The 57,671-nt window shown below is 35.4% G+C and carries 55 protein-coding genes, 1 pseudogene and 1 riboswitch (1 of these 57 running past the window's edge); of the genes and pseudogenes, 26 read left to right on the top strand and 30 right to left on the bottom strand.

The features are described 5' to 3' along the window. The 4 genes in view from rplB to rplC are tightly spaced (at most 7 nt apart) and all read right to left on the bottom strand, a layout consistent with a single transcriptional unit that may run on beyond the window. On the bottom strand, positions 1–644 hold the 5' portion of the coding sequence (rplB, locus tag GOQ17_RS00275; RefSeq protein ID WP_132777942.1) for a 50S ribosomal protein L2. The gene continues 184 nt to the left of window position 1, outside the view; 644 of the gene's 828 nt are visible here — the first part of the coding sequence; its start codon is at positions 642–644; its stop codon lies off the left edge, out of view. 7 nt (positions 645–651) lie between these two features. Beyond that, positions 652–942, bottom strand: coding sequence for a 50S ribosomal protein L23 (gene rplW / locus GOQ17_RS00270; RefSeq protein WP_159633085.1), 291 nt, complete (start codon positions 940–942; stop codon positions 652–654). Between the two features lies 1 nt (position 943). Continuing rightward, entirely contained in the window at positions 944–1,573 is a 630-nt protein-coding gene (gene rplD / locus GOQ17_RS00265) for a 50S ribosomal protein L4 (protein ID WP_159633082.1), read from the bottom strand. 5 nt (positions 1,574–1,578) lie between these two features. Beyond that, positions 1,579–2,196: a 50S ribosomal protein L3 gene (gene rplC, locus GOQ17_RS00260; protein ID WP_159633079.1), complete on the bottom strand. Its 618-nt coding sequence runs from the start codon at positions 2,194–2,196 to the stop codon at positions 1,579–1,581. 319 nt (positions 2,197–2,515) lie between these two features. Between rplC and GOQ17_RS00255 the strand changes: the two genes are divergently transcribed. Further along, complete coding sequence (locus GOQ17_RS00255) at positions 2,516–3,397, top strand: DUF3078 domain-containing protein (RefSeq protein WP_159633076.1); 882 nt, start codon at positions 2,516–2,518, stop codon at positions 3,395–3,397. A gap of 71 nt (positions 3,398–3,468) precedes the next feature. On the opposite strand, the gene GOQ17_RS00250 is transcribed toward GOQ17_RS00255, so the two are convergent. From GOQ17_RS00250 to GOQ17_RS00210, 9 genes are all read right to left on the bottom strand, one after another. Beyond that, a complete protein-coding gene (locus tag GOQ17_RS00250) occupies positions 3,469–5,835 on the bottom strand; it encodes a PDZ domain-containing protein (protein WP_159633073.1) in 2,367 nt (788 codons plus the stop codon). Between the two features lie 170 nt (positions 5,836–6,005). Next, the gene (locus tag GOQ17_RS00245) at positions 6,006–6,365 is read right to left on the bottom strand and encodes a CoA-binding protein (RefSeq protein WP_159633070.1); all 360 of its coding nucleotides are present in this window, start codon (positions 6,363–6,365) and stop codon (positions 6,006–6,008) included. A 21-nt stretch (positions 6,366–6,386) separates the two neighbouring features. After that, on the bottom strand, positions 6,387–7,571 hold the full coding sequence (locus GOQ17_RS00240) for a serine hydrolase domain-containing protein (RefSeq protein WP_159633067.1): 1,185 nt from the start codon (positions 7,569–7,571) through the stop codon (positions 6,387–6,389). A 116-nt stretch (positions 7,572–7,687) separates the two neighbouring features. After that, positions 7,688–9,316 (bottom strand): dihydrolipoyl dehydrogenase family protein, encoded by a 1,629-nt coding sequence (locus GOQ17_RS00235; RefSeq protein WP_159633064.1) that lies wholly within the window; start codon positions 9,314–9,316, stop codon positions 7,688–7,690. Between the two features lie 48 nt (positions 9,317–9,364). Further along, positions 9,365–10,360 carry a pyruvate dehydrogenase (acetyl-transferring) E1 component subunit alpha gene (pdhA, locus tag GOQ17_RS00230; protein WP_159633061.1) on the bottom strand — a complete coding sequence of 332 codons (996 nt, stop codon included), beginning with the start codon at positions 10,358–10,360 and terminating at the stop codon, positions 9,365–9,367. A 172-nt stretch (positions 10,361–10,532) separates the two neighbouring features. Further along, the gene (hisS, locus tag GOQ17_RS00225) at positions 10,533–11,912 is read right to left on the bottom strand and encodes a histidine--tRNA ligase (RefSeq protein WP_159633058.1); all 1,380 of its coding nucleotides are present in this window, start codon (positions 11,910–11,912) and stop codon (positions 10,533–10,535) included. 65 nt (positions 11,913–11,977) lie between these two features. Further along, positions 11,978–12,706, bottom strand: coding sequence for a ribonuclease III (rnc, locus tag GOQ17_RS00220; RefSeq protein WP_159633055.1), 729 nt, complete (start codon positions 12,704–12,706; stop codon positions 11,978–11,980). A 77-nt stretch (positions 12,707–12,783) separates the two neighbouring features. Further along, positions 12,784–14,037, bottom strand: coding sequence for a beta-ketoacyl-ACP synthase II (fabF, locus tag GOQ17_RS00215; RefSeq protein WP_159633052.1), 1,254 nt, complete (start codon positions 14,035–14,037; stop codon positions 12,784–12,786). A gap of 27 nt (positions 14,038–14,064) precedes the next feature. After that, entirely contained in the window at positions 14,065–14,301 is a 237-nt protein-coding gene (locus tag GOQ17_RS00210) for an acyl carrier protein (protein ID WP_159633049.1), read from the bottom strand. A gap of 268 nt (positions 14,302–14,569) precedes the next feature. Between GOQ17_RS00210 and GOQ17_RS00205 the strand changes: the two genes are divergently transcribed. Next, complete coding sequence (locus tag GOQ17_RS00205) at positions 14,570–15,067, top strand: IPExxxVDY family protein (RefSeq protein WP_159633047.1); 498 nt, start codon at positions 14,570–14,572, stop codon at positions 15,065–15,067. A gap of 126 nt (positions 15,068–15,193) precedes the next feature. Next, entirely contained in the window at positions 15,194–16,624 is a 1,431-nt protein-coding gene (gene pyk / locus GOQ17_RS00200) for a pyruvate kinase (RefSeq protein ID WP_159633044.1), read from the top strand. A gap of 33 nt (positions 16,625–16,657) precedes the next feature. Here the strand turns inward: pyk and GOQ17_RS00195 are convergent, their stop codons facing one another. Continuing rightward, the gene (locus GOQ17_RS00195; RefSeq protein ID WP_159633041.1) at positions 16,658–16,969 is read right to left on the bottom strand and encodes a hypothetical protein; all 312 of its coding nucleotides are present in this window, start codon (positions 16,967–16,969) and stop codon (positions 16,658–16,660) included. 153 nt (positions 16,970–17,122) lie between these two features. Here GOQ17_RS00195 and GOQ17_RS00190 point away from each other — a divergent pair, with 153 nt between their 5' ends. Together GOQ17_RS00190 and GOQ17_RS00185 are read left to right on the top strand one after the other, a co-directional pair. Then, positions 17,123–18,961, top strand: coding sequence for a sensor histidine kinase (locus GOQ17_RS00190; protein WP_159633038.1), 1,839 nt, complete (start codon positions 17,123–17,125; stop codon positions 18,959–18,961). Between the two features lie 20 nt (positions 18,962–18,981). Beyond that, the gene (locus GOQ17_RS00185) at positions 18,982–19,668 is read left to right on the top strand and encodes a response regulator transcription factor (RefSeq protein WP_159633036.1); all 687 of its coding nucleotides are present in this window, start codon (positions 18,982–18,984) and stop codon (positions 19,666–19,668) included. 58 nt (positions 19,669–19,726) lie between these two features. On the opposite strand, the gene GOQ17_RS00180 is transcribed toward GOQ17_RS00185, so the two are convergent. The 4 genes from GOQ17_RS00180 to GOQ17_RS00165 form a co-directional block, all read right to left on the bottom strand. Beyond that, a complete protein-coding gene (locus GOQ17_RS00180; protein ID WP_236537004.1) occupies positions 19,727–21,454 on the bottom strand; it encodes a hypothetical protein in 1,728 nt (575 codons plus the stop codon). A 31-nt stretch (positions 21,455–21,485) separates the two neighbouring features. After that, positions 21,486–21,659: a hypothetical protein gene (locus GOQ17_RS00175; protein ID WP_159633031.1), complete on the bottom strand. Its 174-nt coding sequence runs from the start codon at positions 21,657–21,659 to the stop codon at positions 21,486–21,488. 343 nt (positions 21,660–22,002) lie between these two features. Next, complete coding sequence (locus GOQ17_RS00170; RefSeq protein ID WP_159633028.1) at positions 22,003–23,727, bottom strand: hypothetical protein; 1,725 nt, start codon at positions 23,725–23,727, stop codon at positions 22,003–22,005. A gap of 3 nt (positions 23,728–23,730) precedes the next feature. Then, positions 23,731–23,910: a hypothetical protein gene (locus GOQ17_RS00165; RefSeq protein ID WP_159633025.1), complete on the bottom strand. Its 180-nt coding sequence runs from the start codon at positions 23,908–23,910 to the stop codon at positions 23,731–23,733. Between the two features lie 424 nt (positions 23,911–24,334). Next, a riboswitch (SAM riboswitch) is annotated at positions 24,335–24,436 on the top strand. A gap of 67 nt (positions 24,437–24,503) precedes the next feature. Here GOQ17_RS00165 and metE point away from each other — a divergent pair. The 6 genes from metE (at position 24,504) to GOQ17_RS00140 (ending at position 30,057) form a co-directional block, all read left to right on the top strand. Further along, positions 24,504–26,819 (top strand): 5-methyltetrahydropteroyltriglutamate--homocysteine S-methyltransferase, encoded by a 2,316-nt coding sequence (gene metE / locus GOQ17_RS00160; RefSeq protein WP_159633022.1) that lies wholly within the window; start codon positions 24,504–24,506, stop codon positions 26,817–26,819. Between the two features lie 146 nt (positions 26,820–26,965). Beyond that, entirely contained in the window at positions 26,966–27,370 is a 405-nt protein-coding gene (locus tag GOQ17_RS00155) for a helix-turn-helix domain-containing protein (protein ID WP_159633019.1), read from the top strand. Positions 27,371–27,630: 260 nt separating this feature from the next. Next, a complete protein-coding gene (locus tag GOQ17_RS16170) occupies positions 27,631–27,807 on the top strand; it encodes a hypothetical protein (RefSeq protein ID WP_201288475.1) in 177 nt (58 codons plus the stop codon). Between the two features lie 60 nt (positions 27,808–27,867). Beyond that, the gene (locus GOQ17_RS00150; RefSeq protein ID WP_159633017.1) at positions 27,868–28,389 is read left to right on the top strand and encodes a DUF4833 domain-containing protein; all 522 of its coding nucleotides are present in this window, start codon (positions 27,868–27,870) and stop codon (positions 28,387–28,389) included. A 66-nt stretch (positions 28,390–28,455) separates the two neighbouring features. Beyond that, positions 28,456–29,622: an alpha-hydroxy acid oxidase gene (locus GOQ17_RS00145; RefSeq protein WP_159633015.1), complete on the top strand. Its 1,167-nt coding sequence runs from the start codon at positions 28,456–28,458 to the stop codon at positions 29,620–29,622. 15 nt (positions 29,623–29,637) lie between these two features. Beyond that, a complete protein-coding gene (locus GOQ17_RS00140) occupies positions 29,638–30,057 on the top strand; it encodes a 6-pyruvoyl trahydropterin synthase family protein (RefSeq protein ID WP_159633013.1) in 420 nt (139 codons plus the stop codon). A gap of 27 nt (positions 30,058–30,084) precedes the next feature. Here GOQ17_RS00140 and GOQ17_RS00135 read toward each other — a convergent pair whose 3' ends face one another. The 5 genes from GOQ17_RS00135 to GOQ17_RS00115 all read right to left on the bottom strand — a co-directional run bounded on the left by GOQ17_RS00135 (position 30,085) and on the right by GOQ17_RS00115 (position 34,114). Then, positions 30,085–30,849 (bottom strand): exodeoxyribonuclease III, encoded by a 765-nt coding sequence (locus GOQ17_RS00135; RefSeq protein ID WP_159633011.1) that lies wholly within the window; start codon positions 30,847–30,849, stop codon positions 30,085–30,087. Between the two features lie 3 nt (positions 30,850–30,852). Further along, positions 30,853–31,617: a peptidylprolyl isomerase gene (locus GOQ17_RS00130; RefSeq protein WP_159633009.1), complete on the bottom strand. Its 765-nt coding sequence runs from the start codon at positions 31,615–31,617 to the stop codon at positions 30,853–30,855. 10 nt (positions 31,618–31,627) lie between these two features. Beyond that, entirely contained in the window at positions 31,628–31,975 is a 348-nt protein-coding gene (locus GOQ17_RS00125; protein ID WP_159633007.1) for a hypothetical protein, read from the bottom strand. 67 nt (positions 31,976–32,042) lie between these two features. Continuing rightward, positions 32,043–32,480: a low molecular weight protein-tyrosine-phosphatase gene (locus GOQ17_RS00120; protein WP_159633005.1), complete on the bottom strand. Its 438-nt coding sequence runs from the start codon at positions 32,478–32,480 to the stop codon at positions 32,043–32,045. A gap of 80 nt (positions 32,481–32,560) precedes the next feature. Further along, positions 32,561–34,114, bottom strand: coding sequence for a Do family serine endopeptidase (locus GOQ17_RS00115; RefSeq protein ID WP_159633003.1), 1,554 nt, complete (start codon positions 34,112–34,114; stop codon positions 32,561–32,563). Between the two features lie 207 nt (positions 34,115–34,321). On the opposite strand from GOQ17_RS00115, the gene dapF reads away from it, so the two are divergent. Both dapF and GOQ17_RS00105 read left to right on the top strand, forming a co-directional pair. After that, positions 34,322–35,110, top strand: coding sequence for a diaminopimelate epimerase (gene dapF, locus GOQ17_RS00110; protein ID WP_159633001.1), 789 nt, complete (start codon positions 34,322–34,324; stop codon positions 35,108–35,110). 89 nt (positions 35,111–35,199) lie between these two features. Beyond that, on the top strand, positions 35,200–38,079 hold the full coding sequence (locus tag GOQ17_RS00105) for a DEAD/DEAH box helicase (RefSeq protein ID WP_159632998.1): 2,880 nt from the start codon (positions 35,200–35,202) through the stop codon (positions 38,077–38,079). Between the two features lie 16 nt (positions 38,080–38,095). On the opposite strand, the gene GOQ17_RS00100 is transcribed toward GOQ17_RS00105, so the two are convergent. Both GOQ17_RS00100 and GOQ17_RS00095 read right to left on the bottom strand, forming a co-directional pair. Next, complete coding sequence (locus tag GOQ17_RS00100) at positions 38,096–38,632, bottom strand: hypothetical protein (RefSeq protein WP_159632995.1); 537 nt, start codon at positions 38,630–38,632, stop codon at positions 38,096–38,098. Positions 38,633–38,724: 92 nt separating this feature from the next. Further along, positions 38,725–39,714 carry an aspartate-semialdehyde dehydrogenase gene (locus GOQ17_RS00095; protein WP_159632992.1) on the bottom strand — a complete coding sequence of 330 codons (990 nt, stop codon included), beginning with the start codon at positions 39,712–39,714 and terminating at the stop codon, positions 38,725–38,727. Between the two features lie 284 nt (positions 39,715–39,998). Between GOQ17_RS00095 and GOQ17_RS00090 the strand changes: the two genes are divergently transcribed. From GOQ17_RS00090 to trhO, 11 genes are all read left to right on the top strand, one after another. Next, positions 39,999–41,654 carry a lamin tail domain-containing protein gene (locus GOQ17_RS00090; RefSeq protein ID WP_159632989.1) on the top strand — a complete coding sequence of 552 codons (1,656 nt, stop codon included), beginning with the start codon at positions 39,999–40,001 and terminating at the stop codon, positions 41,652–41,654. Between the two features lie 25 nt (positions 41,655–41,679). After that, positions 41,680–42,624 carry an NAD-dependent epimerase/dehydratase family protein gene (locus GOQ17_RS00085; RefSeq protein ID WP_201288474.1) on the top strand — a complete coding sequence of 315 codons (945 nt, stop codon included), beginning with the start codon at positions 41,680–41,682 and terminating at the stop codon, positions 42,622–42,624. A gap of 5 nt (positions 42,625–42,629) precedes the next feature. Next, the gene (locus tag GOQ17_RS00080) at positions 42,630–43,355 is read left to right on the top strand and encodes a YebC/PmpR family DNA-binding transcriptional regulator (protein ID WP_159632986.1); all 726 of its coding nucleotides are present in this window, start codon (positions 42,630–42,632) and stop codon (positions 43,353–43,355) included. An 80-nt stretch (positions 43,356–43,435) separates the two neighbouring features. Continuing rightward, positions 43,436–44,263: a hypothetical protein gene (locus GOQ17_RS00075; RefSeq protein ID WP_159632983.1), complete on the top strand. Its 828-nt coding sequence runs from the start codon at positions 43,436–43,438 to the stop codon at positions 44,261–44,263. A gap of 32 nt (positions 44,264–44,295) precedes the next feature. Then, entirely contained in the window at positions 44,296–45,039 is a 744-nt protein-coding gene (locus GOQ17_RS00070; RefSeq protein WP_159632980.1) for a DeoR/GlpR family DNA-binding transcription regulator, read from the top strand. 8 nt (positions 45,040–45,047) lie between these two features. Next, complete coding sequence (locus GOQ17_RS00065) at positions 45,048–46,520, top strand: lipopolysaccharide biosynthesis protein (RefSeq protein WP_159632977.1); 1,473 nt, start codon at positions 45,048–45,050, stop codon at positions 46,518–46,520. Further along, positions 46,520–47,395, top strand: coding sequence for a glycosyltransferase family 2 protein (locus GOQ17_RS00060; protein ID WP_159632974.1), 876 nt, complete (start codon positions 46,520–46,522; stop codon positions 47,393–47,395). The genes GOQ17_RS00065 and GOQ17_RS00060 overlap by 1 nt, the downstream gene beginning before the upstream one ends. Positions 47,396–47,398: 3 nt before the next feature. Further along, positions 47,399–48,307: a glycosyltransferase family protein gene (locus GOQ17_RS00055; RefSeq protein ID WP_159632972.1), complete on the top strand. Its 909-nt coding sequence runs from the start codon at positions 47,399–47,401 to the stop codon at positions 48,305–48,307. 5 nt (positions 48,308–48,312) lie between these two features. Beyond that, a complete protein-coding gene (locus tag GOQ17_RS00050; RefSeq protein ID WP_159632970.1) occupies positions 48,313–49,065 on the top strand; it encodes a glycosyltransferase family 2 protein in 753 nt (250 codons plus the stop codon). Next, complete coding sequence (locus GOQ17_RS00045) at positions 49,046–49,285, top strand: DUF3820 family protein (RefSeq protein WP_159632968.1); 240 nt, start codon at positions 49,046–49,048, stop codon at positions 49,283–49,285. Before GOQ17_RS00050 ends, GOQ17_RS00045 begins: the two co-directional genes overlap by 20 nt. A 92-nt stretch (positions 49,286–49,377) precedes the next feature. Then, positions 49,378–50,373, top strand: coding sequence for an oxygen-dependent tRNA uridine(34) hydroxylase TrhO (trhO, locus tag GOQ17_RS00040; RefSeq protein ID WP_159632966.1), 996 nt, complete (start codon positions 49,378–49,380; stop codon positions 50,371–50,373). A 59-nt stretch (positions 50,374–50,432) separates the two neighbouring features. Here trhO and galE read toward each other — a convergent pair whose 3' ends face one another. Continuing rightward, positions 50,433–51,461 (bottom strand): UDP-glucose 4-epimerase GalE, encoded by a 1,029-nt coding sequence (gene galE, locus GOQ17_RS00035; RefSeq protein ID WP_159632964.1) that lies wholly within the window; start codon positions 51,459–51,461, stop codon positions 50,433–50,435. 281 nt (positions 51,462–51,742) lie between these two features. Here galE and GOQ17_RS00030 point away from each other — a divergent pair, with 281 nt between their 5' ends. Beyond that, on the top strand, positions 51,743–52,987 hold the full coding sequence (locus tag GOQ17_RS00030) for a 3-deoxy-D-manno-octulosonic acid transferase (RefSeq protein ID WP_159632962.1): 1,245 nt from the start codon (positions 51,743–51,745) through the stop codon (positions 52,985–52,987). A gap of 28 nt (positions 52,988–53,015) precedes the next feature. On the opposite strand, the gene GOQ17_RS00025 is transcribed toward GOQ17_RS00030, so the two are convergent. Then, complete coding sequence (locus GOQ17_RS00025; RefSeq protein ID WP_159632960.1) at positions 53,016–53,270, bottom strand: hypothetical protein; 255 nt, start codon at positions 53,268–53,270, stop codon at positions 53,016–53,018. A gap of 245 nt (positions 53,271–53,515) precedes the next feature. Here GOQ17_RS00025 and GOQ17_RS00020 point away from each other — a divergent pair, with 245 nt between their 5' ends. Beyond that, positions 53,516–54,934 (top strand): sulfatase, encoded by a 1,419-nt coding sequence (locus GOQ17_RS00020; RefSeq protein ID WP_201288473.1) that lies wholly within the window; start codon positions 53,516–53,518, stop codon positions 54,932–54,934. A 7-nt stretch (positions 54,935–54,941) separates the two neighbouring features. Here GOQ17_RS00020 and hemW read toward each other — a convergent pair whose 3' ends face one another. The 3 genes and pseudogenes from hemW to GOQ17_RS00005 all read right to left on the bottom strand — a co-directional run bounded on the left by hemW (position 54,942) and on the right by GOQ17_RS00005 (position 57,547). Next, a complete protein-coding gene (hemW, locus tag GOQ17_RS00015; protein ID WP_159632956.1) occupies positions 54,942–56,069 on the bottom strand; it encodes a radical SAM family heme chaperone HemW in 1,128 nt (375 codons plus the stop codon). 105 nt (positions 56,070–56,174) lie between these two features. Further along, positions 56,175–57,083, bottom strand: a pseudogene (locus GOQ17_RS00010) (IS982 family transposase). 188 nt (positions 57,084–57,271) lie between these two features. Continuing rightward, on the bottom strand, positions 57,272–57,547 hold the full coding sequence (locus tag GOQ17_RS00005) for a hypothetical protein (protein WP_159632954.1): 276 nt from the start codon (positions 57,545–57,547) through the stop codon (positions 57,272–57,274). Positions 57,548–57,671: the final 124 nt, after the last annotated feature.

The raw sequence follows: 57,671 nt of genomic DNA, 5'->3' as shown, positions 1-57,671 counted from the left end.
AAGTGACGTTTACGACCAGCTTTACCTAACACTTGGTTAGCTTTCTCAGCATTTGATACTGAACCGATAGTCGCAACACATGTCAATAAGATCATGCGAACTTCGCCTGATGGCAATTTGATAATAGCATATTTACCGTCACGAGCAGACAATTGAGCGTAAGTACCAGCCGAACGAGCGATTGAACCACCTTGACCAGGATTCAATTCGATGTTGTGGATGATAGAACCCAATGGAATGTTTGCTAATGGTAATGTATTACCAACTTCTGGAGCAACTTTTTCACCTGCAATCACAGTCATACCAACTTGTAATCCTGTAGGAGCGATGATGTAACGTTTTTCACCATCCGCGTAGTGCAATAATGCAATACGTGCTGTACGGTTTGGATCGTACTCGATAGTAGCTACTGTTGCTGGGATTTCTTTTTTATCGCGTTTGAAATCTATAATACGGTAAACTTTCTTGTGTCCGCCACCGATATAACGCATAGTCATTTTACCAGTCTTGTTACGACCACCTGATCTTTTGTTTGCTCCTACTACCAACGACTTTTCAGGAACGTTTGTAGTAACATCAGAATAGTCTGCGCCTACTCTGAAACGAGTACCAGGGGTAACCGGTCTGAATCTTTTAACTGCCATTTTTTATTTATATAACACTGTAAAAGTCAATAGTTTCACCATCTTGAATTGTGATGATGGCTTTTTTATACTTAGGAGCTCTTCCAGAAACGAATCCTGCTTTAGTGTAACGGCTTTTTGCTTTACCAGCTACTACTGAAGTATTTACTGCAACTACAGTTACACCAAACATTTCTTCGATAGCAGATTTAATCTGAATTTTGTTTGCTCTATGATCTACTTTGAAAGCATAACGGTTTAATTTTTCCGTTAATAATGAAGCTTTCTCAGTTAAGATAGGTTTTTTAATAATCTCCATATTACTTAGCTAATGCTTCCTCCAAAGTTTTAACAGAATCTGTAGTTAACAATAATTTAGTAGCGTTCAATACATCGTAAGTATTTAACTCAGCTGCTACTACAACTTTTGCTTTCTTTAAGTTTCTGCTTGATAAATAAACATTGTTATTGTAGTCTGGTAAAACTAATAATGTTTTTTCGTCAGCTACATTTAATGCGTTTACTAAAGCAACATAGTTTTTAGTTTTGATTGTGTCAAAATTAACAGCATCCAATACTAATACATTGTTTTCTTGCGCTTTGTAAGACAACGCTGATTTACGTGCTACTTGTTTCAATTTTTTGTTCAATTTGAACGAGTAATCACGAGGTTGAGGACCGAATACACGACCACCACCATTAAACAATGGAGATTTGATAGAACCCGCACGAGCACCACCAGTACCTTTTTGTTTGTGTAATTTACGAGTTGAACCCGCGATTTCATTACGTTGTTTAGATTTGTGAGTACCTTGGCGTTGATTCGCTAAGTATTGTTTCACATCCAAATAGATCGCATGGTCGTTAGGTGTTACACCGAAAACTGTTTCAGGAAGTTGCACCTTGGCACCTGTTTCTTTACCTGATAAATTTAATACTTTAACTTCCATCACTACTATTTGTCTAAGATTACGTAAGAACCTTTAGCTCCTGGGATAGAGCCACTAACTACGATTAGGTTTTGCTCAGCATAAACTTTCAATACTTGTAAGTTTTGAACTTTTACACGCTCACCACCTGTACGACCCGCCATGCGCATTCCTTTGAATACACGTGAAGGCCATGAAGCTGCACCGATAGAACCTGGAGCACGTAGTCTGTTGTGCTGACCGTGAGTCGCACCACCTACACCACCAAATCCGTGACGCTTCATCACACCTTGAAAACCTTTACCTTTTGAAGTACCAACTACGTCTACGTACTCGCCTTCAGCAAATAAAGTTACATCAACGATGTCACCTAGTGATTTCTCATCCTCGAAAGTTTTGAATTCAACTAGTTTACGCTTAGGAGCCACTCCCGCTTTTGCGAAGTGTCCTTTAAGAGGAGCAGTTGTGTTCTTTTCCTTAGCATCATCATAGCCAAGTTGAACAGCTGAATAACCGTCCTTCTCTACCGTACGTATCTGCGTTACCACGCACGGCCCAGCCTCGATTACTGTACAAGGGATGTTCTTCCCTTCAGCATTGAACAGGCTGGTCATTCCTACTTTTTTACCAATAATTCCTGACATGTTATAAATTAAATTAATTAAAGTCCATCGAAGCAGTAGGGCTTCGCTCAAGACATACTTTTCCCAATAAGGGACTGCAAAAGTACAAAGATTTTTATAACTATCAAATAATTAGCTGATTATTTTTCATTTAATTATAGAATTTAACATTTTAGAATTATCATAATTTCAAATAGTTCTAATTAACAGAAATAGATAGTCATTTCATACCCGGCATTCAATTAATGTGTAAGTTTATTTCTACAAAACAAAAACTATTATAAACACTGAGCTGATCATTAGGATAAAAAATCACACTTTTGCACAAAAATTTAAATCAATGAGAAAAATCATTTTCCTAATATTAGTGATATATTCTACAAACACAGCATTTGCTCAAATAGACACTGCAAAAAACTGGACTATCAAAGGCGAAAACACTTTCCTTATTAACCAAAGCTCATTTACAAACTGGGCTGCCGGGGGAGTGAACTCATTCGCTGGAAATGTAGTCTTAAATTACGATTTCAATTACAAGAAAGATAAATGGAGCTGGGACAATAAAGTATTGGCTGCATATGGTCAAACTTTCCAAAAAGAAACAGATTGGAGAAAGAACGATGATAGATTTGCCTTAAATTCATTGTTAGGCTACCAACTTACTGATAAGTGGTTATACACATTCTTCACAAACTTCAACACACAGTTTGCGAAAGGTTATAAATATGATGAAAGTGGTAATGGCGAATTGACATCTTCAGGATTCTCTCCAGCTTATTTGAGTTTTGGACCTGGTATGGCTTACAAAGAATCGGATAATTTTAAAATCAACTTATCACCAGCTTCTGCTCGTTTCGTATTCGTTACGAATCCAGATATCGACGAGACATTATATGGATTGGATGCTGGCGCAAAATCAAGATTCGAGTTCGGTGCTTCATTAGATGCTTACTACAAAAAAGACATCATGGAAAATGTAGCATTTGAAAATATCTTGAGATTATATTCTAATTACTTAGAAAACCCTCAAAATGTGGATATCGATTATACAGCAAACTTATTTATGAAAGTAAATAAATTTATTACCGTAAATGCTGGTGTACAATTAATCTATGACGACAACACCAAAATCCCAACATTCGAGAATGGTGTAAAAGCAGGTGAAGACCCGAAGCTACAAGTTAAACAAGTTGTAGGCGCTGGTATCACTTACAAATTCTAGGCTAGACTAACCAACTTATAAACGAGAAGGAGACTAATTTGGTCTCCTTCTCTATTTTATTGAATTATATACTACAACTCTAACAACAAATCCTGTTTCTTTTGATTTCTATAAATGGTAAAGCCAATCTTGTGATAATAATGCACTTTTTGAATTATTTGCTCTAAATCATTGGTATTTTTCACTTCTTGACCTTCACAAGCCACGATTACATCATTCATCAAAAACCCATTATACTTCAAATAGGAATTTTCATCAAAACCGACAATCATGACACCATCTATACTTGGCAAACCCGCTGCTGATTGCTCACCCAATGTCTCAATAGATTTTAAGGTCGCCCCTTTATAACTCCATGATTTGTGCGCTTCAACTTGATCTGATTTATTATAAGTCAATTCTGGTATTTCTGGAAAAGCTGCCATTTTCTTCAACCTTGGACACGTTACACCAAAATTATCCATATCAAAATTCTTAAACCCAGTAGGTAAATTCTCCGTCAATGTAAAATCTCCTTTTGTTGGATCCCTAAATGTCGGTGTAATCAATACTCCATTTTTTTCCAAACCTTTCTTCTGATCTTTTAGTAAATCAGAAGCTTTTATATAATAATTTTCATCTACTTTGCCTCCCCAATAATCGACCCTGATATCTTGATGAGATGACATGACAATATTGTTCGTAAACACATCGTGACTATTCTTGAACCAGACATGTGGATGAAAACCATTATTTAGCATAATATTATTATATACTTTACGATGAAATCCCTCACGTAGCTTGATTCCTCCTTGTAGACATAGATTGTTATAAATCTCATAATTAGTAGAACCATCATCCAAATCTATATCCCATCCGTGGTCACAACGAAATCTATTATTTCTAATCTTAGTAATCTTGATTGCATCCAACAGAATCAGCTCAGGACGACGTTCAACCAATTCATCCATCACTTTACGGTCTGGATGCCAATATCTATCACGTCCCCAAGAGTTGAATGCCCCATGGTCGCTTGTTTCCAAAACCGTATTAAACACATCATTAAAAGCAATATCATGACCACCCCAAGTTCCATCACCTACATTAATACCCGCTCTTGGAATATTATAAATCGTATTGTGTAATACACGAATAGATTCAGCCATGGCAATTTGAACACCAGCTACCTGCTTTTCAACTAGTCCAATATCACGTATTAAGTTATTGCTTACCTCACAGTCCTTTGGATAATTCTGTGTTTTAGAACCTTCAACTATATCTAAATCTACCTCTTTAACAAATTCCTCGTATCGGAACGATGGTGAACGCACTGCATTTGGGTCCCCCACAAAAGATACTGCACTTGCCCCTATATTCTCAATTAGATTTCCGGAAACCTTTAATTCCCTATTGTAATTGCTTACAAATACAGCATTACCACCGAGATTATAAAAGTTAGACGACGACACCTCACAGTTTTCCGTGTTTTCCAAAATAACTGCTCCTTGCCTATATATTGTCCAATCACTACGCAATAAGGGTTCACTTGTCTTCATAAAGGTTGGTGCCGTATTTACATAGTCGAATCCTTTTATTTGAATATATTGAACTGGCTTTTTATTTCCCTTAATAGTGAAAATACTCTCCAATCTAGCCGTTTCGAATTTTAGTGTATTTGGATTTTTTCCTTCTTCGGGCTTGTAATGAAGCGTGGAAGTCTTTGCATCAAAATACCATTCGTTAGCAGCATCCAACTCTTCAAAGATATTTTCTACAAAACGGAACGTATTATGCATTGGGCTAGGACGATTATTTTGTTGCCCACCTTCCAATATTAAATTTCCATCCTTATCCTTTCCTTTGATTATAAAGTGAAAGCCGCCCCATTTACCTTCATGCAAAGCGTGTACGAATCCACCTTCAGCATTTTTCCATTTACTTACACGCTGAGGCGATATTGCATCAGCTGCGTAGCCATTGAAAGGATTTATATTAGCATTATAGTTTGGATAACGAGCTTTTATTAATTTCTTGCCATCTGCATACAAATCTTCAATAGCTATATTGTTGGCTACGCGAACATGCCATATACCGTTAACTCCTTTTTGCCAATCTAACTTATCTAGCGACACTCCCGCATTTAATACCACTTGCTTCCCCTCTTCTGCCTTTATGATAAATGGATTTTTAGCTGTGCCCGAATAAGATTCATCCAACAAAATGCTTTTTGCTAAATGATACTTCCCTTCCAACACTACTAATTCTAGTGCAGCAGTTTTCTGTGACTTCTTTAGAATTGAAGCTTTCTTTAGGCCAGCCTCCAATGTTGCCAAAGGAGAGCCTTTTGTACCTTTATTAGAATCACTTCCGCTATTAGAAACATATATAGATTGAGCAAAACAAAATTTGGTGAAGGCTATAAAAAATACCATAAATATAAAACGTGATTGAATTTTCATAATTGATTTTACTATTTCTTCTTAGTTACAAAGTAGGAATAGCTAAAAATACTTGGAATATTTCCTTAAAGAATAAACTATATTACCCTTTAAGAAAACTAAACAACCATTTTATTACAAAAAAAGCGTATAGTTAATCACCATACGCTTTGACACAATTTTAATAAACGTTAATATTGTCCAGTATTCAACATGACCAAAGTACAAGCTTCAACTGACTCTATTCCTGCTTCTTTCAATTTTTCCGACAACTCTTGGTTTTCAGTTCCTGGATTAAAGATAACACGCTTTGGTTTTGTATTAAGAATATAATCATAGTAAGGCGGCTGATTTTTTGGCCCCACATATAATGTTATCGTATCAATATCAGTATGTATATCCTCCGCTGGTTGAATTTCAACTCCTGCTACTTCACCCACTTTACGCCCAACATTGACGATTGGATAGCCTTTTCTAACCAACTTATTGGCTACTAAATAAGAGTATCTTGCCGTATTAGTGCTTGCACCTAAAATCAATGTCTTTTTCATATACTTAAAATTATAATTTTATTACTCAACAAAACCGCCAGAGGCGTTATATGCATTTTGTCTTAATATAGGCATTTCCAGAATTTTATACAACTCATCCAGCTGATTTAAACTTCCGTTGACCATATTTGACAATAGCACTATTGTGACATCATTTGATAAATCTCTAATATACAGATTTTTGAATCCGTGCCACCAACCTGTATGATAGACAATTTTTTCTTTACCTGAGGTAAACATACGCCACCCGTAACCATAGCTAAACAAACCACGCTTTGCATCAGAACGTGGAACATACGCTGAATCTAACAACTCTTGATTTAACAACCTTCCTTCTTTTAGCGCTCTATCCAATAAATACATGTCCTTGACCGTACTGTATATTCCCTTATCACCTAATGGACCATCTAAATAATCTTGAACGACAGATCTACGCCATACACGATCATGACCAATTACATCCGTTGGAATTTTCTCATATTTCACTCGCGATAATGCTGCCGTATTTTTCATGCCCGCCGGCCTAAACACATTTTCTTGCATATACGTATCAAAATCTTGCCCCGAAACTTTCTCAACTATAGCTCCCAATAACATATAGTTGGAATTATTATAATGAAAGCGTCCATCAGGTTTCCCGTATCGCGCAGGCTTATGTTCAATCATCAAATTTATAGCATCCATATTAGACATTCCTTTCTTACGATCAGGCCAAATTTTGTCAACAAAATAAACATAATTCGGCAAGCCTGAACGATGAGTTAACAGCTGTCGAACAGTCACGCCCTCATATGGAAGACCAGGAAAAAAATCTGTGACCAGTTGATCTATACCAACTTTATCATTTTCTATTAATTGTAAAACAGCTAAAGCCGTCATTGGTTTAGATACTGATGCTAATTCAAATTTTGAATCTATATGTAAACTATCTTTGTGCAAATAATCCGCCCAACCAAAAGAATTTTGATAAAGAATTTTACCCTTCTTTGCAATTAACACATTACCATTAAAACCCGATCGCTTATGCAGTTTCTGCATAAATTCATCAATACGAGGGTCAGCATCTTGAGGGTTATAAATTAAAGAAATACTATCTAATTCCGATTGTTTTTGCCTAACTTCTTCTTGTTTCTTCGCTTCGGAATTACAAGAAATAATAATAATTGTACTTACGAAAACTGCTATTAAACTAACTAATCTATCCACGTTTCTTCTAGTATATTTGAATTCAAATAAATATAGAGCGTTTATAAAAGAAAACCCAAAAAAGAAGCCACTTTATTTAATAAAGTGGCCTTAATTTATGTTAAGCAACAATCTTTTTACGCTAATAAACGAATTGGAGCTTCTAATAATCCTTTTAATGTTTGTAAGAATTGAGCACCTGTTGCGCCATCCACTACTCGGTGATCACAACCTAATGTCAATTTCATTACGTTACCAGGTACAACAGCACCATTTTTCACTACTGGAATCTGTTGAATAGCACCTACAGATAAGATTGCACCATCAGGAGAATTGATGATTGATGTAAATTCATCAATACCAAACATACCTAAGTTTGAAACTGTAAACGTAGAACCTTCCCAATCTGCAGGAGTTAATTTTTTAGTTTTAGCTTTACCAGCGAAATCTTTTACCTCTGCTGATATGTGTGATAACGATTTACCATCTGCAAAACGTACAACAGGAACCAACAAACCATCCTCTACAGCCATAGCAACACCGATGTTGGTATGTTGATTAAATCTGATTTTGTCTCCCTGCCATGATGAGTTAACAGCAGGATGTTGTTTCAACGCTACAGCAACAGCCTTAATCACCATATCATTAAATGAAACTTTAACTGGAGCTACTTCATTAATTTGGGCACGAGCAATAATCGCATTATCCATATCGATACTCACAGTCAAATAGAAATGTGGAGCTGTAAACAAAGACTCACCTAAGCGACGAGCGATTGTTTTACGCATTTGCGATACACCTGTTTCTGTATATTTCTCTTCGCCAACGAAAGTTGGTAAGCTAATAGTTTTCGTTTCAGATTTAGCTGAATCTTGTGCCGGAGCAGTTTCAGTTTTAGTAGCAGGAACAAAGTTCTCTACATCTTTTTTCACGATACGACCACCATCAGCAGAACCTTTAACATCATTCAAGTTAATTCCCTTTTCTTTAGCAATTTTACGTGCCAATGGAGAAGCCTTAACTCTTGAGTCATCTGATGAAGAAGAGTTTGAAGCCGCTGGAGCAGAAGTAGTTGATGCTTCAGGTGCTTTTTCTTCTTTTTTCTCTTCTGCTTTAGGTGCTGAAGATGCTTTTGGTTGATTCAATAATGGCGTAATATCTGTTCCCGCAGGACCAACGATAGCTATAATATCATTTACCTTTGCTGCTTGACCAGCTTCCAGACCAACATATAACAATGTACCATCAGCATATGCTGTTACTTCCATTGTTGCTTTATCAGTCTCTACGTCTGCGATAGCGTCATCAGATTTGATTGTATCTCCTACTTTGAAATTCCATTGCGCAATAACACCTTCTTTCATGGTATCGCTCAACAAAGGCATTGTTACTACTGTAACACCTAAATCTTCAGCAGTAACAGTATTATCTGAAGATTCTTGCCCAGAAACCTCTTCTGCTTTTTTTTCAGCAACTTCTTCTTTTGCTGGCGCAGAATCACCACTTAACAAATCTTGAAAATCTTCACCTTCTTCACCCAAGATTGCGATAATAGAATCAATTGCTACTGCTTCGCCATCTTTTGGACCTATATATAACAATGTACCTTCGTCGTATGACTCTAGATCCATTGTAGCTTTATCTGTCTCAACCTCTGCTAAAAGGTCTCCAGAATTTACTTTATCACCAACTTTTTTGTGCCATTTTGCGATTACACCTTCTGTCATGGTATCGCTCATTTTTGGCATTCTAACTACTTCAGCCATTTATTATAGTAGATTAAATCTTTTATAAAAATCTTGAATTCTCTTCAATTAGTCCATTACAAATGGATAGTCCTCTTGCACATAGATATCTTTGTACAATTCGTCAACTGAAGGATATGGAGACTCTTCTGCAAATTTCACTGAATCATCAACCACTTTTTTCACTTCAGCTTCTACTTCTGCAAACCATGCATCATCAGCATACTTGTTTTCTAAAATAGCTGCTTTAGTTGTCAATAATGGATCTCTGCCTTTGTACTCTTCTAATTCTTCTTTAGTACGGTATTTTGCTGGGTCAGACATAGAGTGACCTTTGTAACGGTAAGTGCGAATTTCTAAGAATGTAGGACCTTCACCAGCACGAGCACGCTGAACTGCTTCGTCCATCGCATTGTGTACAGCTACTGGATCCATACCATCTACAGGAGCACATGGCATATCAAAGCCTAAACCGATTTTATAAATATCCATCATGTTTGTCGTACGTTGTACAGAAGTACCCATCGCGTAACCATTGTTTTCACAAACAAAGATTACAGGTAATTTCCACAACATAGCCATGTTGAACGTTTCATTTAACGCACCTTGACGTACAGCACCATCTCCCATGAAACATACGTTCACGTTATCAGTACCTAAATACTTCTCTGCAAAAGCAAGTCCAGCACCTAACGGAATTTGGCCCCCCACGATACCGTGACCACCCATCATACCTTTAGATTTGTCAAAAAAGTGCATCGACCCACCTTTACCTTTTGAACATCCTGTAGCTTTACCATAAAGTTCAGCCATACATGCGTTGGCAGATACACCTTTCGCTAATGCTTGAGCGTGATCTCTATATGATGTGATAAATGTATCTTCAGGTCTTGTTGCCGATACAGTCCCAGCTACAACAGCTTCTTGACCAATGTATAAATGACAAAATCCACGGATTTTTTGCTGACCGTAAAGCTGTCCTGCCTTCTCTTCAAATTTACGCATGAGTAGCATTGATTTATACCACTCTAGATATGTCTCTTTTGTTATAGGTGTTGAACTCATTTTAAAGTATTGTTTCTTACTTAACCGACTACAAATCTAACAATTTATATCGATAATTAGGACACTTTTAATTAGTGAATTAAGAAATTTTTGTCACAAATGGATAAAAACTATTGATAAAAATATTAATATTCAAAAAAAACACATATTGTTCGAATATGTGGTTTATATCTTAACTTAAACGTTGAATCAATTGCTGTTGATCAATTTTGATTTGCTCTCCAGAATCCATATCCTTTAAGCTTAATAAGCCAGATTCTTTCTCTTCATCTCCAATTAGAAGTACAAATGGAATTCTTTTAGCATCTGCATAACTCATTTGCTTTTTTAATTTAGCGGCAGTTGGATAAAGCTCCGCTGCAATCCCTGCATTTCGTAAAGTTCCTAATAATGGAAGTGTAAATGATTCGATAGCTTTATCAAAATTAATAATCAACACTTTCGTACTAGTCGAATTTGATTCTGGATATAAATTCAATTCTTCCAAAACGTCATATATACGATCTGCTCCAAATGAAACCCCAACACCAGTCAAACCTTTCAAACCAAACATACCAGTCAAGTCGTCGTATCGACCACCACCACCGATACTTCCCATCGCTACCTCATTGGTCTTCACTTCGAAAATACAACCTGTGTAATAATTCAAACCGCGCGCCAACGTAATATCTACTTCTACGTATTGTGTTAAGACTTGATTGCTCGAAAAAGCTTTTACATATGTAAACACCTCTTCAATCTCTTGAATGCCCTTTAATCCAGTTTCCGAACTAGCAAGTACAGTTTTTAATTGCGAAAGCTTTTCTTCATTCGAACCTTGCAATTCAATAATAGGCTTCAATGTTTCTAAATCCTCGTTGGTAAAACCTCTTTCCATCAATTCTTTATTAACACCATCCAAACCAATTTTATCCAACTTATCAATAGCGACGGTCATGTCAACGATAAGTTCAGGTTTACCAATAATTTCTGCTATACCTGTTAAGATTTTTCGGTTATTAATCTTAATTGTAAAATCTATTAAGCCTAAAGCTTTCAAAGCTTCTTGGTATATCAATATAAATTCTGCTTCATTCAATAAGCTTTCTGAACCAACGACATCAACATCACATTGATAAAATTCGCGGTAGCGACCACGCTGTGGACGATCTGCACGCCAAACTGGTTGGATTTGAAAACGCTTAAATGGTAAAGCAATATCATTTTGATGCATCACAACGTACCTTGCAAAAGGAACGGTCAAATCATAACGAAGCGCTTTTTCTGAAATATGTGGAATTAATTTGTTCGAGTTACGTTCTGCTAATTGTTCGTCTGAAACTTTAGACAAGTAATCACCAGAATTCAAGATTTTGAAAATCAATTTATCACCTTCATCTCCGTATTTACCTGTCAAAGTAGATAGATTTTCGAAAGAAGGAGTTTGGATTTCATTGTATCCAAACTTTTTGAAAACAGTTTTTAGGGTATTGAAAATATAATTTCTTTTCTCCATTTCGGCAGGAGAAAAATCACGTGTACCTTTTGCTAATGATGGTTTGATTGCTGCCATGCTGCAAAGGTAAGATAACAAAGTGAATATGAAAAATCAAGCGATAAGATTATCCTTGAGTAAAACTATAGAATTCTTAGATATTCACAAGCTTTCTCAGCGGCTAGCTTTTCGGCACTTTTTTTATTGAAATCACGACCTACACCACACACTTCTCCATTCACCACGACTTCGATACTAAACATCTTAGAAGACTCGCCTTCAGGATTTTCAATAAGATTAAAAATCACCTCCTTACCTTCTTGTTGACACCATTCGATTAGACGACTTTTGAAATTAGATTCTGTAATCTCTAATGTCTCAATGTCTACATGGGGCTCGATAATACGAGTCAACAAAAATTCTTTAGTAAACTGATACCCCTTATCCAGATAAATAGCTCCCACAACCGCTTCAAAAGCATCACCCAAAAGCGAACCCTGTTTCGTCGGGTAGGATATCATACGAGAATCATACTGAATTAAATGGTCGAAACCCAATTTACGAGACAATTGGTTGAGATTGGCACGAGAGACAATTTTGGAACGCATCTCCGTCAAAAAGCCTTCACCTTTGTAAGGATACAATTTAAACAACAACTCAGCCACCACAGACCCCAACACAGCATCACCCAAAAATTCAAGGCGTTCGTTACTATTTTTTACACCATCTTTTATAGCAACAGCTACAGATTTGTGTCGAAATGCCATCTGATACAACTTGACATTCCCTGGCACAAAACCAAGTATATTTTTAAGCTTCTTGTAGTAAGCTTTGTTAGATGAAAAATATAACTTATAAATATGTAATGGCATTTCCCAAACTCTACAAAGAAGAAATAGGTAGTTTAAAAATATAAACTACCTATTTATCCATTTATCTTTATTCAATACTAACCTACATACTTTTTAACGATTACAGTAGCATTGTGACCACCGAATCCAAAAGTATTACTCAATGCCGCATTTACGACGCGATTTTGAGCTGTATTGAATGTAAAATTCAAATTGTTATCAATTTCTGGATCATCTGTAAAATGATTAATCGTCGGAGGGACAACATCATTTTTTACAGCTAGAATAGAAGCAATTGCCTCTACAGCACCAGCTGCACCCAACAAGTGACCAGTCATTGACTTAGTAGAACTAATGTTCAATTTATAAGCATGTTCGCCAAATAAATCAACAATAGCTTTTGTTTCGCTAATATCTCCCACTGGAGTTGAAGTACCATGTACATTGATATAATCAATGTCCGAAAACTCCATTCCAGCATCCTTAACAGCCATAGTCATCGCCAATTTGGCACCCAGACCATCTGGATGAGAAGCTGTAATATGATGTGCATCAGCACTCATACCACCTCCCACTACTTCAGCATAAATCTTAGCACCACGCGCTAACGCATGTTCAAGACTTTCTAATATAATGGCTCCTGAACCTTCACCTGAAACAAATCCATCTCTATCCTTGTCAAAAGGACGCGAAGCGGTTTTTGGGTCGTCATTGCGAGTTGATAAAGCATGCATGGCATTAAAACCTCCAATTCCAGCTTCGTTTACTGTTGCTTCCGAACCACCAGTAATAATGATATCTGCTCTACCCATACGGATATAAGTAAATGCATCAATCATTGCATTGGTAGCAGACGCACAAGCAGATACTGCTGAAAAATTTGGCCCGCGCAATCCATGACGCATTGAAATGTGTCCTGGTGCGATATCAATAAGCATTTTAGGAATAAAGAATGGATTGAAACGTGGTGTCCCATCCCCTTTTGAAAAAGAAAAAATCTCTTCTGTAAAAGTAGTTAATCCTCCAATACCTGCTCCCCAAATGACTCCAATACGGTTTCTGTCTAATTTATCAAAATCCAATCCTGCATCCTTAACTGCTTCATCAGTAGAAGCAATAGCGTATTGCACAAAAGGATCAACCTTGCGAGCTTCTTTCCGATCCATATATTGCAGAGGATCGAAATTTTTAACTTCGCAAGCAAATTGAGTTTTAAATTTAGACGCATCAAAATGCGTAATAGGAGCAGCACCACTTACACCATTAACTAACGCTTCCCAAAATTCGGGAACTGTGTTACCTATTGGTGTAAGTGCGCCTAATCCTGTTACAACTACTCTCTTAAGCTCCATTTATTATGTTTGGCCTAATAAAATTAGTTAGTTAACGTTTTTCTCTAAGTAAGCAACTGCTTCTCCAACTGTGCTGATGTTTTCAGCTTGGTCATCAGGAATTGCTACGTTAAATTCTTTTTCGAATTCCATGATCAACTCAACTGTATCAAGTGAGTCTGCACCTAAATCATTCGTGAAAGAAGCTTCTGGTGTTACTTCGTTTTCATCTACACCTAACTTTTCAACGATAATTGCTTTTACTCTTGATGCGATATCTGACATGATTAAATAGTTTAATTGTTTAATAAATCTGTGCAAAGAAAAATAAATTTACTCAAATATCAAACCTTTTAGATATTTAAGTACAAAATAATAAGAACGAATGCCTGTGACAGCTCCTATTCTCACCTCCAATAAGGTTGTAAATATTTAAATCAATAATACTAATTCCAACAAGCAAATACAAGAAAAGTTTACTTTTTTAGACAGATATTCCTTTATCATATATATTTATTGTAATTTCGTATAACAAACAATTTACGCTAAAAAATTGAACAAAGTAACTTTTAAATTAGATCTTGACTTCGACTTAGAGCTGGATTTCACTTTAATAGGTATTAGCTCATCATTAAGAGATTATAGACTTTGTCACTTTATCAACAAGCATACTGGCTTGCAGTTCCAGTTTGGAAAGGAGTCTCCCATTGATCATAATGGAAACCTAAAATCTAAATTACAAGAAGAACTAGATTACCATATTATTACAGAAAAATCTAAAAATAAAATCGTTACTCACCATTTTCCAGTGTATCGATATTGTTGCGAAAATTTTGAGTACGAATACTATATAATAAACAATAAGAGCTTAGAAAATGGCGTTCTAATTTCAGAAATACCAAGTTTTGACTATTTCATGCTTATTAAAAACTATATAGACGAAGAAGATCTAATTAAACTTATCGATAATTTAAAATCGATAAAAGATATCATGCTAGTAAAAGAAATTGAACCAACTGCATTGAAATCTAAAGAAAATCTAATATTTTAGCAGTCATTTTTCAAAGTGTAAAATATACACTTTGAAAATATTGATAATAATTATGCCTAAACATTACATCCTGTCAAATAAAATGATATGATTGGGGTGTCATTAGTAATAAAGAATAAAACTCAAATGAAGAAAATTCAAAAAAGAACGAAAATAGTTGCAACACTAGGCCCAGCATCAGCTCAAAAAGAAGTATTAACTCAACTGATCGCTAAAGGTGTAGATGTATGTAGACTAAACTTTTCGCATGGTAGCCAAGAGGACCATTTAAAAGTAATCAACACTATTAAGGAAATCAACGAAGAACACCCCTTTCACGTTGCAATATTAGCCGATCTACAAGGTCCAAAAATCCGCATCGGTAAAATGAAGGAAGGTGGCGCGATGCTTGTTAATGGCACGCAAATCGAAATGACTACACAAGAATTAATAGGTGATGAAAAAAGAGTTTATATCACTTATGAGAATTTCCCTAACGACGTTAAAGAAAACGAAATTATATTATTAGATGATGGTAAATTGCAATTGCGAGTATTATCAACTAATCACAAAGATTCTGTAATCTGTGAAGTAGTTCACGGAGGTATTCTTACTTCACGTAAAGGGGTGAATCTTCCTAATACAAAAGTTTCAATCCCTTCATTGACAGAAGAAGATTTAGATAATTTGAACTTCGCTTTAGATCATGGTGCAGATTGGATCGCGATGTCATTCGTTCGTTCGGCTGAAGATATCGCTCAATGTAAAGAAATCATTGCTGCTAAAGGTAGCCATGCTAAAGTAATTGCAAAAATCGAAAAGCCAGAAGCTATAGAAAATATTGATGCAATCATCGAAGCTACTGATGCTATCATGGTAGCTCGTGGAGACTTAGGTGTGGAATTACCAATGGAAGAAGTTCCAGGATTGCAAAAAATTATTGTTCAAAAGTGCCGTAACTTGTCAAAACCAGTAATCATCGCTACGCAAATGTTAGAGAGTATGATTACTACACCACGCCCTACACGTGCTGAGGTAAATGACGTAGCAAACTCAGTTTTGGATGGTGCTGATGCTGTAATGTTGAGTGGTGAAACCTCTGTCGGAGAATTTCCTGAGATCGTTATCGAAACAATGGCTAAAATCATTACACACGTAGAATCGACTTCGTATCCTTATTATAACGCTAGAAATGATGCTTCGAATCCTGAGACTGTAATCCAAGATTCAATTTGTGGGTCATCGATTTACTTAGCCGAAAAAACAAATGCTTCTGCGATCGTAGTTATGACTTCATCTGGTTATACTGCACTGGAAACATCAAGCTACCGTCCTGATGCAAACATCTATGTCTTCACAGGCAACACACAATTGTTGAATCAATTAAGCTTAGTTTGGGGTGTAAGCACATTTATCTACGAAAAATTTGAAAGTACTGATGGCACAATTCAAGATGTGAATGAATTGCTGAAAGATAATCAATTGGTAGATCCAGGACAGATTGTGATCAACACAGCCTCTACACCATTGCACAAAAAAGGTAAAACTAATACGATCCGCGTTTCAGTGGTTCAATAAAAGAAATAATCAGGCGAGATAAATCTCGCCTGATTATTTTTTATCCTTGTCGCGCTGCCTTAGCGAATCCATTCTATTTTTTATTTCTAACCTATCAAGATTTTCTGTTCCTGGCATAGGTGCTAATCCTATTCCATCCAGCTTTTTTATAGGCATTTGATCAACTAATTTACTTTCAGTATACGCATTTGGCATATTTACCGATCTGTCAATTGATATTAGTAATGAATCTAATTTTTTCGACTTAAAAGTATTCAATGAATCCGTTGATGGGAATTCAATTTTAGGTATAGAAAAATGCTTTGGATTTATGTTAATTTTCTTTTCTTGTGCTTTAGCACTCATTAATGATAGTACAGAAATACTAAAAAATAAAACAATTGACCTCATATACATTGATTATTAGTATATTAAAATTATTAATTCCACTATTGAAATTCAAGTTAAATTCTGTTAAATCAACACATTAACTAATAATCATTATTATTTTTGTACTAAATGAAGAAAAAAAGCATCTCATTAATCATTTGGTTGATGTCCATTGCATTACTCGGCGTAATGGCGATGCAGTATTATTTTATCCGTGAAACCTATCTTCAAGAGTCTCAACTTTTTGACGAAAAAGTAAATACATCACTGTCAAAAGTTGCTTCAGAAATCGAAAAATCAGAAGTGTTGGATTTTGCAAAAGTTCAATCGAGGGTAAACCGAGACAAATATATTTTTGAACAAAAAAAACAACAGAAACTAGCGCAACAGCTCAGTATACAAGAAGAGATAGATCGTCTAAGAATAAAACAGCAAAATAATTATCAAAAGTTTAAAGATGCTGATGAAGAACTAAAATCAAGATATCCTAATGTTACACCAATTGATAATTGGTTTTATGAAACATATTATAGAATCAAACAAAACAGACGTTTTATTCAGATTAGATTAGAACAAGAGCCGATATTAGGCACTACTTTAGCTAACACTTATGTTATCGTTTCTGCAACTAGAGAAGTACCAAAAATTGCTGCTCAGGACGATTCCGTTCGATATGTTATTTCAGAATTTGACATATTAACAGGTTTTGTAAATTGGTACCAAATTGCCACACTCCCACCAAAAGAAGACATCAAAATAAACAAACGTATAACCGATTTGCTTGGACAGCTGGATAAAATTCGTGAAGATTTATTAGCTGAATCTAATCCTACTACTTTATTTGACACTGTCGCAATTTTGAGTGGCAAGAAATCAACAATTGTAGAAGATGTGGCAATGAGTGTACAACTAGCGAACAGACCATTACATAAACGCATAAATACGAGTCGAGTGCAGCAATTGATTCAGCAGGAATTAGCGGGCAGAGACATTCATTCTCCTTTTAATATGGAGATTCGTGATCATTTTAAATTGATCTATCAGACTTCTGACCCCAAAAGTTTATTAGAACCCGAAAAATTAACTCGCTATACGACAGATTTATTCAAAGGTGATATTGGAGAATCTCGAGGACGACTTTCAATATACTTTCCTAATAAAAAGAATATTATAGCCAAAAACATTAGTTATTTGCTATTTCCTACTATTGCTTTATTCGCGCTATTAGTTGGTTGTTTTGCCTATACGCTAAGCATCATATTTAAGCAGAAAAAAATATCTGAGATGAAGACTGACTTCATCAATAATATGACGCACGAATTCAAAACTCCAGTAGCTACAATAATGATTGCCAGTGAATCTCTTCGTGATCCTGAAATCAACTCTGATGAGAAGCGCGTTAACAAATTAGCTAACATTATTTACGACGAAAATGTACGCCTAGGAAACCACATCGAAAGAGTATTAAATATCGCTAAATTAGAGAAAGAGGATTTAAAGATTGAACGTACAGATGTCCGTATTAATAATATTGTTGAAGATGTATTAGAAAGTATGCATCTGCAAATTGACAAAGCAAATGGTGTACTCAATCAGGAATTAAATGCCAAACAAGATTTGGTGATAGGAGATGAATTGCATCTATCAAATGTAATGTTTAATTTAGTTGATAATGCAATAAAATATAGTCTTAATTCCCCTGACATCTCTGTCAAAACCTATAACTCGAATAATAAAGTTATAATTTCGGTCACGGACAAAGGAATGGGAATGACTAAAGACCAACAAGAGAAAATTTTTGACCAATTCTACCGTATTCCTACAGGAAATCTTCATAATGTAAAGGGATTTGGATTAGGCTTGAGTTATGTAAATGACATAGTAAAAAGGTTTGACGGAAAAATAACAGTGAAAAGCGAAAAAGACAAAGGCACAACTTTTGAGGTGATACTACCACTGAAAAAGTAATCAATAAATAGTAAAAACTTATGCAAAAAATATTATTAGCAGAGGATGATCCAAATCTTGGTGAATTACTAAAAGATTATCTTGTATTAAAAGGAAAATTTGATGTCACATTATCAATTGATGGTGATAAAGCATTGGAAGAATTTCGCAAAAGTGAATTTGACTTATGTATATTTGATGTCATGATGCCCAAAAAGGATGGATTTACACTTGGAAAAGAAGTACGCAAAATCAATAGTACTATTCCCATAATTTTTGCTACTGCAAAAGGAATGATGGAAGATAAAACGCAGGCATTCGAATTAGGAGGTGATGACTATATTACTAAACCATTCCGAGTTGAAGAATTATTGCTACGCATCAATGCGCTATTAAAACGCGCTTCAAAAGATAAGGAAGAAGAATTTGCAGATAAATTCGAAATTGGAAACTATTTCTTTGATTATACAAGTCAGATTATTACATACAAAGGGCAAAAGCAAAAACTTTCTACAAAAGAAGCTGAATTGTTACGACTTCTTTGCTTGAAAAAGAATGATGTATTGACACGCGAAGAAGCTTTGAAAAAGATTTGGCACGATGACAATTACTTCACCGGCAGAAGTATGGATGTATTTTTGAGTAAACTACGCAAATACCTAAAAGAAGATGCTAGTGTAGAAATTGTGAATGTACACGGCAGAGGTTACAAACTTTTGGTAACTTAAATATAAAAGAGGCTGTCTCAATTTGAGACGGCCTCTTAATGTTTAATATGAAGAAGAATTAATTTGTTGGTATTGAACGTACACACCTTACATTACGAAACCTATTTGCCTCATTTGTCAGTGTTGAATTCCCGTAATAAAGGGTTTGCCAGGCAGCTGTATAGTAGTGCTTTTCGGAAATTACATTACCAGTATTCTCTTTGAATAAATAGTTTGCTTCTCCTCCTACCTCTTCACTATCGTTATAATAAGTATAATATGGCACACCATTAGAAACCGAAAGCCCCGCTCGACCAAAGTAATAGAATTTTATTTCACTTGAAGTATTTGTAGTATTTCTTATCAATGTATGTCTTTGTACGGACAGATTATCACTAAGATTACGACTTCTCGTCAAGCCTGAACCAGTATTAAATAAAGCTTCAAATTCACTTAATGTAGGCATCCTCCACTCATTAACAGGAAATACTTTACTGCATGGATCACCGGTATTAACATCATTGGAAGAAACTCCTGGTATTAATTTATTCGGAGCCCAATAATCTTTTGCAGGCTGCTGAAACCCATCATAAGGATACCGTCTAAATATGTAACTTTCGGTTCTATAATTTACTCCACCCGTATGTATTAAATTTGTCGTTGACCACAGTAAATTATTATAAGGAAATCCTCTATATATTTTAAAAGTAAATGTCTTACTCTTCCCTAGTGCTAACCCCGTAAAACCATCCGAAAAACTAAATGTATGATCTAATTTTTCTTTCAATGGGAGATCAGCATTATTAACACGATGTGTTTCAGTATACACAATTTCATTGTTCAATGTTCCAGTAATGCTATTACCGACAAAATTTACCCGAGCAAAATAATTTGAAGCCCCCTCTTGCTCAGCAATTCTTCCATCATTCTCTACCAATGTATAAAAGTATCCTGTCACCACGGAGTTGCCTGTATATGCATTCGAGATACTGCTTACATACCGATCCATGACAGAGGTTGCCACAATATTTCCATTAAGATCAACAGCACTAAAAGAAGGCTGAGCACCTACATTGGAAATAGATTGATCTAAAAGGTTAAATTTACCTCCCTTAAAATAGTTGTTATTCAACGTTTGCAATTTTATCGGCCCTTGTATTTTAGCGAAAATAGCTTCTACATTTATACTTATTCCTATCCGTGCTACTTTAGGAATAAACTTCAAACTTATTTTCTTTTTCCCTTGAGCATCAACATAAATTGGCGATGTAGCATAATAAAATTCTCTATTTGGAACAATCCACGGTTTAGATAAAACAGTTCTATTGTCTAGAGAACCTAATTTGTGCGTATACAGAAGTGTATCTGAAGTATTATAGGTGTATGCTATTACCTTATAAGTAGGCTCTAAGACAATGTCAAAACTGATAGCAACACCTGAATAAGCTACTTTTTCTGCTACATATTCATTTTCACTATTTAAGACTATAATCTTATATGGAGTTCGATAAGGAAGACTTATTAAATTTGTATTAGGAAGATTAACATCAGCAATTTTATCAGATTTCTTTCTCGATGATGAGGATATCTCTACAAATAAGTCTCCAGATTGAGCCGTCTGTATATTTTCATTCCCACTAGAAATTGAAGCAGATTTGTCCATCATTTCTCCATATTCTTGTGCCACGACCAAATCAACTGCAAGTTGATCCTTTCCGAGTACTATTGGTTGATTTGTGGTCTCTGGATTATTCTTTGTACAACTGCTCAATAAAAAGTTAAAGCCCGACATAATAAAAAATAACACCAGAACAATGTTGTAACGAATTCTCATATTATTAATTAATAAAAAAATCTTTACTTTCACCTCCTAATTCTTCATAATCATAGCGCTGAATCACCTCGCGTAATTCTAAATTATCTTCAGCTATAACAGAAGAAGCAACTACGCTTTCTTCTAAAAGGGTAATAGAACAAATCACCTTGGGAGAAATGTATTTTTGTTTACTCATCAATAATTAAATATAGGTAGTGTGAAATCTATCCAAATCCTATTAGCAAGCAAACCTTGCCACACGATCGCTACATTCAGAAAATATTCCATTTTCTTCCTTCTGGAAACATAACTGTCGTAAAATCAGATAACAGATAGACATATAATTATTTTAAAACAATAAATTGCTTTAACGCTTTAAAGATATCATGAACTAATTAATTAATCAATATTTATTTTTAAAGCAACAGTTAACAACTATCAAACAAGCATTTACATTACAGTACAATGCTTGTTAACACGTCTACTCTAACTAAAAAAGATCTGAAAAATTCAGAGCTTTAAAAAATTATTGTAATATGTTAATTTCTCAATGTGCGTACACAACGAATATTAAGACCTCTTGCACCCGAAATAACAAAATCAGGATAATCTATTAATCCGTCACCCGAATCATTACCCGTCTTGAGAATAGCAATTCTAAAGACATCAGCTTGCGTCTTAAGAGCACTTCCTGTTAACCAATACAAAGCATTTGCTCCTTCTCCAGTATAAACTAAACCATCCCGCATACCAAATGCATAAAATCGAATTTTTTGATCTTCGTTATTAACCAACTCCATATAATCATAATCCCTCTCCGTTGACGATCCACTTGCATCTAAATAAGAAAATGATTTCAAATTATTATTAGATGGTGTTGCCAAACTTGCCTCTTCAATCGTCGGCATTCTCCATCCTCCAGGATATACTAGTGAACACGGATCTAAATCACGACCAGAATTATCTTCTGATTTAGGAAACTCTTTATTAAAATTCCAATAATCTGTTAATTCCTTGTATCCATCACTAGCGGATTCACGAAATTTATGTCGATGCCCTTCAGGAGCATTGGCGTCGTAATATAGATTAGTATAAGACCAAATCACATCACCTATTTGAAATCCATTGAAGAGATTTATACGACCATTAAAATATTTTCCCTTCGAAAGATTGATATCCCCAAAATTATAAGACTTCGTAGCAGGAGAAGAAAGCACCGTCGTTTCAGTATCCTCTCCATCGCGCTGAATGACTAGCTCTTTCAACACAACACTGAAATTATTTAATTGATTTATACCATCGGTATCGTCCATATAAACATACCTATTAATCGACAAACTATCTTGGTCTCCGAAAATGGTAAAATCATATGAAAACGTTTCTTCGTCAAGCTCTAATTTTTCAATCACTCTGTTTAATTTTAAATCAAAATTCGCTGTCTTTCTGTATCCAAACGAACCAAACGTACCTGCGATCTTTTTGACTTTCGCTCCTACTCCTTTAGCATCAACTGTAATACCTACTTTCACCGTTTGTGGTAAAAATATCACATTAACTTTAGGTGGAGTTGGATAATCAGCTTTTGGATCCACTAAAAAACTTCCATTATGATAGAAAAATTCTTTGTCGGATGGTAATATTATTTTTGGTTTATTATTCGTTTGAGAAGGATCTAAATTCAAATTATCAAAATCCTTTTCATCTTTAGTATTAAACGTAAAAGCAACAATACGGTAATAATTTAATGCAGTTAATTCATAATCCTCTTTAAAACGAACAGGAATTGTTGCATCCACATCGCCAGATTTAATTAATGTAGTACCCACATGATTATCCTCATTGTCAAAAATAAGAACCATATAAAAAACACCTTCTTCCAGCTTCTTGTACTTGGAAATATCATCATAAACCGGCATATTATTCCCTTCTAAAGATGCAACTTTATTTCCCAAAGCGGATTTCAAATTCTTAGATACACCGTTTGTATTTCTTTTATACTCATCAATAGAGAATTCAGAAAAATACATTTGATCCAAAGCATCTGTTTTAATAATAGGACCAGCTGATTGTTTTGAAAAATTTTGAGATGCTGAAGCTTGCCTCTCCAATTTTTTATTTTTAGCATCTACCACTAACATCGCATTGATATCCAACTTGATATACATAACCTTACCGTCATTAGTATCTACATACTGCTCTTTAGAACAGCCTGATAGAAAAGTGAACAAGATTAAACATGATAAAATTGCAAATACATTCTTCATAACTTAGAAATTTAAATTAAAGTCTTTATTGTTCTCTTCATAGACCTCATAATCGCTAATATGGGTTCCAATTCCTTCCGTATCTATATTTACAGAATTAGGATAAGATCCTACAGCTATTGATTCTTCAATAGTCACATACACCAAAGAAACTTTAGGCGATTGATAAACTTGCTTATTCATTTTGATATTATTTAAATCCAGAAAAGCACTACAAATTCTACTATGTTAATAGATTATTTTTTATGCGACATTTATCAAAATGGCATTAATCAAAATTAAGTTATCAACACAACTATTAATCCAATTAAATCATAAGAATCGGTATCTTTTTCACAGTTGGTAGATTTATAATCTGGCACAAAAGTATTAAATTAAAAGCATAATCAAAAGAATATCAATTAAATACAATACAAAACATTTATTTTGTCAGAATAGAATACAATATTGACATAAAAAGATAATATAATTAGATAAACAACCAATTATTTCTAAAAATTTTTCAAAATTTTTAGAAATAATATAAATGATAACTTAGAGAAGAATATTCGAAAAGTGTGATAATAAAAAATTTTGATACTATAAGAATATTATATAACTTAGCCACCGCTTATAGAGAAAGGTAGAGGGAATAGACCCGATGAAGCCTTAGCAACCTGTCCCTTGACAAGGTGCTACAGTCTACCCACATTGATGGGAATGATAAGCCGAGATCACTAAACCTAGTGACCTTCTCTTAGCAAAGGACAATAGTATTTAACTTTAAGGAACATTATATGTTACTAACAAACAATTTAGGCTACCCTCGTGTAGGACCATTCCGTGAATTGAAGAAAGCAAACGAAGCATACTGGGCTAAGAAAATTTCAGCGGAAGAATTATTTAATGCAGCGAAAGAGATTCGTCTAAACAATTGGAAAACGCAAAAAGATGCTGGCATCAATTTGATTCCTTCTAATGATTTCTCATTCTATGATCAGGTTTTAGATTTATCGCTTACGGTAGGCGCTATCCCTGCACGTTACAATTCTTTACTAGACAAAATCGACAACAACTATAGTTTAGATTTATATTTTGCAATGGCACGTGGATTCCAAGCAGAAGGAATCGATGTGACAGCCTCAGAAATGACAAAATGGTTTGATACGAACTACCACTATATGGTACCTGAGTTCACGAAAGATCAAACTTTCAAATTAACTTCTGAAAAATTCTTAAACGAATACAACGAAGCTAAAGCTGCTGGTTTCGATACGAAGCCTGTTGTGATTGGCCCCATTACTTATTTGTTAATTGGTAAAGAAAAAGAAGAAGGTTTTAACCGCATCGACTTAATCGATCGTCTTTTACCAGTTTACGAAGAGATTATCTCTAAATTAGCTGATGCTGGTGCTGAATATATCCAAATTGATGAGCCTTATTTGGCTTTGGATATTGATGAAAAAGTAAAGGCATTATATACTAAAGTATTCGAAAAATTGAATGCTGCTGCTAAAGGAGCAAAATTAATTGCTACAACTTACTTCGAAGCGTTGAAAGATAACGAAGATTTAGCAGTTAGCTTACCTGTTCACGCTCTACATCTAGATTTAGTACGTGGCGAAAAACAATTAGACACGCTATTAACTAAAGTTCCTGCTTCATTGACACTTTCTTTAGGTGTAGTTGAAGGACGTAACATTTGGAAAAATGATTACGAAAAAACTTTAGCTAAAATCCAACAAGCTGTTGCTGCTTTAGGCAAAGACAGAGTTTGGGTAGGCACTTCTTCTTCATTGTTACACGTTCCTTACGATTTGGATAGCGAGAAAAAAGAAGATACTCTTCCAGCTGAAGTTAAAAACTGGTTAGCATTCGCTAAACAAAAATTAGCAGAGGTTAAAGATTTAGCAGTATTAGCTGATGGTGAAGTAGATGCACAAACAGCAGAACGTTTTGAAGCTAACAAAGCTGCTGCAGAAAGCCGTCGTACTTCTCCATTGATTCACAGACCAGAAGTTAAAACTCGCGTTAGCAGCATTACAGACGAGGATGCAAAACGTACTTCTCCATTTGAAGCGCGTAAAGCTGCTCAACAAGCTAAATTCGGATTACCTGAATTTGCCACTACAACAATCGGTTCATTCCCACAAACGAAAGACGTTCGTAAATGGAGAGCTGACTTGAAAAAAGGTGTAATCACACAAGAAGAATACGATAAAGCTATCGCTGAAGAAACTGAAAGTGTAATCCGTTTACAAGAGAACTTAGATATCGATGTATTAGTACACGGTGAGTTCGAGCGTAATGACATGGTAGAATACTTTGGTGAGCAATTAGCAGGATATGCATTTACACAATACGGTTGGGTTCAATCCTACGGTTCTCGTTGTGTAAAACCTCCAGTTATCTATGGTGATGTATACCGTCCAGCAGATATGACAGTTCGTTGGTCTGCATATGCACAATCTTTAACAGATCGTCCAGTAAAAGGTATGTTGACAGGTCCTGTTACTATCTTACAATGGTCTTTCGTACGTAATGATCAACCACGCGAAACGACGACTTACCAAATCGCTTTAGCGATCTTAGACGAAGTTCAAGCTTTAGAAAAAGCAGGCATCAAAATCATACAAATTGATGAGCCAGCTATCCGTGAAGGTTTACCATTACGTCAGGCTGACCAACAAACATATTTAGATTGGGCTGTACGTGCATTCCGTGTTTCTTCTTCAAATGTGGAGGATGACACTCAAATTCACACGCACATGTGTTATTCAGAATTCAACAACGTAATCAAAGATATAGCTGCTATGGATGCTGACGTAATTACTATCGAGACATCACGTTCTCAAATGAAATTGTTAAATGCATTTGCTGGTGAATTCAAATACCCTAACGACATCGGTCCTGGTGTATATGACATCCACTCACCACGCGTGCCTAGTAAAGAAGAAATGATTGATTTGCTACGTAAAGCGAAAGATGTAGTACCAGCAAAACAACTTTGGGTTAACCCTGATTGTGGTTTGAAAACTCGTGCTTGGCCTGAAACTAAAGCAGCATTAGAAGCGATGGTTGAAGCTGCTAAAGTATTAAGAGCAGAATCTTAAAAATTAGTAATATTAAATAACCATAAAACTCCCGAAATCTTATTGATTCGGGAGTTTTTTATTTAATACAACAATTACACACCATTGTCGTATTATTGGCATATAGATTATTCTTACAAAAAAGTATAAATAAACAGTTTTGAGGTATGACAAAACCTAATATCAACGAAATCTTAAAATCCCCTCGAAAGCTAAAGAGACTAACCCAACAAGAACTTGCTGACGAAGCGGGAGTCTCCTTAAGAACTGTTAAGCGCATTGAGAAAGGGACAGAAGAAATCAGTGGTTTTAGTTTGAAACAAATAAGTAAAGTATTAGACATACCATTAGAAGAGTTAATTATGCAAAATGTAGATCAAGTCAGTATTGATAACAATCAAATAGGGAGTATAAGAAATCTATATTTATCATCATTATTTTTTGTTTTCAATCCAATTTTAGGCTTACTTGTCCCTTATATTTATGGGTATTGTAAACGAAATAGAAGCAAACTATATAATATACATCTAAAAAAAACACCAAATATCATGGATTCTATTTATTATTTATAGCATTAATCTTAATTATATTGATATTTTCGTTCCATTTAAATGACAGCTCAAATCCTTACATAACTGAAAGCACTAGCCCCTACATCATGGACACAACAACTATATCATATGTCCTCTTCTTTTGGCAACTCTTCATACTATTCATCATACTTTATATTCCAATATCTTTAATTTGGACTTTCCTACAATTTCGCAAATTAATTAAAAGCTTATCTCAAACAATTTAATGGAGAACTTGTTCTTAAATATAAACATCAATTATGAAAAGAATAAGTTTAGTTGCACTAATGGCTACATTTATTTCATTGCTATCAAGCTGTGAAGTAATCGGTGGAATATTTAAAGCCGGCGTTTGGTCTGGTATAATAATAGTCGTTATTGTTGTGGCCTTAATTATTTGGTTGATTTCCAAATTTATGGGCGGAAACAGAAATTAATAGTAATACAACCACGGTTTCCGAAAGTAAAAATTGTAATTTAGTATTAAACAATACAAAATGGTTAAGCTTGTTACATTTTTTACTTTTTTTGTAATTCTTAATACCGCATGTTTTTCGCAAGAGAACTATCCCAAACCAACCGCGGAAGACATCCTTTTTTATATCCAACACAGTAGAGGAAAAAACACTTTTATATATCAAGCAAACTTTAGCTCAGCAAATCACCTCAACGATAAAAATCCAATTAAAATCAGTAGACAATTATTTGATAATAACGGTGAAATAAAACCACTAACTAACATACAGCGTAAATATGCCTATGGCATCAAAACAGAAAAACTCCATACGAACTATTACGAGATAAGACTAGTCTCTTACCCAAGTCAAAAACTATACTTAAAGCTTGACAACAATACTCCCTATATAGAAACTACTATTTCGGGTAAGTATATGATTGTTAAACATCTTTTCATTCACTTAAGAGTTGGTACTTCAGGACTAAATGTAAAAGCTGACTACATCCTATTTCATGGAATAGACAAAAATGGTAAAGCTATTCAAGCCAAAATAACACCTTAAAGCACAGAATAGCTCAGGATAGCTAATCAAATTTTTAATCGTATTTTGGAGAAAATTTTTTAATCAATGTCTAAAAAACCGATTTTTAAATACAATAGTCGATATCCGTCTGTCGATGACCTTAAAAAGAAAGCTAAACAAAGAATACCAAAGTTTGCATTTGACTATCTACAGGGAGGATGTAATGAAGAATTGAATCTCTTCAAAAATGAAAATGATTTTGATACTATTCAACTTAAACCACAATACTTACGAGTAGGTCAAGAGATTGACATGTCCGTAGAGTTATTCGGAAGAAAATACAGCGCACCCTTTGGAATCTCTCCTATTGGTTTACAAGGTCTGATGTGGCCTAACGCTCCAGAAATATTAGCAAAGGCAGCGGCAAAACATGACATCCCTTATACGCTTAGTACAGTGTCTACAAGTAGTATAGAGCGTATCGCAGATGTGTCAGATGGAAAAGCTTGGTTTCAGTTGTATCATCCTACAGAAGATAGATTACGTGATGATATTTTGAGACGCCTTGAGGTAGTGGAATGTCCTGTTCTAGTCGTTCTTGTGGATGTTCCTTCATTTGGACTCCGTTACCGAGAGATTAAAAGCGGATTGTCCATGCCCCCAAAAATGAATATTGAAAACATTCTTCAAGCTATGGTTTGTCCAACTTGGGGAATCCAAACCCTAAAACATGGCATCCCTTCATTTGCAACATTAAAACCTTACATGGAAAAAGGTCTTGATTTATCGCAATTAGGCCAATTCATGAACAAAACCTTCACAGGCAAAGTAAATATCGAGAAGGTAAAAGCTATTCGTGACATCTGGAAAGGTCCTCTGGTGCTCAAAGGAATCGCAACTGATGAAGATATGGAAGCGTCTATTCAATTAGGCGTAGATGGCGTAATCGTGTCTAACCATGGTGGAAGACAAGTGGATGCTGGAGAGTCCTCCATTGTATCACTCACAAAATTGGCAACCAATCCAAATTATAAAAACAAACTAAAAATAATGATGGATGGGGGCATCCGCTCAGGCGTGGATTTAGCTAGAGCGTATGCTGTGGGATCAGAATTCAACTTCATGGGACGACCATTTATGTATGGAGTTGGTGCATTAGGGGATGAAGGAGGTGAGCACACCATTAACATGTTTAAAGCGCATCTCTATCAGGTCATGCAACAATTGACGGTAGACAATATCCAACAACTGCAAGATCGATTGATAAAATAAGCTTATATTTGCCTTATGATAACAGCAGAGCGATATCACGATATTTCATGTGGACATAGAGTCGTTGGTCACGAAGGGAAATGCAGATTTCTGCATGGGCACAATTATAGAATTCACTTTGAAGTAGCGGCTGAACAATTAGATGAAGTCGGTCGTGTCCTAGATTTTTCTGTCATCAAAGAGAAATTGTGTATGTGGTTAGAAGATAATTACGATCACAAGTTTTTGATTTGGGTAAATGACCCCATGTTGGAAGAATTGAAAAAACTTACAGAAGAAAGTTTAGTCATTGTACCCTTCAATCCCACCGCTGAAAATATTGCTAAACATCTTGTTGAAGTAATTGCACCACAGCAACTAAAAGAAACTGGTTGCGAGCTAATACGATGCAAAGTCGAAGAAACGCAGAAATGTTCTGCAACATATAAAAAGTAATGAGAAACAAATGTTTCTCATTACTTTTTATGTTAATTCCAGTAATACTGGACAATGATCAGAATGCACCGCATCAGGCAATATCCTCGCTCCCACGATGCGATTTTCCAAAGCCTTTGACGCCATATTGTAATCAATACGCCAACCCAAATTTTTACCTCTAGAACCTGCTCGGTAACTCCACCATGTATAGTGATGCGGGTCAGGATTCAACGACCTGAAAGTATCTATAAAACCTGAATTAATAAAATTCTCCATCCACTCACGCTCAGCAGGTAAGAACCCTGAGGTATTCGCATTGGATTTCGGGTTGTGAATATCAATAGCACGATGACAAATGTTGTAATCTCCGCTTATTACTAAATTCGGATGGTCAACTAATAATTTATGCGCGTATTGATGAAAATCATGTAAGAATCTATATTTGAAATCTTGACGAACATCACCTGTTGTTCCTGACGGAAAATAAGTGCTCATCACGGAAACATCTTCGAAATCTGCCCGAATAACACGTCCTTCAAAATCGTAATCCTCATGACCACAACCATACTCTATATGTTTTGGAGTGATTTTAGTCAAAATAGCCGTACCACTGTATCCTTTTTTCTGTGCAGGATACCAATAATGTTCATACCCCATTTGCTCTAAGAACAATATTTCTGGAACTTGATCTGGTGTAGCTTTAATCTCTTGTAAACAAACAACATCAGGATTAACAGCAGTCAGCCAACCTAACCAATCCTTTTTTAAGGCTGCTCTTAGTCCGTTGACATTATATGTAATTATCTTCATAAACTAGAGTTTGTAGTTTTTGGATTTGAATCCATCGAACAACTTAGTAAAAAAACCATTTTTAGGTTTTAAACCTACCATTTCTCTTTCTAAATTAATGGCTTCACGACGTGTTAATAATCGCATGTGCATCGATTCATTTGTAATTGGGCGATCGTTTTTATCCGTATTTACCCCTGCAATTTGATCAATTGCTTCTATTCCTTTAATTGTTTCTCCGAAGACAGTATAATTCCCATCCAAATGAGGCGTACCTCCAATGTTTTTATAGGCTTCACGCTGTTGAGCAGAAAACTCTTTACCTTGCATTCTGTGTTTAACCAAAGAGTCCAAACCAGCATCTGTAAATTTGCGACCCTGTACAATATAAAACTGTGAGCCTGAAGAAGATTTCGCCGGGTTATTATCTCTTGCCGCACCTAACACTCCTCTCTTGTGAAATAATCCTCCTTGTATCTCCGCATTGATTTTATAATCAGGTCCACCATTACCTAGTATAGTCAAACTAGTAGTAGTTGGCGACTTTGAATCAGGATCTCCTCCCTGAATCATAAAATTCTTAATAACACGGTGAAATAAGACGCCATCGTAGTACCCTTCAGACACTAATTTCTTAAAGTTATCGCGGTGCTTTGGCGTCTGGTTGTACAGCTGCGCCAACATAGTTCCTTTATTTGTGGTGATTTCCACATAATAATGCTGTGGTTTTTGTGCAAAACTTAGTGTTGTAATAAAAATCAACACTAAACTTAAAATTATCCTATTCATTTATACTGCTTTATATAAAATCTAAATCCTGAAAATAGTCTATAATTAACGATTTAAGAATCAGCTCTTGCTCCAAAAGCGTATAGTTTGGAACTGGTTTTACTAATATCCAATGTGGCCACCCTTCCTCATCCGAACCTTCTAATTCATAAAAACCCATCGACGAAAACAATCGACATGTGGCAATATGCATCAACTCTTCTTTTTCTCGTTTTGAAAATTGCTTTGGTCCCTGCCCCAATTCTTGTACGCCGATCAAAAACAGCATTACTTTTAAATCGGGTAAATCCATATCAAAACTTTTGGCAATGGCTTCCCGTAATATATTCCATTTTTGATTTACTTCTGCTGCTTTCATTTATTTGCTATTGTGCCAAAATAATGATTTAAATTTGGTTTTAATACAATCTGATTCAATCGTTACGTTATTTGGACAATTTTGAAATCAGATCTTGACATCTTTTTTCAACCATCTTATATACAGGTTCGAATAGCGCATCATCATAATACGGATCGGGAACGATATCATCTTCTAAAAACAGAGAGACTTTTGCTTTTTGCTCTTCATTTTTTGCAAGGCGAATAACATCTTTATAATTCTGCCTGTCCATCACTAGAATATGATTATACTTATCAAATAACTTTTCTGTGAAATGTTGAGCCTTTTGCGTGGAAATATCTACGCCATATTTCTTTGCAACAGCAATACTACGTCTATCTGGACATTGTCCTATGTGCCAATCTCCTGTACCGGCAGAGTCTATTTCCCATCCTAAGTTTTTACTATCTGCTATATGTTGTAAAATGCCATGTGCTAACGGCGAACGGCAAATATTTCCTAAACAAACCATTAAAATTTTCATAGCACAAAAATGTCTTTTTATTCTGTAAAAACAAAAATGGCTTCCCTAAGAAAGCCATTTGAAATTATTAATTGTTGCTATTAGTATTCAATAGGAACATTCAGCTCAACCGTGCTACCACGTTGTGGCACACCTTTGATGCGTACGATATTACGTTTTGTCGCGGATAAAGCAGACTCTACATCATCTACACTATTCACTGCCTTACCATTCACCTCTGTGATCACAAGCCCTTTCTCTACACCAAAGTATTCGAAAACACCTCCTCTATGCACTTGAGTCACAATTACACCAGAAGATACCCCTAATTCTTTTTTACGTGCATCAGTAGCAGGAATGAAACTTGCACCTAATTTGTTGAAGATTTCAGTTGCACTCGCACTTGGTCCATCTTCTCCGCCTTTAGACTTTGAATCTTCCTCAGCCTTTAACGTTAAATTCACCTCTTTCTCCTTACCTTCACGTTTGTAAGTGATTTTTACTTTGTCACCAGGACGAAGTCTCGCTACACGCTCTTGTAAATCTGAAGAAGAATAAATTGTTCTGCCTTCAATTTTAGTAATAATGTCTCCTCCTTTGATACCAGCACTTTCTGCAGCCCCACCTTTTACTACATTTTGAACATACAATCCATTGATATCGTCAATTCCTTTCTCTTTGCGTAATGCTTCATTAATTTCAGTAAATGTTACACCAATAAAACCGCGTTTCACACTACCAAATTCTTTGAAATCATCTAAGATTTTCTTCGCTAAATTGATAGGAATTGCAAATCCATAACCAGCATATACACCTGTCGGAGATGCAATAGCAGAGTTGATACCAATTAATTCTCCACGAGCATTCACTAGAGCTCCGCCACTATTACCTTTGTTGATAACAGCATCTGTTTGGATAAATGATTCAATGGCTGTATTGATAATTTGCTGTTCTGGATCTCCATAACCATACCCACGAGGTTGTTGTTGTGAATCGCCCAAGATACCAATCTGGCGACCTTTAGCACTAACAATACCTGCCGTGACAGTAGACTGTAAACTCAATGGATAACCCACTGCCAACACCCACTCACCAATTTGGACATTATCCGAATCACCCATTCTTACCATTGGTAATTTGGTAGCATTCACTTTTAATAATGCTAAATCAGTATTCGCATCCTTGCCTATTACTTTAGCTTCAAAAGTTCGCTTATCTGTTAATTGTACTTCTATTTTATCTGCATTTTCAACGACGTGATTATTCGTTACGATATAACCATCAGGAGTTAATATTACACCAGAACCAGAGGCTTGTGCTTGACGAGGCTGTGCTTGCTGACGACGCTGAGGCATTCCGAAAAACTCTTCAAACATATCGAACGGAGAACCTCCACCACCACGCTGTGAACCGCGCGCTGTCATCGTCACTTTAATGTGCACGACGCCAGGAGAAACTGCTGCTGCTGCTTGGGTAAAATCTGGATTACCTGTAGAAGACATCATCTCTCCAGCAGGATTACTCGCATAATATACTTTTTGTTGCTCTTCCAAACTCATGTGTTTAAATTGTTTGTCCTCAAACAATTTATAACCTCCAACAGCCACCGCTCCCCCTAAGACAGCTGTCAATAAACTTACTCCTATTTTTTTCATATTATTTATTGCTGTTTTAAAATTCTAAATTTGTTATCTATTCTTTACACGACGTATTCAAATGTAATACCATACTGCCCACTGACACAAATTTTGTCAGTTAAATTTTGTTAACAACGACCCGATTATAAGGATTTTAACAAGATTTAACAAATTGGCTTCAGAATTGTAACAAGAATATTAAATTTGAGCTAAATTTTCAACTTTATGAGCAGAAAAATCCAATTCTCCAAATATCAAGGTGCAGGTAACGACTTTGTATTGATTGATAACAGAAACAACCATTTCGATAGAAATAACAAAGATTTGGTTAAAAAGTTATGCGATCGACGCTTTGGAATTGGAGGAGATGGTTTGATGTTGCTTCAACATAATGAAAATTTTGACTTTGAAATGGTTTATTACAATGCCGATGGCGGAGAAGGTACTATGTGTGGCAATGGTGGTCGTTGTATTGTTGCATTTGCACGCGATTTGAATATCATAAGCAACAGAACTGACTTTGTGGCAGTAGATGGCCCTCATCTTGCTGAAATAACTGACAGTCAAGTTAATTTAGGAATGATTGATGTTCATGAAATTAATCGCGACGGAGAAGCTTATGTTCTAAATACGGGCTCTCCACATTATATTGCTAAAGTCCAAAATTTAAAAGAGTTCAACGTATATACCGAAGGCTATGCAATTCGTAATAATGAAACTTACGGCAAAAGCGGTATTAATATCAATTTCATCGAGGCAGAAGGTGATGGATATTTCGTACGCACATTTGAGCGTGGTGTAGAAGACGAAACTTACGCTTGTGGTACTGGAGCAACAGCAGCGGCAATGGCGATGGCTATTGACAAGAATTTAGAAGGAGATATCACTTTACCAATTCGTGTATTAGGCGGTCAGCTTTACATTTCATTTCACAAATCTGGAAATACATTTACAAATGTATATTTAAAAGGTCCTGCTAACTTTGTTTTCAGTGGTGAAATTGAAATAGATTAATTATTTTAAGTAAACTTCTCGGATAATTTTATCTTACTACTTATTCGAGGTATATTAGTTGTCTTTTTTGAGAGACATACTAAAGATTGATGCAACAGATAGATACTTCTCTTCCGTACAAATTGATATATTCATTCGGTGAACACCCTTACTTGGGCTATCTCCTGGAACCACATATTGTACAACTTAATCCAAATGGAAGCCTTTCACTGTTGTATAAACGTGTATTTACCAATACGGTTGAAGAATTTGTCAGTGCTCTAGACGAAACAGATTACAAGATTATTAAGCTTCTTGATGAAATCGAACAAAGTAATGTCATTAAAAAATACCACAAGAAAGCTGTTCGTCCGGCAGATTATTTCAGCAAAATATTTGATAATAAGGTACGTGATTACATCCGTCCCAAACTAGAGAAAAAGTTACTCAAGGTCATGGAGTTGATTGGCGATAAGCCTATTTACTTGATGAGCAAAAAAGATGGATACCCTGCTGAGCATCAACTCAAAATCGCTCCACAACCGACTTCTATTCTTTTCCATTTCAGAAGAAACGAAGAAGAGACGCGATATTTTCCGACGTTGAAATATGACGGAAATCGTATGGAATTCATGTTCAAAAATGCGGAAGTCATCATCAATGCACAAGCTTGGTTGTTATTGGACAATGTGTTATACCATTTTGACCAGCCGCTAGAAGGAAAGAAATTAGCACCTTTTCTGAATAAAAGATACATCAGTGTTCCACGTGCTACCGAGCGCAAATATTACGAAACCTTTATTATTCCATTGATTGAGAAATACTCAGTCTATGCAGAAGGTTTTGATATCAAGACAATAAAAGAAGATGCAATACCCAATTTAACATTGAATTATATTCAGAATGGTGAATCGCATCTTCAACTTTCCTTTCAATATGGAGATTTCATTTTCTCTCCTAATGCCGAGCAAAAAATTTCGGTAAAGCTATCCTATGATGAGGAAAAAGATAGTTATACTTTCACAAGGGTCAAACGTTCAACGATTTGGGAAGAAAATCAACATCGCTATCTAGAAAGTCTCGGACTGAAAAAGCAAGACGCCTTGTTTGGTAGCTATATGACAGACGGGAAAGAATTTTCTAATGTTTTTGAATGGCTTAACAACCGTCAGGATGCTCTCTTAGAAAAAGGCTATATCATTAAGCAAGAAACCGGTGATAAACATTTCTTCATCGGAAAAACCTCCTTGGATATTGAAGTTGTCGAAGACAATGATTGGTTTGATGTTCGTGCCTTTGCCAATTTTGGACCTTACAAAATCCCTTTCATTCAATTAAGAGACCACATACTTAATAGAATTCAAGAATTTACCTTGCCGAATGGTGAGATAGCGATTATTCCAGAGGAATGGTTTGCCCAGTATGAGCATCTTTTTCAGTTTGCTATCAAAAAGAACGGGCTTCAACTCAACAAAGCCCATGTCGGGATTTTGCATGAAATATCAGAGCATACAGCATTGACGATGAGCCGTAAATTGCAAAATCTAAGCAATTTTGAAGAGATTCCGAAAGCGGAAGCTCCCATAGAATTTAATGGTAGCCTACGCTCATATCAAGAAGCAGGCTATAATTGGTTTCATTTTTTACAGGAATTCAAATTTGGTGGGGTCTTAGCGGATGATATGGGTTTGGGTAAAACGGTTCAAACATTAGCACTTTTGCAAAAACAAAAAGAGCAACTTAAAAATACGGATTACGCCAAAACTTCCTTGTTAATATTGCCCACTTCATTGGTTTACAATTGGCAAAAAGAAGCTGAAAAATTTGCACCCAAACTGCGCATTCTGATGCATATAGGTTCAAATCGATTCAAAGATGCTTATGCTTTTACGCATTTTGATTTGGTCATCACGACTTACGGAATCGTGCGTAGTGATGAAGACATGTTTAGCAAATTCTTTTTCAATTATATCATTCTAGACGAAAGTCAAAATATCAAAAACCCCACATCAAAGTCTTTTAAATCGATAAAATCCTTAAAAAGTCGCCATAAATTAGCGTTGAGTGGTACGCCTATCGAAAATTCGGTTTCGGATATTTGGTCACAAATGCACTTCACCAATCCAGGCTTATTGGGAAGTTACTCTTTTTTTCAAAAGGAATTTGTCATTCCTATTGAAAAGAAGCGAGATGAAGACACCGCGAAGCGACTACAAGCCATTATCAAGCCTTTCGTCTTACGTCGTACCAAAAGTCAAGTAGCAACAGAATTGCCTCCTAAAACCGAGCAAATCATCTATTGTGAGATGAATGAGACTCAAGCCGAGCTCTATGAATCGACCAAGTCCGAATATAGAAATGCCTTATTAGAAGGTGCTGTGAACGACGGCAAAGGAAATCAAATAGCCTTACTCCAAGGATTGACAAAATTGCGCCAATTAGCCAACCACCCAAAAATGGTTGAGCCTTCGTACGCTGATGAATCAGGTAAATTTGAGGCTGTACTACAGATGCTTGATTCTATCTCTACTGAGGGCAATAAAGTGTTGATATTTTCGCAATTTGTGAAGCATTTGGAACTATTTAGGAAGTATTTTGATAAAAATAATATTCCTTATGCTTATTTGGATGGTGGCACAAAAGACAGAGCCGAAGCAGTACAAAAATTCAAAGAAAACGACGAAGTCAAGATATTCCTTATCTCGATAAAAGCCGGAGGTGTCGGACTTAACTTAACAGAGGCTGATTATGTCTTTATCTTAGACCCGTGGTGGAATCCTGCCGTAGAACAACAAGCTATCGACCGTTCGCACCGCATCGGACAAAAACGTAATGTCTTTATTTATAAATTCATTAGTAAAGATACCGTCGAAGAGAAAATAGTAGCGCTGCAAAACCGTAAAATGTCTATCGCAACTTCGTTAATCACAACAGAAGAAACCTTTGTGAAGTCGCTTTCTCAGGATGATTTGAAAGAGTTATTGAGGTAAATTAATATCAAATAAATTAAAATATCTCCATTATCTCTTCTGTGTTAAATAAATACACTTTAACTTTGTTATTATATTGACCTCTGTAAATGTTTAATTGATTTTGCATAAATTTTTTAGCAGTTTCAAACAATTCTTTTGTCCGTGCAGCAGCAATTATGTAACAATCATTCTTTGGAGCCATTGTCAACAAACGCATTTTACTAAAATCGCTAGCAATTTCCTCAATATCAGATTTATATCTGAAATATTTAAGTTCAATAACTAGAGCTTCGTCATCATACTTATAACCTTTTCGGTGAGTTGTGCTGTCATATTTTATTGTAAGTTTATGTTTATCAAATGCAGTTATATCAATAAAATAAGTAGACTGAGTTTCATAAGTATCGTACCATGGACTTTCAGTATTTACTGTATAATTATTACTCAGAATTTCTCTTATAGTATTCGATAACGAAGTCTTCAAATCGCTTTCTGTCAATAGAATTAATTCACCTGTCTTAAAACTATCAGCTATTTTCCTTGTAGCTTCATCAACTTTATTTAAAAACATGACTCAAAATCAATTTAATATTAAAATTACAAATAAAAAAGCTGCAAGAAAACTTACAGCTTTGATTTGATATAAATAGGTTTACAGAAGTATTAGATCAATCCTTTTTTCGCTAACAATTCAGCTACTTGAACTGCATTTGTTGCAGCACCTTTTCTCAAGTTGTCAGCCACGATCCAAAGATTCACTGATTTGTCTTGCGACTCATCACGACGGATACGTCCTACGAAAACTTCATCTTTTCCATGCGCATCTTTCGGCATTGGATATTCTAAGTTTGCAGGATTATCTACTACGACAACACCTTCTTGCGCCTCTAAAGCAGCACGCAATTCAGCTAAATCAAAATCATTTTCGAACTCAATATTTACAGACTCCGAGTGACCACCCATTACTGGGATACGCACTGTCGTAGCAGTCACACGAATCGATTCATCTTGCATGATTTTGTTCGTTTCCAATATCATTTTCATTTCCTCTTTCGTATATCCATTATCTTGGAATACGTCGATTTGAGGAATCACGTTTAGATCGATTTGGTATGGATATGCTTTTTCACCTTCTATACCTGCACGCTCATCGTTCAACTGTTGAACAGCTTTTACACCCGTACCTGTTACCGATTGGTATGTGGATACGACTACACGCTTGATTTTATATTTTTCGTGCAATGGCTTCAACACCACGACCATTTGGATAGTCGAACAGTTTGGATTCGCAATGATTTTGTCATCTGCTGTCAGTACATCACCATTTACCTCTGGTACTACTAATTTTTTGGTAGGGTCCATACGCCAAGCCGAAGAATTATCTACTACCGTAATACCTGCCTCTGCAAATAATGGTGCAAATTCGGTAGAAGTGCTTCCTCCCGCCGAGAATAAAGCTACATCTGGTTTAAGTGCAATAGCTTCTGTCGCAGTAACAACCTTATACTTCTTACCCTTGAATTCAATTTCCTTACCCTTGCTTCTTTCTGATGCTACTGGAATCAATTCTGTTACTGGGAAGTTTCTCTCCGCCAATACTGTCAACATTTCGGACCCAACTAAACCTGTTGCGCCAACTACTGCTACTTTCATTTCTTTACAATTGTTGCTTTAATGATTTGTTAATATTCTTATTTTTTAACGGTCTCAAACATAATAAATAAAAATCAGTAAAACGATATTAAATTTATATTTTTCGCATTATAATCATAAAATATATTAAAAAGCACATAGATTTAAGTCGTAAAATTATCATTTTGTTAATTTTTAAGTCTTTTATTCGGAACAAATACAATGTAAAAATAAATTATAGAGAAAATTATTCTGTAAATTGCTTGCGAAAAGAAACATACTTGCGCTAGGCTAAAAATAGGTTTATGAGAACATTAATTAAGCTTTATTCCTTTTTGCTTATTCTTGCTTTCAATCAGCCTGTACAGGCTTTCGCTCAAAACCCTACGATCATCATCAACGAATTGATGATTAATCCAAACAATGTAGCTTCATTGCCCCCATTTGAATACATAGAATTATATAATAATAGTTCGCAGGTCATTGATTTAAAAAACATTGTAATTCATGTCAATTCAAATCAACAGCAACTCCCCACTTACAAGCTAGCTCCTAGACAATATGTCATACTTTGTCAAGAAACAGCAGCGACACAATTTTCAAGATATGGGAATGCAATAGCTTTGGCGAGATGGTCTGCGCTCAATAATTCCACGGCAAGCATAAAGCTCACTCAAGAAGACGTGTTACTGGATGAAGTTACTTATCGCGACAGCTGGTACAACAATTCTTCCAAAAGAAATGGTGGATGGAGTCTTGAACGTATAAATCCAAATTGGAATTGCAATATAAATTTAAATTGGTCAGCGACGAACTCCTTAAGTGGTGGAACTCCGGGAAAGAATAACACCATTTTAGATCAGAAATTTATTCCCAAACTCCATATCATTAATTATGCTATTTATCAAAATATAGTCGAACTGGAATTCAATATTGCTAGCAATTATTTGTCAAATATTGATGCTATAAAAGTTAGTTTGGATGGTGAAATTGGCGTAGCCCCAAATGTGGAAATCAAAAATGATAAGATTCAAATTAGCTTTCCTGCAACTATAGATCCACAAATGCTTTACACCATAAAAATATCAGGCTTAAAGATTTGTGACTTAGAAATTCCTTCATTTGAAACTAAACTTTTCAAACAAAATACAATTGCAAAAGGTGATATTATTATTAATGAGGTCTTGTTTAATCCTAAAGAAGGTGGAGTAGATTTTGTAGAGTTGTATAATAACAGCTCTTATCCTATAAATCTTCAAAATTTTAGATTAGGGAACAGAATTATTACAAATCAATTCTATGTGCTGGAAGCGGATGGCTATGTCGCTATCACAACCGACAAATCGACAGTTTATCAACATTATCCGAATGCAATTTTCGACAATTTGTTGGAAACAAGTGAACTTCCTCCATATACAAACCAACAAGGTAATGTGACTTTGTATTCTGATCAAAATACACTCATTGATTCTATTTACTATAATTCATCTATGCACTCCGCACATCTCATAGATGCAAAAGGTGTATCATTGGAACGAATTACTATAGATAAAAACACACTCCAATCAGCATCAACACTTCATGAAGGTGCCACTCCTGGTTATCGTAATTCGGTAGTCGATATTGATATTCCTCAAAATAAAAGAACCTTAACCAGCAAAACATTTTCTCCAAATGGCGATGGATTTGAAGATGAATTGGAAATCAACTATGCTCTAATTAAACCAAATTATATCATCACCAGAGAGATTTATAATGATAAAGGACAACTAATACGAAAATTGGCACACCAAAATTTAGCTGGTACACATGGTAAGTTAATTTGGGATGGCAAAAATGATTCTGGTATTGCTTGTGCTAAAGGTCATTACATCTGCTTTGCACAGATTTTTAATCTTGAAGGTAAAAAACAAAAATTTAAACAACCGTTTGTGTTAATTAACTCATTGGCAAGACATTGAAAAAGAAATAACTTTGCTGCATCATATGAAAGAAACTATAATTATCCTTGGGGCGAATGGTCAGATCGGATCTGAACTAGCATTAGCACTTCGCCACAAATTTGGCAATCAAAACGTCATTACAACAGACATCAGACCTCCACATGAAGTTGCTGAGGACGCTATATTTGAAACAGCAAACGTATTAGATAAAGAATTATTAAAAGAATTGTTTATTAAATACAAACCAACACAGATTTATCTTTTAGCGGCAATGCTGTCTGCTACAGGAGAGCAATATCCAATGAAAGCTTGGGATCTAAATATGAACGGGCTATTGAATGTATTGGATTTAGCAGTTGAGTTAGGCATTAAGAAAATATTTTGGCCTAGTTCTATAGCAGTATTTGGACCTCATTCACCTAAAGTAAACACCCTCCAATACTGTGTAATGGATCCGAACAGTATCTATGGTATCAGTAAATTGGCTGGTGAAAGACTAGTTGAATATTATCATGCTAAATATGGCTTGGATATTCGCAGCATCCGTTATCCAGGAATAATTTCTTGGAAGACAGCGCCTGGAGGAGGAACAACAGATTATGCAGTACATATTTTCTTTGAAGCTTTAGCAAAAGGACGCTATGAAAGCTTCTTGTCTGCAAATACAGCCTTACCAATGATGTATATGGATGACGCTGTACGTGCTACCATTCAACTCATGGATGCACCAAGTGAAAATCTAACGATACGTTCGAGCTATAATTTAGCTGGTATTTCATTTACACCAGAAGAGATTGCTCAAGAAATTAAAAAAATTCTTCCTAATTTTGAGATGTCTTATGCGGAAGGTGATCCACGTCAAGCAATTGCCGATTCTTGGCCTAAGAGTATCGACGACGAATACGCTCAAAAAGACTGGAATTGGAAGCTTGAATACAACCTAGAAGATTTGACACGAGTAATGATCGAAAATCTTAAAAACAAATAAACACAATGGGTAGAGCTTTTGAATTTAGAAAGGAAAGAAAATTTAAGCGCTGGGCTAAAATGGCGGTTCAATTTACACGATTAGGCAAGGAGATTGCTATCGCGGTAAAAGAAGGTGGACCTCACGCAGAAAATAACTCACGTCTTCGCACAGCAATTCAAAATGCAAAGGCAGTAAATATGCCTAAAGACCGTGTGGAAGCTGCTATCAAAAGAGCTTCAGAAAAAGATTCAAAAGGCTACGAAGAGTTTGTATACGAAGGTTATGGCCCTCATGGCGTGCCTGTATTGATCGAAACTGCTACAGACAACACGAATCGTACAGTAGCAAATATTCGATCTTATTTTACAAAATCAGGTGGTTCATTAGGAAAAACTGGTTCTTTGGATTTTATATTCAACCGTAAATCAATTTTCCGTTTTGCAGCAACAGAAGATTTAGACGTCGAGGAATTAGAATTAGAACTAATAGATGGTGGTTTAGAAGAATTATATGTGGAAGCTGATGAAGAAGGAAATGATATTGTTGTAGTACAAACTTCTTTTGAGGACTTCGGAAATATGCAACGTCTATTGGAAGAGAAAGGGATTGAATTGAAATCTGCAAAATTAGAACGCATTGCATTATCGCACACCTCACTAAGCGAAGATCAAGCTGCGGATGTATTAAAATTGATCGATAAGATCGAGGAAGATGATGACGTGCAAGCAGTATACCATAACATGGAATAATAGACTGCTAAAATGTTAAAATATAAAAAAGAGGGAGCTTCCCTCTTTTTTATTATCTGTTCAAATCGTTAACTTTGGGAATGCTCACATTCGAAGAATTTTTTATTAAGAAAAAAATTGATTTATCTGCTTTAAGAAAAGCGGACGAATCATTATTCTTTGAATTTAAAGACCATTATGCACAAATGGGTGAAAAAAGTTTCGATCACAGCAAAAAATTTTGGTTCAATCGGTTAAGAAAAGTACATCCTTTGGCGGAAGAAGCTGAAGTTGTTAAAAAAGAAACAAACGTTGTTTTGCCAGCGGACACAAAAATTCCTTCTAAGCATCAAATAACCACAGCAGCACCAACGGCTAAACCAGCAGGATTTAAGCCGCGTTTCAAAGCTCCTATAAAAACAAACGTAGAAGAAGTTATATCTGAACAACCTAATATAGATGCTACAGAAGTGGCGGTCTCAGCTAAACCTGCAGGATTCAAACCTCGCTTTAAAGCTGGAGTCACTAAAACTCCTTCAACGGAAGAATCAATAAAAGGTGTTACTCCTGTAGAAAATAAAGAAGAAATTACTTCGGAACCAGCGAGTAAACCTGCTGGATTCAAGCCACGATTTAAAGCTGGAGTTACTAAATCCACTCCAACGGAAGAAACAATAAAAGACGTTCCTCCTGTAGAAAATAAAGAAGAAATTACTTCGGAACCAGCGAATAAACCTGCAGGATTTAAGCCACGATTTAAAGCTGGAGTTACTAAATCCACTCCAACGGAAGAAACGACAAAAGATGTTCCTCCTGTAGAAAATAAAGAAGAAAACACTTCAGAACCAGCCAATAAACCTACTGGATTCAAACCGCGTTTCAAAGCAGGAGTTACTAAAACAAAACCTGCTAGTGAAGATAATTCCTAGACTCATAACCAATTATATATAAAATTCTAATCATGCTTAAAGAAGAAAGACAAGCGTATATTATTCATCAGATTAACTTACACAACAAAGTATTATCATCGGATCTGAGTATTCAACTGAATGTCTCCGAAGACACTATCCGACGGGACTTGAATGAATTGGCAGAGAATGGACAAGTGATCAAAGTATATGGCGGAGCCTTATCAAAATCATTCCAATTTCCATTTCAAGAAGGCAATGTATATGCAAAAGAAGGTAAAAAAGAAATTGCCTTAAAAGCACTATCACTGATTACATCAGGAATGACAATTCTTATTGGCGGTGGTACTACCATGATTGAACTGGCACGTCTTATTCCAAACGATTTGCAATGTACTTTCTTTACCATCAGCCCATTAGTTGCTTTGGAATTGGCCGAAAAGGATAATATAGATGTGTTTTTGCTTGGCGGGAAATTATCAAGAAACACAAATATTGTCACAGGGTCTCAAGTGATAAATGAGTTATCTGACTTACGCGTGGATTTATGTTTATTAGGCACAAACAGTCTTTCCATCGAAGAAGGTATTACGGATTCGGACTGGGAAGTTGTACAAATTAAGCGTGCAATGATTAAGTGTTCTAAATCATTAGCCATCTTAAGTATTGCAGAAAAACTAAATTCAAATCAAAAAATGCGTGTAGCTCCTTTGAAAGAGGTTACGTATTTAGTCACAGACTTGGATATTTCTGATAATCGTCTTAAAGAATTTTCAAAAAGCATAAAAGTCATTTAAAAATCTAAATGGAAGAAAAAGCCGAAGAGGTCGACAATTCGTTAAAAAAGAAAACTGCCAAGGGACTATTTTTTGGCGGCTTCTCTAATGTATTACAACAGATTATTGGATTCTTTTTCGGTATCATCCTCAATAGATATTTTATTTCAGAGGAAGATCTAGGGAAAATAGCAGTTATCATGATTTTTCCGTTGATAGCGACTGCTTTCCAAGAAAGTGGGTTTGTTGTCGGCCTCATCAATAAAAAAAATATTCAGCACAAAGATTACAATGCTGTTTTTTGGTGTAGTCTAATGATAAGTACCTTTTTGTATTTTTTATTATTTCTTGCTGCACCATATATTGCTAATTTTTACAACAATCCTGAACTTGTCTCCCTCTATCGTTTTCAGTTTTTGAGCATATGGTTTGGTTCACTTAGTGTATCACATAATGCTTATCTATACAAAAATTTGATGGTGGTCGAGCGCAGTAAAATTATGCTTTTAGCGCTTTTATTATCGAATATAGTGGGGCTACTATTTGCATCGCAAGGATTTGCGTACTGGAGTTTAGCTATACAAACGGTTGTATACACCATACTTTCAAGCTCTTTGTTTTTTTATTATTCAAATTTTAGACCTACATTAAAGATTGATTTTGCTCCTTTAAAAGAACTCTATAAATTTAGTAGCAAAATCTTAGTCACAAATATTTTCATTCATATTAATAATAATATCTACGCTACAGTTTTAGGAAGATTCTTTCCTGAGAAATTGATAGGAAATGTCAATCAAGCTTCCAGATGGAATAATATGGGGCAATCTGTTATCACCAATATGATAAATAATGTGATACAACCGGTGCTTAACCAAATTCAAGATGATGGCGAAAGACAAATTAGAGTATTTCGAAAAATCCTAAACTTCACTGCTTTCGTTGCTTTTATCTTATTATTTGGGCTTGCGACAGTTGCTGAAGATTTTATTCGAATCACACTGACAGATAAGTGGATTGATACGGCACCATATTTACGGATTCTATGTATAGGAGGAGCTTTTGCTGCCATAAACAATGTATTTTCAAATCTGATTCTTACCAAGGGCAAATCTTCTACATACATGTACAATGTTGTCAGCTTTGGTATACTTCAGTTTTTGATATTAGTGCTTTGCAAAGATTGGGGCATTCAACCTGCAATGATGATCATTACTTCATTAAATCTGATTTGGGTATTCATTTGGACATTAATAATCCAAAAACACATCACTTTTAGCATAGCCAATTTATTTAGCGATGTATTTACTTATATGCTATTCGCAGCTTTAGCCTGCTATTCAGCATACTATATTTCAGGTAGTTTTGAAAACATCTATATACGTTTTATTACGTGTTTAACATTATCTGGATCTATTTATTTGATACTAAATCGTATTTTCAAACCCGAAATCTTAACAGAAATCATCAATTTTGCAAAAAGTTCGGTAGGAAAGAAAGCATAATGAAAAAAGTCTTAACAATTATAGTTTCTTATAATTTTGAACCATGGATACATAAATGTATCCCGAGTTTGATGCAATCGACATATCCTACTGACATTATTGTTATTGATAATGGATCGCAAGATTCTACCGTAAAAATTTTAAAAAACTCCTATCCAACAGTAATTGTTATAGAATCCCATGAAAATTTGGGATTTGGAAAAGCCAATAATATAGGATTAGAATACGCTATTGCAAATCATTATGAATATGTCTACTTGGTTAATCAGGATGCATGGGTAGATAAAAATTGTATTCAAAAACTGTTAATGTCCAATGCACCTAAAGATGCATTATTATCACCTATACATTATGATGGTACAGAGCAAAAGTTAGATAAAGGATTTGCACAATATTGCTCTTCTGAAAAACATAACAAGGAATATCCAAAAGTAAAATTCGTAAATGCGGCTTTTTGGCTTTTGCCAATTAGAACTATTAAGAAAGTTGGGTTGTTTTCTCCTATTTTTTACCATTATGGCGAGGATAAAGACTATGCAAATCGTCTTGAGTTTCATCAAATCCCGATATATATAATAGATAATGCCAAGGCTTATCATGATAGGCAAGACAGAAAAGAAGCTAATGGAATCAACTATAAAAGTGAGTATGTTTATCACCTCACAGAATTTTGCAATATCAATTATAGTACATTTGAGTCATTTTCAAAATCAATTTTAGCCTGTTATAAAAAATCAGGAAAACAGTTGCTAAAGGGAAATATTGGAAATGCTATAAGATATATAGACATATCTAATAAACTTTGGAATAGAATTAGCGAGGTAAAGGAAACTAGAAAAAAAAACAAAATAATTGGCTCCTATTTCAACACGTAACTTATGAGAAATATTTCTCCCATAGCACTTTTTACGTATAACCGACCACAGCACACGCGTAAGACTCTCCAAGCTTTAGAGCAAGCTGATTTGGCACAAGAATCCGAACTATTTATATTTTCGGATGGGGCTAAAAATGCGCAAGCGGTAGAGTTAGTAAATAAAGTGCGTGCAATCATAGCGGAGCCGTGGAATTTCAAAAAAATCACTATTATCGAAAGAGAGCGAAATATAGGTTTAGCGCAGAATATCATTGCTGGGGTTACGGATATCGTGAATAGATATGGAAAAATTATTGTCTTGGAAGATGACTTAGAAATCTCTAAAGTAGGGTTAAAATATTTTAATGATGCACTCGATGTGTACCAAGACGAAGATAAGGTGATGGAAATAAGTGGCTACATGTATCCTGTAAAAGATGCAGATAAATTACCTGAGACCTTTTTCTTTCGTGTAGCGAATAGTTGGGGATGGGCGACCTGGCAACGAGCTTGGAAATTGTACAATCCGAACATTGATGAACTAATCGCAGATTTTGACAAAGACAAAATCAAAAGATTTAGTATCGACCACAGCGAAAACTTTTGGAAACAAGTCAAAGAACTGAAAGCTGGAAAGATTAACTCCTGGGCTATTCGTTGGTATTTAACGCTATTCAATAATGATGGATTGGCTTTATATCCTAGACAATCTATGATTCAGAATGTGGGAACGGATGGCTCAGGAACACATTCAGATTCGGACACAGTTTACCACGTGGAACTTGCGACACAAAATATATCTAAATTTCCAAAGGAAATCATGGAAAATAAAGAAGCTTATGATGCAATTAAGTATTTTTACAAACATCGTAAGGGCTCTTTGCTCTCTAGAGCTATTAGATTTGCAAAAAAGAAATTGAATTTAAAATAACAAAGGTGACATCTCCAACAATATCTATTATTACTATTGTGTACAACAATGTACGTGATATCGAACATACTATTCTTTCGGTCATCAACCAAACATATAGCAACATCGAGTATATCGTAATAGATGGCGCATCAACAGATGGCACCTTGGATATCATCCAACAATATCGTGGTAGCATTGATGTACTCGTTTCGGAAAAAGATAGCGGAATATACGATGCGATGAACAAAGGATTAGCCAAAGCTACTGGAGACTATGTGTTATTCTTGAATTCGGGAGACGAACTTTTTGACAATAATACCATTCAAATTATTGTTGAGAAAGGAAACAATGCTGACATCATTTACGGTGAAACGAAGTTAGTAGATGAGAAACGTAATGTCATTGGAGAACGTAGACATAAAGCACCTGTACATTTTGATTGGAAATCTTTCCAATACGGGATGAATGTTTGTCATCAAGCTATTTATGTAAAACGTGAAATCGCGCAGCCCTATGATTTGCAATATAAACTAAGTGCTGATGTAGATTGGGTAATTCGCGCAGCGAAAAAAGCAAAATCAACCCAGAATGTAAATTGCTATGTTGCTCGTTATTTAGTCGGAGGCATGTCTCAAAAGCGACATAAACAAAGTTTGAAAGAGCGATATGCAATTTTCAAAAAACATTACGGCACTTTTCAAAACTGGATCAATCACGGCATCATTGCATTGAGACTTATTAAGTACAGAATTACGAATGGCAAAACAAGAGAGTAACGATTTCTTTAATCCTGAAATATTAGTCGAATTGGCTAATACCAAGATGCCATTTGGCAAATACCAAGGCTGGTTGCTTTGTCGATTACCCGAACCTTACTTGGTTTGGTTTCACAAAAAGGGTTTTCCGCCAGGAAAATTAGGCACACAATTGGCAACTTTGTACGAGATCAAATTGAATGGTTTGGAGTATCTGCTCACGCCACTCATTAAAAAGTAATAACACTCATTTTTAGTATTTTTCTTTTTCCTATCTTTGCATCGAAATAATTACTAACATTAAACGCCGTTTGCAGCGGTATCAATGAATATATGGCACAATATCAAACACTGCTGTACTATTGTTACAGCCCTATCGAAAATGCAGAACAGTTTGCTGCAGATCATTTAGAATTTTGTAAATCTCTTGGGCTTGTAGGTCGAATCATCGTTGCTGATGAAGGTCTTAACGGCACCGTTTCAGGTACTCCTGAAGCTTGTAAAGCTTATATGGATGCCGTTTATGCTGACGGAAGATTCAATCATACGGAATTCAAAATCGATGATGTAGAAGAGCCTTCTTTCATCAAAATGCACTGCCGATACAAAGAAGAGATTGTTCACTCAGGCTTGCGTGATCCAAAAGTAATTGACCCTACAAAACAAACAGGAAAACACCTTGAGCCGAAAGATTTCATGGAAATGAAAGACCAGGAAGATGTGGTGATTTTGGATGTGCGTTCGAATTATGAGCATTCTGTAGGTCGTTTTAAAAACGCAGTAACATTAGACATCGAAAACTTCCGCGAATTCCCAGAGAAAGTAAAAGAATTAGAACATCTAAAAGGCAAAAAAATTCTTACGTATTGTACGGGTGGTATCAAATGCGAGAAAGCTTCTGCCCTATTACTAAAAGAAGGTTTTGAAGAGGTATATCAATTACACGGTGGCATCATCAAATATGGCAAAGAAGCTGGTGGTAAAGACTTTGAAGGTGATTGCTACGTGTTTGACAATCGTGTAACTGTTCCTGTTAACTCCGTAAATCCAACCATCATTTCGACTTGTCGAAATTGTGGTAAAACCACAAATAAAATGATCAACTGTGCCAATGCAAAATGTAATGAGCATTTCACACAATGTGATGAGTGTGGTTGGGAATTAGAGGGCTGTTGCTCGACGGAATGTCAATCTCTCCCTGATAAACGTCAATATGATGGCACAGGATATTATGTTAAAGTTCCTCAACCTGTCAATATTGAGAAAATCTCAAAAAGAAAACACAAAAATTTCCCTCCTAAAAACAAAGAGGAAGTACAAGATGCATAAAAAATTAAATAGCCTTGACAAATTGTCGAGGCTATTTCTTTATCATCTAAGTACATTATTTAACCCAAAGGATTATTATGTAAATATTGTTCCCAAGCCCAAGCTGATGACATCATTTCATCGATACCTAATTCAGCTTTCCAACCCAATTCTTTCGTAGATTTAGTCACATCACCCCATACTTGGATAACATCCCCTTCACGACGAGGTCCAAATTCATAATTTAAGGGTTTACCAGAAGCCTTCTCAAAAGCTTTTATTGCTTCGATAACTGAGTAGCCATTTCCTGTTCCGATATTGAAAACATCGTATTTTCCGTTAGGATTACCTTTTTCTAATAATTTGATAGCGGCTACGTGTGCTTTTGCCAAATCTACCACATGAATATAATCACGGATACAAGAACCATCTGGTGTATCATAGTCATTACCAAAAACAGTTACTTTCTCCCGTTTGCCAATTGCCGTTTGGGTAATGAAAGGTAACAAATTTTGCGGAACACCATTTGGCAATTCACCAATCAGAGCTGTCTCATGTGCTCCTACCGGATTGAAATAGCGTAAAGCGATGATATTATAATTGTCATAAGCTTTTGCCGATTCTTCTAATATTTCTTCTGCTATTTGTTTTGTATTTCCATATGGGGAAGTCGATTTTTTCACGGGTGCAGATTCCGTCACAGGCAATACATCGGGCTCTCCATATACCGTGCAACTAGATGAGAAAACAAAATTAATAGGTTTCTCACGGTAACCATTCAATAAGTTAATTAGAGAAAAGAAGTTATTGTGGTAATATTTTAGAGGATCTTGCACGGACTCTCCCACAGCTTTAGAAGCTGCAAAATGTATAATTCCAGTGATATCCGGATTAGCAGCTATAAAAGCTGTCGTTTCTGCAACATCACACAGATCGAATTGATGAAATTCAGGCTTCACACCTATTATTTTTTCAATTTGATCTAATATTTCAATATTAGAATTAGATAGATTATCAATGATAACAGGTGTATAACCTGCATTGTGTAATTCAACAACAGTATGTGAACCAATGTATCCTGTTCCCCCCGTTACTAAAATTTTACTCATAATGTTTATATATCTATTTATTATATGATTGTTTATAAAACGTTTGAATAGCGCAAGCCAACACCTCTCCCATTATTATTTTTATGGATTCTAGGTAGCGACTTTTTGTCGAATGTAAATTGAAAAAATTTGTAAAAAACCAGGCTTTTAAGTTGAGCTTGTGCGCAATCTTCCTCTTCCATATTGCTTATATATTTGCAAAGTATGTTTTGCACTTTATCTTCGATTAGAAAAGGTTTAATATCTTTATCTTTGACGAATATAAGTATTATTTTAACAATATGCGATTATTATATGACCTTGGAATATGGCTATATGGTGTTGTTCTACGCCTTATATCCCCATTTCACCCTAAAGCTAAACTCTGGGTAAATGGTCGAAAAGACATTTTACAGCGTATCAATCAAACGGTTGAACAAGGTCAAAAACATATTTGGTTTCATTTCGCTTCGCTTGGTGAATTTGAACAAGGAAGGTCAGTTTTGGAGCAGATAAAAAAACGTTTTCCTAATGAAAAAATAATACTAACTTTTTTTTCACCTTCAGGATTTGAAATTCGAAAAAACACAGATCTCGCTGACTATGTTTTTTACTTGCCAGAAGATACTGCAAAAAATGCAAAGGTTTTTATCGATATTATTCAACCAAAATTCGTGGTATTCACCAAATACGAGTATTGGTATCATTATTTTAAAGAATTAAAAAAACGAAATATTCGCTTATTGATGATTTCTGCAATTTTTCGTGAGGATCAGATTTTTTTCAAACCTTATGGTGGATTTTTTCGCACAATCTTAAAAAATGTGTCATTTTTCTTTGCACAAAATATGGATTCCGTGCATATGTTAAAATGGATTAACATCACCAAAGCTGGACTAGCGGGGGACACACGATTTGACCGCGTGGTAGAGCTACCTACACAACATAAGCCTATTCCTCAAGTAGAAAAATTCTGTTCCGATTATAAAACCGTGGTCGCAGGTAGTACCTGGAAACCCGACGAAGAACTTTTGAAACAACTTTCACAAGACAATTCACAATGGAAATTTATACTAGCTCCACACGAAATTCACAAAACGCATATTGATGATATCGTAAAATTATTCGGTGATGTACTTTTATTTTCAAAATTCGGCAACTACACAGAAAATCAAATTCGTAATAGCCAAGTTTTAGTAATTGATAATATTGGTATGTTATCTTCGTTATACTATTATGCTGATATTACATATATAGGTGGAGGTTTTGGGGTAGGCATTCACAATACATTGGAAGCTGCAACTTATGGTAAACCTGTTATTTTTGGTCCTAAATATGAAAAATTTCAAGAAGCCGTTGATTTAGTAACCTTGATGTCCGGATTCTCTATTTCAAATTATAGTGAACTCAATCAAATTTTCGATTCTTTGCAAGATGAAAATTTCCGTCAAGATGCTAGTACGTCAGCAAAGAATTATGTACATCAACGCGCTGGAGCAACACAAATTATTATGAAATATTTGGAAACCGAGAAGTTATTGTATTAAACTTCATTAAAAGATTCATATCATAGATTTAATCCGCTGGTATTATGAATAATTTCTCAATATCGTTACGACTTAAATATTTTGATGCCTTACGCAGATACGGATTATTGATGTAGCTATGTGTAAATTTTACTGTTGTTCCCCCGAAAACTTGTTTAACAAAAGTTAGGATTAATTGACTATCTCCTAAATCTAAGTATGCGTTTCGATCCTTTCTCTCCTCAAAACCTTTTATAATTAATCTTTTTAACTGCTGAAAATCATTATATGATTTGATATACATATAACCAAAACATTTTCAGTAAAAGCTTCAACTATGAAAAAAGCATAAAAGCTATTCTTCCATAAATGATAAAATTTACTTCAAGTTTGATATAAAATGTCTGAATAATTTTAATATTCACGCTTATATTTGAGTATCTAACCAATGGACTCATGAGAAATAAGTGCACTTTTAATTCTATAGGATTTTATATATTATCGGTATTTTTTATAGTACCTAATTTTGTTTTTTCACAAAAAAATAAAATGAATGTTTTACTAATCCTAGTGGATGATTTACGCCCTTCAATTGGAGCATTTGGAGATAGATTAGCCATCACACCCCATTTAGATCAATTTGCTAAGCAGGCACATGTATTTGAAAGAGCCTACAGTAACCAAGCTGTATGTGTAGCCTCGCGATACAATTTATTACTAGGTGCACGATCTACTTCTACTGGTCTATATGATTTCGGAAGAGCATTTCGTGATTTCTATCCAAATGCTACGACCTTACCCGAATTTTTCAAAAATTCTGGTTACCACACCGAAGCAATTGGTAAGGTATTTCACGTAGGTCACAATACCTATAACGACGAACAATCGTGGTCGATACCACATTATCACGACAAAGTGATTGAATATGTGGCTAAAAAATCAGTAAAAATGACGCGCGAAGAAGCTTTATTCTCGAATATATCTTGGGATGAAGCAAATAAATTAGCCAAAGGCGCTGCTTGGGAAAATCCCGACGTCGCTGATGACGCTTATGCCGATGGTCGTGTAGCAAACCGGGCAATGGCTAGATTAGCAGAATTAAAATCTTCTGACCAGCCATTTTTTATGGCAGTAGGATTTGCTAGACCGCATTTACCATTTTCTGTACCTAAAAAGTATTGGGATTTATATGATGAAAAGATATTTCATTATAAAACATCAAAATCTGATCCGCTTAACGCTCCTAAATTTGCCACTAAACGTGATGGCGAAATCTCGCAATATAATGGTATTCCACTTGCCCAGCAGATACATCCATTCCCTGACTCTTTGACTTATAAACTCAGACATGGATATTATGCAGGTGTGTCCTATGTGGATGTACAAATAGGTAAAGTAATTAACAAACTTAAGGAAGAAGGTTTGGATAAAAATACAATAGTAGTTCTATGGGGAGATCATGGCTATTTATTAGGTGAAATGGGGATGTGGACTAAACATGTTAACTATGAACTCGCCAACCGAATTCCACTTGTGTTCTATCATCCTGATTTCAAAAAAGGCAGGAAAACAAAGGCATTGGTAGAAACCGTAGATATCTATCCGACATTGGTGGACCTCTGCGGACTTGCACTCGCGCCAATTGAACAACCTTTGGATGGTAAAAGTATTAAACATATTATTAACGGCGACATAAAATCTACAAAAGATCATGTATATCATTGCTTTCCAAGAGATGGCAGACTCGGCGAAGCTATACGAACAAAAGATTATAGATTAGTACGTTGGACACCTATGAACGGAAAAGGAAATATAGTCTATGAGCTATATGATTACAGAAAAGGTTTGGTAGAACTAGAAAATATATGGCGTCCAGATCATCCCGCCTTTCTAAAACTAAATGATATAATGGAAAAATATCCAAAACCTTTGCCTATGCGACCAGAAAGTCCACGAAGAGTTAATTAATTTAAGATTACTCGACAAGAAACAACTCAGAAGCAATACGATCGGCTAGTAATTTTCCTTTTTTCGTTGCACGCACAATGTTGTTATCGATGTTTTCCAATTCTTCGTTATCGACAAATACTTGACTTTCTCTCAAAATATGTTGCTTAAAGTCGTATCCAAAATCGTGTTCTACTTTTTTCAAATTTAAACCCCACATCGTGCGAATGGATGTCATCACATACTCATTAAATTGGTCATACTTGGTCAATTCTTCAATCTCTTGAAACGAAGTTTTATCCGAAAGAGCTGCGATATATTTGGCGTTATTGGCTACGTTCCAAGAGCGACTATTTCCATTAAAAGAATGAGCCGATGGTCCAATTCCTAAATAATGTTTTCCCCTCCAATAGTTTTTATTATGCTTTGCAAACATGCCATTTTTGGCAAAATTCGATATCTCATAATGCTCAAATCCATTATTGGTCAATGTATCAATCAGCATTAACATTTGTGCAGCACTTTGGGCATCGCTCATCGCTGGTGTTTTGCCTTCTTTGACAAAATGTGCCAAAGCCGTGCGATTCTCTACAGTCATGGAATAGGACGAAATATGCGGAATATCCATTTCAATAAGCTTTTTCATATTAGATTTCCATTTTTCATCTGTCAACAAAGGATAACCATAAATCAAATCACAAGTGATATTTTCAAAACCTACATCCTGCACTCGCTTAATAGAAGAATCTGCTTCCTGCGCATTGTGCGCACGATTCATCCAACGCAAATCTTCTTCATAAAAAGATTGTATTCCAATAGAAAAGCGATTAATTGGCGTTTGTCGAAGAGCCTTTACTTTGTCAGCCGTTAAGTCATCAGGATTTGCTTCTAACGTAATCTCTGCATCCGAACTGATTTCAAAGTACTTCTCTACCGTACCAATGAGTTTTAATATATCTTCAGCCTCTAAAATAGACGGCGTACCACCACCAAAATATATACTGTGTACTTTCTTGTCTTCTAAATAATGTGCCCGCTTCACAATTTCTTGTTCCATAGCTGCTAGCATATCTTCCTTATATTTCAACGAAGTGCTAAAATGAAAATCACAATAATGACAAGCTTGTTTGCAGAATGGAATGTGAAAATATATCATGGGTGCCGCTTAGTTTGTTAAGAAGCAAATGTAGCGATTTAACAAATAAACCTTACTTTGAAGTTTTACAAATTGTTACTTATATTAATTTAACGTGAGTTCGGTTTAAGCAGCAAGGAATAATTGATTTTGTTGCTGTTCAAACTGAATGTTTAAAGAAGGCTTTTTAGGAAAAAAAGCATAAGCTGCCAAAGCTCCTAAAATATTTAACAAGAAGTTGTTTACCGACCTGTGTCTAGTATGCTGTAGTTTGCAAATGTTCTTTAGTTCATCATTTACACATTCAATGATTGCTCTTTTTCGAAGCATTATTTTATCGGTTTGACTTAAGTTCATTCCTTTCATATTTTTTCTAGGTTTGGTTACCATCTGTATTCCATTTCCCCAGAGTATATCCGCCATTGCTTTTGAAATATACCCCTTATCCCCATATAGTTTACCAAAAATATCCTTGGTCATATTCATCATATGTTTTAGATTTCTGTCATCCACATTGCCCTTAGTAAGGTAAAAAGACAATATTTCTCCCTTATCATTGATGATTAGGTGTAGTTTGAAACCATAGAACCAACCTATGGAACACTAACCCCGTTCAGCAGTATCTCTGAAAACTTTATTTTGGTGTATCCTTCTGTTGTAGCACACCTTGATATGCGTAGAGTCAATAAAATTAATACCCCCACTCTTGCCTAGACAGCACATCTTTACAAAAAGCATAAAGGTCAGAGCACACCTTGGTTGAAGCTCGACAAACCTATTATAAGAGGTTAATCCAAGGAAAAGATCCTTGAGATGGGGCAATGCATAATGCACATAAAAAGACTTCAGATTGCTGAATTGACACGAATGAAAAAGGACCATTAAGCTGATCATTTCACTCTCACAAAGACTAGCTTTTCTATTGCGTTTACCGATTTTTCTGTCTTCTAAAAGCTTTTCTTCAAGAATAGGTTGGATTTCAATGCAAAAATCATCCACTTTTACGAAAATTTCTATAACTTTACCTCTTAACATAAGGCTTGGTTTATATTTGTAATAATTTGATTATCAACTAATTGTATACAAAAATCAATCCTTTTTTAGTTAAAATAATATATAATTTCACTTTTTTCTTATCCCGAACTCACGTTAATTTAGATATTTTCTACTACTTTAAAATATCTAAATTAATATAATTCTAATAGCATTATTGCACTGTTAGATTAAAGTCGACCTCGCACCTCATCACCGCCGGCATCAATATTTTCCCTTCTAGTATCTTTTTTGCCTGAAGAAATATTATAAGTCAACCATAGTCCAAAGTAACGAGCAAAATCCAACCTATTTCTATTTACATTTCTCGAAAAGCTGTCTGTAACAATTGTCTGTCCCGGTTTGTATAAATGTAAAGGATCTTGAATTTCAAACCTAGCGGAAAGTTTGTCTTTTAAGTGATTATTCCGAACAAAGTACACCAGCTGTTCCGCTGTAAAGTGCACCAGTTTTTAACCAATAATTTGGACTTATTGCCACTGGATTTATAGTTCAAACTTAGTTATTTTTTTTCTTTCTTAATGATTTTCCTTTCAAAGGTAATCTATGGGCACAAGCTGTCAATCTGTC

The organism is Sphingobacterium composti, from assembly GCF_009829075.1.
GTDB lineage: Bacteria > Bacteroidota > Bacteroidia > Sphingobacteriales > Sphingobacteriaceae > Sphingobacterium > Sphingobacterium composti.
Note: the sequence above shows the minus strand (reverse complement) of the source record. Positions and strands in the feature narration are given on the sequence as shown.

Bases quoted from the DNA above. Each gene is read 5' to 3' on its own strand.
- rplW (WP_159633085.1), bottom strand. From the start codon at position 942: ATGGAGATTATTAAAAAACCTATCTTAACTGAGAAAGCTTCATTATTA.
- rplD (WP_159633082.1), bottom strand. From the start codon at position 1,573: ATGGAAGTTAAAGTATTAAATTTATCAGGTAAAGAAACAGGTGCCAAG.
- rplC (WP_159633079.1), bottom strand. From the start codon at position 2,196: ATGTCAGGAATTATTGGTAAAAAAGTAGGAATGACCAGCCTGTTCAAT.
- GOQ17_RS00255 (WP_159633076.1), top strand. From the start codon at position 2,516: ATGAGAAAAATCATTTTCCTAATATTAGTGATATATTCTACAAACACA.
- GOQ17_RS00250 (WP_159633073.1), bottom strand. From the start codon at position 5,835: ATGAAAATTCAATCACGTTTTATATTTATGGTATTTTTTATAGCCTTC.
- GOQ17_RS00245 (WP_159633070.1), bottom strand. From the start codon at position 6,365: ATGAAAAAGACATTGATTTTAGGTGCAAGCACTAATACGGCAAGATAC.
- GOQ17_RS00235 (WP_159633064.1), bottom strand. From the start codon at position 9,316: ATGGCTGAAGTAGTTAGAATGCCAAAAATGAGCGATACCATGACAGAA.
- pdhA (WP_159633061.1), bottom strand. From the start codon at position 10,360: ATGAGTTCAACACCTATAACAAAAGAGACATATCTAGAGTGGTATAAA.
- hisS (WP_159633058.1), bottom strand. From the start codon at position 11,912: ATGGCAGCAATCAAACCATCATTAGCAAAAGGTACACGTGATTTTTCT.
- rnc (WP_159633055.1), bottom strand. From the start codon at position 12,706: ATGCCATTACATATTTATAAGTTATATTTTTCATCTAACAAAGCTTAC.
- fabF (WP_159633052.1), bottom strand. From the start codon at position 14,037: ATGGAGCTTAAGAGAGTAGTTGTAACAGGATTAGGCGCACTTACACCA.
- GOQ17_RS00210 (WP_159633049.1), bottom strand. From the start codon at position 14,301: ATGTCAGATATCGCATCAAGAGTAAAAGCAATTATCGTTGAAAAGTTA.
- pyk (WP_159633044.1), top strand. From the start codon at position 15,194: ATGAAGAAAATTCAAAAAAGAACGAAAATAGTTGCAACACTAGGCCCA.
- GOQ17_RS00195 (WP_159633041.1), bottom strand. From the start codon at position 16,969: ATGAGTGCTAAAGCACAAGAAAAGAAAATTAACATAAATCCAAAGCAT.
- GOQ17_RS00190 (WP_159633038.1), top strand. From the start codon at position 17,123: ATGAAGAAAAAAAGCATCTCATTAATCATTTGGTTGATGTCCATTGCA.
- GOQ17_RS00185 (WP_159633036.1), top strand. From the start codon at position 18,982: ATGCAAAAAATATTATTAGCAGAGGATGATCCAAATCTTGGTGAATTA.
- GOQ17_RS00175 (WP_159633031.1), bottom strand. From the start codon at position 21,659: ATGAGTAAACAAAAATACATTTCTCCCAAGGTGATTTGTTCTATTACC.
- GOQ17_RS00170 (WP_159633028.1), bottom strand. From the start codon at position 23,727: ATGAAGAATGTATTTGCAATTTTATCATGTTTAATCTTGTTCACTTTT.
- GOQ17_RS00165 (WP_159633025.1), bottom strand. From the start codon at position 23,910: ATGAATAAGCAAGTTTATCAATCGCCTAAAGTTTCTTTGGTGTATGTG.
- metE (WP_159633022.1), top strand. From the start codon at position 24,504: ATGTTACTAACAAACAATTTAGGCTACCCTCGTGTAGGACCATTCCGT.
- GOQ17_RS00155 (WP_159633019.1), top strand. From the start codon at position 26,966: ATGACAAAACCTAATATCAACGAAATCTTAAAATCCCCTCGAAAGCTA.
- GOQ17_RS16170 (WP_201288475.1), top strand. From the start codon at position 27,631: ATGAAAAGAATAAGTTTAGTTGCACTAATGGCTACATTTATTTCATTG.
- GOQ17_RS00150 (WP_159633017.1), top strand. From the start codon at position 27,868: ATGGTTAAGCTTGTTACATTTTTTACTTTTTTTGTAATTCTTAATACC.
- GOQ17_RS00145 (WP_159633015.1), top strand. From the start codon at position 28,456: ATGTCTAAAAAACCGATTTTTAAATACAATAGTCGATATCCGTCTGTC.
- GOQ17_RS00140 (WP_159633013.1), top strand. From the start codon at position 29,638: ATGATAACAGCAGAGCGATATCACGATATTTCATGTGGACATAGAGTC.
- GOQ17_RS00135 (WP_159633011.1), bottom strand. From the start codon at position 30,849: ATGAAGATAATTACATATAATGTCAACGGACTAAGAGCAGCCTTAAAA.
- GOQ17_RS00130 (WP_159633009.1), bottom strand. From the start codon at position 31,617: ATGAATAGGATAATTTTAAGTTTAGTGTTGATTTTTATTACAACACTA.
- GOQ17_RS00125 (WP_159633007.1), bottom strand. From the start codon at position 31,975: ATGAAAGCAGCAGAAGTAAATCAAAAATGGAATATATTACGGGAAGCC.
- GOQ17_RS00120 (WP_159633005.1), bottom strand. From the start codon at position 32,480: ATGAAAATTTTAATGGTTTGTTTAGGAAATATTTGCCGTTCGCCGTTA.
- GOQ17_RS00115 (WP_159633003.1), bottom strand. From the start codon at position 34,114: ATGAAAAAAATAGGAGTAAGTTTATTGACAGCTGTCTTAGGGGGAGCG.
- dapF (WP_159633001.1), top strand. From the start codon at position 34,322: ATGAGCAGAAAAATCCAATTCTCCAAATATCAAGGTGCAGGTAACGAC.
- GOQ17_RS00105 (WP_159632998.1), top strand. From the start codon at position 35,200: ATGCAACAGATAGATACTTCTCTTCCGTACAAATTGATATATTCATTC.
- GOQ17_RS00100 (WP_159632995.1), bottom strand. From the start codon at position 38,632: ATGTTTTTAAATAAAGTTGATGAAGCTACAAGGAAAATAGCTGATAGT.
- GOQ17_RS00095 (WP_159632992.1), bottom strand. From the start codon at position 39,714: ATGAAAGTAGCAGTAGTTGGCGCAACAGGTTTAGTTGGGTCCGAAATG.
- GOQ17_RS00090 (WP_159632989.1), top strand. From the start codon at position 39,999: ATGAGAACATTAATTAAGCTTTATTCCTTTTTGCTTATTCTTGCTTTC.
- GOQ17_RS00085 (WP_201288474.1), top strand. From the start codon at position 41,680: ATGAAAGAAACTATAATTATCCTTGGGGCGAATGGTCAGATCGGATCT.
- GOQ17_RS00080 (WP_159632986.1), top strand. From the start codon at position 42,630: ATGGGTAGAGCTTTTGAATTTAGAAAGGAAAGAAAATTTAAGCGCTGG.
- GOQ17_RS00075 (WP_159632983.1), top strand. From the start codon at position 43,436: ATGCTCACATTCGAAGAATTTTTTATTAAGAAAAAAATTGATTTATCT.
- GOQ17_RS00070 (WP_159632980.1), top strand. From the start codon at position 44,296: ATGCTTAAAGAAGAAAGACAAGCGTATATTATTCATCAGATTAACTTA.
- GOQ17_RS00065 (WP_159632977.1), top strand. From the start codon at position 45,048: ATGGAAGAAAAAGCCGAAGAGGTCGACAATTCGTTAAAAAAGAAAACT.
- GOQ17_RS00060 (WP_159632974.1), top strand. From the start codon at position 46,520: ATGAAAAAAGTCTTAACAATTATAGTTTCTTATAATTTTGAACCATGG.
- GOQ17_RS00055 (WP_159632972.1), top strand. From the start codon at position 47,399: ATGAGAAATATTTCTCCCATAGCACTTTTTACGTATAACCGACCACAG.
- GOQ17_RS00045 (WP_159632968.1), top strand. From the start codon at position 49,046: ATGGCAAAACAAGAGAGTAACGATTTCTTTAATCCTGAAATATTAGTC.
- trhO (WP_159632966.1), top strand. From the start codon at position 49,378: ATGGCACAATATCAAACACTGCTGTACTATTGTTACAGCCCTATCGAA.
- galE (WP_159632964.1), bottom strand. From the start codon at position 51,461: ATGAGTAAAATTTTAGTAACGGGGGGAACAGGATACATTGGTTCACAT.
- GOQ17_RS00030 (WP_159632962.1), top strand. From the start codon at position 51,743: ATGCGATTATTATATGACCTTGGAATATGGCTATATGGTGTTGTTCTA.
- GOQ17_RS00025 (WP_159632960.1), bottom strand. From the start codon at position 53,270: ATGTATATCAAATCATATAATGATTTTCAGCAGTTAAAAAGATTAATT.
- GOQ17_RS00020 (WP_201288473.1), top strand. From the start codon at position 53,516: ATGAATGTTTTACTAATCCTAGTGGATGATTTACGCCCTTCAATTGGA.
- hemW (WP_159632956.1), bottom strand. From the start codon at position 56,069: ATGATATATTTTCACATTCCATTCTGCAAACAAGCTTGTCATTATTGT.